The organism is Lysobacter sp. 2RAF19 (genome assembly GCF_052115395.1).
Taxonomy (GTDB): Bacteria; Pseudomonadota; Gammaproteobacteria; order Xanthomonadales; family Xanthomonadaceae; genus Noviluteimonas.
The window spans coordinates 110025-165623 of the sequence record NZ_JBFRGO010000004.1 but is presented as its reverse complement, the minus strand read 5'-3'; the positions used below and the strand labels follow the sequence as shown (position 1 = coordinate 165623).

Sequence of the window (55599 nt, the reverse complement as noted above, 5' to 3'; positions counted from 1 at the left end):
CCGAGAACATCATCGCCATCGCGATGGTCAGCGCGAACTGCTTGTACACCGCGCCGGCCGAACCGGTCTGCAGCGCGCTGGGGATGAAGACCGCCGCCAGCACGATCGTGATCGCGATGACCGCGCCGGTGATCTGGTGCATCGCCTTGCGCGTGGCTTCCTTCGGCGACAGGCCCTCCTCGGTCATGATGCGTTCGACGTTCTCGATCACCACGATCGCGTCGTCGACCACGATGCCGATCGCCAGCACCATGCCGAACAGGCTCAGCTGGTTGATCGTGAAGCCGAGCACGTACATGCCCAGGAACGTGCCGAGCAGCGCGACCGGGATGACCAGCGTCGGGATCAGCGTGGCGCGCAGGTTCTGCAGGAACAGCAGCATCACCAGGAACACCAGGACCATCGCTTCGGCGAGCGTCTTGATCACCTCGTCCACCGAGATGCGCACGAAGTCCGAGGTGTCGTAGGGCGAGAACCACTCCACGCCCTTCGGGAAGCTCGGCTGCAACTGCGCCATGCGCGCCTTGACGGCGGCCGCCACGGCGAGCGCATTTTCGCCCGGGCCCAGCAGCACCGCGAACGCGGCCGTCGGCTGGTCGTTCCACTTCAGGTCGAAGCCGTGCGCTTCGCCGGAGATCTCGATGCGCGCGACGTCCTTCAGGCGCACCGCCGCGCCGCTGGGCGTGGTGCGCAGCAGGATCTGTTCGAACTCTTCGGGATGCGAGAAGCGCCCTTCGGCCGACACCGGCGCGGTGAACATCTGCGTTTCCGGCGACGGCTCGCCACCGACCTGGCCGGCGGAGAACTGCACGTTCTGCCCGCGCACCGCGGCCAGCACGTCGGTCGCCGACAGGCCGTAGGCGTTGAGCTTGTCCGGGTTGAGCCAGATGTTCATCGCGTACTGGCCGCCGAACAACTGCGTGCTGCCCACGCCCGGCACGCGCGCGACCTGGTCGAGCACGTTGGAGGCGATCAGGTCGGACAGCTCGTCGCGGTTGATGTGCGGGTCGTTGGACTTCAGCGCGACGACCAGCAGGAAGCCGCTGTTGGACTTCGACACGGTGACGCCTTGCTGCACCACGTCTTCAGGCAAGCGCGGCGTGGCCTGCGAGACCTTGTTCTGCACCTGCATCTGCGCAGTGTCGGGATTGGTGCCCGGCTTGAAGGTCAGGTTGAGCGAGGCGCTGCCATCGGAACCGGACGAGGCGCTGAAATAGTCCAGGTTGTCGATGCCGGTGAGCTGTTGCTCGATGATCTGCGTCACCGCGCGTTCGACCGTCTCGGCGCTCGCGCCCGGATAGAACGCATTCACGCCCACCTGCGGCGGCGCGATGTTCGGATACGACTCCACGCCCAGGCCGCGGATCGAGAGCACGCCGGCGATCACGATCATGATCGCGATCACCCAGGCGAAGACCGGATGGTTGATGAAATAACGGGACATGGTCGGTCAGCCCTGCGGTTGCGCGGCGGGGGCGGCGTTGTCGGCTTCCTGCTTGGCCGGCGTCCACGGCACGGCCTTCGCGGGCGCGCCGGGCTGCACGCGTTGCAGGCCCGAAACGATCACCTGGTCGCCCGGCGCAACGCCGGAACCAACGACCCAGTCCGCGCCTTCCTGGCGTTGCGTGGCCACGTTCTTGCGCGCGACCTTGCCGTCCTTGCCCACCACCATCACGTAGGAGCCCTGCACGTCGCGCTGCATCGCGATCGCGGGCACGCGATAGGCGTTGTTCTGGATGCCGAGCGTGGCGCGCACGGTGACGAACGTGCCCGGCAACAACAGGTGTTCGGGATTCGGCACGCGCGCGCGCAGCGCGACCGCGCCGGTCGAGGGATCCACCGTATCGGCGCTGAAATCCAGCGTGCCGTCGTGCTTGTACGGCGAACCATCGGGCAACAGCACCTGCACCTTGCGCGTGCCGGTGGTGTTGGCCTGGCGCACCTGCGTGAGTTCATCCACGCTCATGGAGAAGTCGACGTACATCTGGTCGATCTGGTCGACGGTGGTCAGCAGCGTGGCGTCGGCCTGGCCGACGAGCGCGCCTTCGGTCACTTGCTGCTTGCCGGCGCGGCCGTTGATCGGCGAACGCACCGAGGCATAGCCCAGGTTGATGCGTGCCGCTGCGACCGACGCCTTCGCCGACTGCAACGCGGCGGAGGCCGAGCGTTCGGCGGCGAGCGCATTGTCCAGATCGGATTGCGAAATGAATTTCTGCGGCGCGAGGTTGCGCGCGCGCGAGGCGGCGGCGCGGGCGTTGGCGTAGTTGGCTTCGGCGGAGGCCTGCGATGCGACGGCCTGTCCGAGCGCGGCCTGCAGCGGCGCAGGATCGATGACGAACAGCAGCTGGCCTTCCTTCACGTCGCTGCCTTCTTCGTACACGCGGCGCTGCAGCACGCCGGGCACGCGCGCACGCACGTCGGCGCTGCGATACGCGGCCAGGCGGCCGACGAGGTCCTTCACCAGCGGCACGGAGGCCGGACGCACGGTGACCACGCCGACTTCCGGCGGAGGCATGTTGCCGCCCGCTGCATTCGCGTCGTCCTTGCCGCACGCGGCGACCAGGATCGTGAGTGCGAGCACGCCCGCGATGCGGGCGTTCGTGGCGTTGCTTCCAAGCTTGCGGGCCATGCGCGGTGCCTCTTCTTCCGTTTTCTGTACGCGAGAGTTTACCTTGCGCGCCGGGGCACGGAACCCCTGTCGTTCGTCACCCGTCCGCGCGGAACAATCCGAATTGGTTGCGAATGCAACCGCGCGGCGGCCTTCAACGCGCGATCGGCGGCCACTGCAGGTGTTTCGACATGCGGGCGGGCACGGGCACCGTCACATGCGGCAGCACGCCCCAGCACGGCGCGGGCAGGCGCGCGGCGAGCAGCGCGAGATTGTCCTGCGCGCGCGCCATGTCGGGGTCGATCGCGGTTCCGATCCATCCCGCGAGGCGGCAGCCATCGGCGGCGATGGCGCGCGCCGTGAGGTAGGCATGGTTCAGGCAACCCAGCCGCAGACCGACGACGAGCACGACGGGAAGCTCGAGCGCGCGCACCAGATCGGCCTGCATCAGCTCGGTCGCGAGCGGCGCCATCCATCCGCCGACGCCTTCGACGACGACGCAGTCGGCTTGCGCGCGCAACCGTTCGTGCGCATCGAGGATCGGTTGCAGCGTCACGGTGATGCCCGCATCGCGCGCGGCGAGTTCGGGCGCGAGCGGATGCTCGAGCGCGAAGGGATTGATGTCTTCGTAAGGCACCGCGAACGCACTCGCGTGTTGCAACGCCAGTGCGTCTTCGTTGCGCCACGCACCGTCGATGCGTTCGCAGCCGCTCGCCAACGGCTTCATGCCGACCGCACGCACGCCCGCATCGCGCATCGCGTGAAGCAACGCGGTACTCGCGAGCGTCTTGCCAACGCCGGTGTCGGTGCCGGTGACGAATACGCCGTTCACAGGAGGCCCCTTCATCGCGACGCAGCGTCGCGGCCACGGCGCCATGGTAACGCCGTCGCGCTGGTAGACTCCGGGGATGTTCACCGCCTCCACGCTGTCCGGCAGCAAGCCGGAGCGATACGCCCAGCTCGCCGAACAGGCGCGCGCCCTGCTCCACGGCGAGCCCGACCGCATCGCGAATGCGGCCAATCTCTCGGCGCTGGTCTACCACGCGCTGCCGCAGCTGAACTGGGCCGGTTTCTATTTCTTCGACGGCACCGAACTGGTCGTCGGCCCCTTCCAGGGGCTGCCCGCGTGCGTGCGCATTCCGCTCGACAAGGGCGTGTGCGGCGCGGCGGCGAGCACGCGCAAGACCCAACTCGTCGAAGACGTGCACGCATTCCCCGGCCACATCGCCTGCGATGCGGCCTCGCGTTCGGAACTGGTGGTACCGCTGGTCCGCAACGGCACGCTCGTCGGCGTTTTGGACCTCGACAGTCCGGTTCCCGCGCGTTTCGACGTTGAAGATCAACAGGGGATCGAAGCGATTGCCCGCCTGTTCGAGGAATCCTTGGGTTGAGCACCGCCAAGCTGCGCAACATCGGTCCGAAATCCGCCGCCTGGCTGCGCCAGGTGGGCCTGCGCTCGCGCGAGGATCTCGAAGCGGTGGGCGCGGTCGATGCGTTCATGCGGGTCAAGCGCGCCGGCTTCCGGCCGAGCCTCAACCTGCTCTACGCACTGGAAGGCGCGTTGCTCGATTGCCACTGGCAGGAAGTGCCTGAAGCGCGTCGCAGCGAACTGGTGAATGCCGCCGAGGCTGCCACGGCCCTGCTGCCGCCGCCGCGCAACCGCCCGGCCGCATCGCCCGTCACCACCACGCAGATGGCCGATACCGAAGACGCCGCGCCGGCCTTCAATCTGTTCGACGAGCCCGCCGGGCACGAAGCGGACTGACACGCGGTCCTTCCGCGCCCGCGGCACCACGGTTACACTCCCCGCCGCTTGAGGTGACCCGCGGACGCTCGTCCAAGGGTTGAAACGGGAAGCCGGTGCCCGATCGCATTGCGCGATCGCATTCCGGCGCTGCCCCCGCAACGGTAAGCACGCAAGGCCAACGCATCCGCCACTGTGCACGCGCACGGGAAGGCGCCGCGGCCGGGTCGCCCTTCGCACGGCGACCAGCGCGCAAGCCCGGAGACCGGCCTCGATGCAGACCTGGTTGCGATGCGGAGGGCATCGCGGCGGCAGCGCCGTCGCACGCGCCTCCGCTGTGTTTCCCCTCTCCATGACGCGACTCCTTGCGAACCCAAGGCGCGCGGGCGTGCGCGCCGGAGACTCCAATCCATGTCACGCAACACCCTCGCCGCCGCCGTCGCGGTGGCTCTGCTGTCCCTGCCTGCATTCGCGCTCGCGCAATCGGACGATGCGCAACGCCTCGACACGGTGCTCGTCACCGGCACGCGCACCGCGGTGACCGTCGATGAGTCCTTGTCCGCCGTCGAAGTCATCGATCGCGCCGAAATCGAACGCACGCAGGCGCAGTCCGTGCAGGACCTGCTGCGTGGCCGCGCAGGCATCAACCTCGTCAACCAGGGCGGCGCGGGCAAACTCACCACGTTGTTCCTGCGTGGCACCGAATCGGACCAGACGCTGTTCCTGATCGACGGCGTGCGCGTGGGCTCCTCCACCTCGGGCCTCACCGCGCTGCAGGATTTGCCGGTCGAACTGATCGAGCGCATCGAAATCGTGCGCGGCCCGCGCTCGAGCCTCTATGGCTCCGATGCGATCGGCGGCGTCATCCAGATTTTCACCCGCCAGCCGAAGAACGGCGGCGTGCGTCCGCGTTTCAAGCTCGGCGCCGGCAGCAACGATCTGCGCGAATTGAGCGCGGGCCTCGACATCGGATTCGACCGCGCGTGGTTCGGCGCCGATTACAGCCACCAGTCAACGGAAGGCCACAACTCCTGCACCGGCGCGACGACGCCGGAGTTCGCCGGTTGCTTCATGGACACGCCCGATCCGGACGACGATGGTTACGAAAGCAACGCGGTGTCCGTGCGCGCGGGCGTGCGCCCCGTCGATGGCCTGACCATCGACATGCATGCGCTGCGCAACGAAGGCCGCAACGAAATCGACGCCGACCCGATGTTCGGCTTGGGCGACGTGTCGAACACCACGCAGCAGGTGGTCGGCGGCAAGGCGCGTTGGGAAGTCGGGCCCGCGACGCTCATGCTGACCGGCGGCAGCAACCTGGATCGTTCGCTGCAGACGCGCGACGACGCGTTCACCGACTTCTTCGAAAGCCGGCGCGACAGCGCTTCGTTCCAGGCGGACTTCAAGGTGGCCGACAAGCAGCTGGCGACGGTCGGTTACGACTGGCAGCGCGACAAGGCCTTCGCGAAGGATCTGTTCGGCACGCTGGTGTCGCCGGAAGACGGCGCGCTGCGCCAGGATCGCGCGGTGTTCGCGCAATACCAGGCTGCCTTCGGTGCGCAGGACGTGCAGGCGAGCGTGCGTCGCGACGACAACGAACAATTCGGCGGCCACACGACCGGCAGCCTGGCGTGGGGCATGGACCTGGGTGCGGGCTTCCGCCTCACCGCGAATGCGGGCACCGCGTTCAAGGCGCCGACGTTCAACGAACTGTATTTCCCGTTCTACGGCAATCCGGACTTGCTGCCGGAGACCTCGGACACGTTCGAGGTCGGCGTCGGCCAGCGCCGTGCGACCTGGCATTGGGACGTGCACGCGTACCAGACGCGCGTCGACGATCTGATCGTTTACGACTCCAGCATCTTCGTCGCGAACAACCTGGAGCAGGCGCGCATCCGCGGCGGCGAGTTGACCGGCGGATTCTCGCTCGATGCCTGGAACTTCAGCGGCGCGGCGAGCTACGTGGATCCGCGGAACCGCAGCAACGGCGACAACTTCGACAAGGTGTTGCCGCGTCGCGCGCGTTCGAGCGGGCGCGTGGATGTCGATCGCGCGTTCGGCGATTTCTCGGTGGGCGCCACATGGATGGCCGAAGGGCGTCGCTTCGAGAACGTCGCCAATTCGCTGGAACTGGGCGGATATTCGACGTTCGACCTGCGCGCGCAATGGGCGATCACGCAAACCTGGACCCTGCAGGCGCGCGCGAGCAACGTGTTCGACCACGACTACGAAACGGCCGCGTATTACCCGCAGCCGGGCCGCGAGTTCGGCGTTACGGTGCGCTACTCGGCGAAGTGATGGGCATTTCGATCACCTGACGTGCGGCGGGCGGGGCGCGCCGGTCTTGCGACCGACGCGCCCGCCGATTCATTCCACCGTGGCGCGCAACTGCATTCCACTGAATCCCTTCGCCCCATGCGCGGCGACGTAATATGCGCCCGCCGCCGGCGCATCGATGACGACGATGCCGTTGTTGCCCGGGCGCACGGAGTGCACGTCGTGCATCGCGGGTGAGGCGTGACCGTCGCGACGCACGTACAGATCCGCATCGCCGGTGCCGCCGTAGCTGCGCAGCGTCAGGCGAGACGCGCCCTCCGGCACGTCGACGATGAAGTGCCGTGACTGCGCCTGCATCGCGTGGATGTGCATCGTCGGCCCGTACAGATCCAGTTTCATCGGCGCCGGCAACGGCGGTTCACCGAGGATCGCGGCCTGCACCGCCATGCCGGCGTCGACGATGCCGGCCCCAATCGGCTTGTCGACCTGCACCGGAAACATGCGCGCCGTCTCGGCGATCAGCGTTGCGATCTTCGCCGGTGCATGCGGCGAGGGCGCGGCGGCCTGCATCATCGCGACGATGGCGGCGACATGCGGCGCCGCCATCGACGTGCCGACATTCCCGGCGATCGCCGGCCCTTCGGGACCTTCCATTCCCATGTTGAACGTGGACCAGATGAACCCGTACGGCATCCAATCCTCGCCGCTGGCGTTGTCGTCACGGAAACGCCCCCCGCCGGGCGCGGAAACGCTGACGCCGATGCCATGGTTGGAGTAGTACGCGCGCTTTCCGGTCAACCCGTTCGCCCCTACGACGATGACGTTCTTGCAGTTGGCCGGTGCCAGGCCCGCGACGTCGCCATTGTTGTTGCCCGCGGCGACCACGACCGTCGTGCCACGCGCGACGGCACCGTCGATCGCCTCTTGCATGAACGGCTCGCAAGCGGTCCTTCCGCCCAGACTGAGATTGATCACTTCGGCGGGCGTCGCGTTGTCCGGGACCCCTTCGACAGTCCCGCCCGACGCCCACGTCACGGCATCGGCGATGTCCGACATGTATCCGCCGCAATGACCCAGCACGCGGATCGGCAGCACCTTCGCGCGATACGCCATGCCGGCGATGCCGATGCCGTTGTTGGTCACCGCCGCGATCGTCCCCGACACGTGCGTGCCGTGCCAGCTGCTGGGTCTGGCCGAGCATTTCCCCTGATACGGCGGCACATGCGTCCAGTCGCCGGGATCCCAGCCGCCCGGGCTACGTGCAGCGTCCGGGCGCCCCGAGATGAATGCATCGGTGATGAAGTCGTAGCCGGCGCCTTGGACGATGTTCGCGTCGAGGTCCGGATGCGCGGTGATGCCCGTGTCGATCACGGCGACGACGATGCCCTCGCCCGTCGCGCCTTGCGCCCACGCGGCCGGCGCATCGACGCCGCCGAGCGGATTGTAGAGGTCGGACTGGAAGCGTGAATATGTGCGGCCATTGACGGCGTTGAATCCCTCATACCACGGATCGTCGACGACACCGGTGTGCTGCAGCAGCGGATCGCGCAGGGCGTATTGCACGTCGGGGTTCGCCGACAGGCGCGCGACCAATGCATCGGCGTCGCCTTGCTCGATGCGCAGGACGTGCGCCCCGTTGGCGAGGCGGTAGACGAGTTGCGATTCGGGTGCGAGCGTCCGCAATGCGCTTGTGTGGTCCGCGCGTGCGAGACCGCGCTCGTTGAACTTCACCACCACGCGGCCCGCCGGATCGAAGGCGAGCGCAGCGTTGGCGGCACAGAATGCAGACAGCGCGAACGCGAAACGAAGGGTGTTTTTCATTTGCCGTCTCCTCAAAGGTCGATGCCGAAGCCGATGCCTGCCGATTGATCGTCGCTGCTGAAGGCCCCGCCGAGGCTGACCGACACGCGATCGGAAATGTTGCGCGCGTAGCCGACGGACAACGCGCTTTCCCCGTTCTGCCAACCCGCGCCCGCGGCGAGCCGGCCGCGATCGCTGCGCCCCTGGGCCGCATTGATCGCCATGCTGGACATCGCGGCGGACATCGCACCGATGCGATCGATGCGGTCGTCCTGCCGATCGACGCGATCGCTCAGATCGATGAATTGATCGGACAAGGCCTGCACGCGCTGGTCGGTGTAGGCACGCGCTTCGTTGAGCGTGGACGCTTGGGCGGCCTGCATCTGCCGGAGGTTCACCCCGTCGGTCGCGGCGACCGCGTCGTCGACGTGCACGACGCGACGCTCCGAGCCTGCAGCGCCCATGGAGACGGTGCCGGTCTCGTGCGCGACCGACCCTTGACCCAATGCGGCGGCGCCGTCGACCGCGCTGCTGCCGACGCCGATGGCCGTGCCTTCGCCCGTGCCGACACCGGGCGTTGTCGGCGATGTAATCGGCAACTTGCCGAACGCCGCTTCCAACGCATCCATGCGCGATTGCAAGCCGCCGAGGCCGGAACCGATCGAGCCATCCAGGCCCGCGATCGCCTCGTCGAGTTGCGCCTTGATGACGACGTCATTGGCTTCCGTGCCTGCGGCGACATTGACGATCTGCCGGAAGATCGGCCCGTGCGCGTTCCTGTCCTCGTCCAACCAGGTCCCCGAGGAACCCATCGATACGGTGTTCGCACGCAGCGACTGCGATCCATGGCCGATGGCGACGCTCCCGTCCGCACGCGCATCCGAGAAGGCGCCCAGCGCCGTGCTACGCGCATTCATTGCGCGCGCATATGCGCCAAAGGCCGACGTGTCGGCATCCCGGCCGAAGGCGTGATTGCCGAAGGCCGACGCGTGCTCCGAGATCGCCGCAGCTTCGGCACCGACCGCCGTGGCCTTGAACGCCGCACGTGCGTTCGCGCCGACGGCGACCGCCACGATGTCCGCGACGCTGCGGATACCGAGTGCGACCGCAAGATCGCCGGCACGCGCAAACGTGCCGACTGCCGTGCCATCGTGCCTCGCGTAGGCGCTGTAGCCGAGCGCCGTCGTGTTGAAGCCGTCCGCGAGGCTCGCCCCGCCATACGCCGTGGCACCGCCCCCGGTGCCCTTGCTCCTGTACCCGACGACCGTGTTGTACATGCCCTCGGCCACCGTGTCGGAACCGATGGCGACGCTCGCCGTGCCCTGGTTGAGCACGTTGCGGCCGATCGCGACACTCAGCGGATACAGCGCAAGTGCGTGATGCCCGATCGCGACACTCGATTCGCCATGCGCCTCGGCGTGTCGACCGAATGCGATGGAGGCATTGCCGAGCGCGACGCTGCTCGTACCGAAGGCCATCGCATACAACCCGAGCGCAGCACTGTCGGTACCGAAGGCAAGCGCGCCCTCCTGGTCCGCCATTGCGTTGTAACCGAACGCGATGCTGCCGGCGCCGCCCGCGCGGCTCCATTCACCGATGGCGATGGCGTGGTCGCCCGACGCTTCGCTCTCGTCGCCGATTTCGATCGCGCCTGCACCGGGCGTGGCCGATTGAACGGTGAAGTCGTGCGCGGCGACTTGCGCAACCACGTCCTCGCGCTGCGCGTCGACCGGCGTGGTCGCGCCCGCGGTTCCCGCCCCCAACAGCGCGCACATCGCGCCGATCCCTACGGCCCACTTCGCTTGCATGGTAGCCCCTCACACGGCGCCGGTGCCGACGATCGGCATCACGAACGACGCACGCTCGGGACCATGCTGGGCGCAGTCCGGACCACGGCGTAAGCAGTGCCGAGCGCCGTCGGGGTGAGGAATTTGCCTGCGAAACGCGAGACGCCGCGGAAGCGGCGCGCGCGATTATTCGACGGTGACCGACTTCGCCAGGTTGCGCGGCTTGTCGACATCCGTCCCGCGCGCGAGTGCTGCGTGGTAGGCCAGCAACTGCACGGGGATGGCATGCACGATCGGCGACAACACGCCGACATGGCGCGGCGTGCGGATGACGTGCACGGCTTCGGATTCGCCGAACTGGCTGTCGGCGTCGGCGAAGACGAACATCTCGCCGCCGCGCGCACGCACTTCCTGGATGTTCGACTTCACCTTTTCCAGCAGGCTGTCGTTGGGGGCGATCACCACCACGGGCATCGCGCTGTCCACCAGCGCGAGCGGGCCATGCTTGAGTTCGCCCGCCGGGTAGGCCTCGGCGTGGATGTACGAGATTTCCTTGAGCTTGAGCGCGCCTTCGAGCGCGATCGGATAGTGCATGCCGCGCCCGAGGAACAAGGCGTGCTGCTTGCCCGCGAACTTCTCCGCCCACGCCACGATCTGCGGCTCCAGGTTCAGCGCGTGCTGCACGCTGCCGGGCAATTGGCGCAAGGCATCCAGGTGCGCCTGCTCACGCTCGGCGTCGAGCTTGCCGCGCAACTTGGCGAGCGTGCAGGTCAGCGTGAACAAGGCGACGAGCTGCGTGGTGAACGCCTTCGTGGAAGCGACGCCGATTTCCGCGCCGGCGCGCGTGTAGTACACCAGCTTGCTGGCGCGCGGGATCGCGCTTTCGGGCACGTTGCAGATCGACAACGTGCGTTCGTGGCCGAGGTTCTTGGCGTACTTGAGCGCTTCCATCGTGTCGAGCGTTTCGCCCGACTGCGAGATGGTGACGACCAGCTGCCTGGGATTGGCCACCACTTCGCGATAGCGATATTCGCTGGCGATGTCGACCGCGCACGGAATGCCAACGATCGATTCGATCCAGTAGCGCGCGACCAGGCCGGCGTAGTAGCTGGTGCCGCACGCGAGGATCTGCACGGCCTCGACATCGCGCATGACGTCTTCGGCCTGCGCGCCGAACAGGGACGCGGAGAAGCCGTTGTTGTCGATCACCGCTTCGATGGTGTCGGCCACCGCGCGCGGCTGCTCGTGGATTTCCTTCTGCATGAAGTGGCGATACGGGCCGAGCTCCAGCGAAGCGAGCGACACGTCGGACACATGCACGTCGCGCTCGACCGGCGCACCGGTGGCGTCGAACACTTTCACGCTTTCGCGCGTGAGTTCGGCGGTGTCGCCTTCTTCCAGGAAGATCACGCGGCGCGTGGAGGAGACGATCGCCGAGACGTCGGAGGCCACGAAGTTCTCGCCTTCGCCCAGGCCCACCAGCAGCGGGCAACCCATGCGCGCGGCGACCATGATGTCCGGATCGCGCTTGTCGATCACGGCGATCGCGTAGGCGCCATGCAGTTCCTTCACCGCCTTCTGCAGCGCGTGCAGCAGCGATTCGCCCTGCGCGCGGTAGTGGTGGACCAGGTGCGCGATGACTTCGGTGTCGGTCTGCGATTCGAACTGATAACCGAGCTTGCGCAGGCGTTCGCGCTGCTGCTCGTGGTTTTCGATGATGCCGTTGTGCACCAGCGCCAGTTCGCCGTGGCTCACGTGCGGATGCGCGTTGCCCTCGGTGACGCCGCCGTGCGTGGCCCAGCGCGTGTGGCCGATGCCCAGGCGCGAGGAGAAATGTTCGGCCTGCGCGGCCGCTTCCATTTCCGACACGCGCCCGGTGCGGCGCACGCGGCGCACGTCGCCGGCCTTCGCATCGACCACGGCGATGCCCGCCGAGTCGTAACCGCGATATTCCAGCCGCTTGAGGCCTTCGATGAGGACCGGAACCACATCGCGATCCGCGATCGCGCCGACGATGCCGCACATAGAGGTGTTCGACTCCTGCAGAAGGTCCACAGTCTAGTGGACGCGTGAAGATGTGACCGGGGCGCTGCCGCAACCGATGAGCTGCGGACACTGTCCGCCGGACGGTGTGGTGTCCGCGTGGACACCCGGACAGTGGGGTCCTCGCCCTTTGGAATCAATGGCTTGGCGTTGGCATGTTTCGTGCGACTCAGCACGTAGTCACTTTGCGAGCCCCTCCGCCCCATGGCCATCCGCGACACCTCCGGACAGGATCGTCCGCTCTCTCCTCCCCCCGCCCACGCCGTCGGCGGTTCTTCGTCGCGCCGCTTGCCGAAGATCAAGCGGTCCTGGCTGATCGCCGGTGGCGCGGGCCTGGGCTTGTTGTTGCTCGCCGGTTGGGTGGCCTCCGGTTGGAGCGCGGGCAATCGTTCCGTCGACGCCTCGCGCGTGCGCATCGCGCAAGTCACGCGCGGCGACTTGGTGCGCGACATCTCGGCCGACGGCCGTGTCATCGCCGCCAACAGCCCGGTGCTCTACGCGATCGCCGGCGGCACGGTCACGCTCAAGGTCGTCGCCGGCGACCAGGTGAAAAAGGGCCAGGCCCTCGCCGAAATCGACAGCCCGGAGTTGCGCAGCAAGCTCGCGCAGGAAGAAGCCACGCTCGCGAGCCTGGAAGCAGAAGCCGGCCGCGCCGCGCTGGATGCGCAACTCTCGCGTGCCAATGCGCGCAAGGCGCTGGATGAGGCGCAGATCGTGCGCCAGGCCGCGGTGCGCGACCTGGAGCGTTACCAGCGCGCGTTCGAAGGCGGCGCGGTCGCGCAGGTCGACGTGGCCAAGGCGCAGGACACGCTCAAGAGCGCCGACATCGGCCTGGCGCACGCCAAGGGCGACGTGGGCCTGTCGGGCAAGGGCGCCACGCTCGATACGCAGAACAAGCGCTTGCTCGCCGATCGCCAGCGCGCGGTCGTCGTCGAAATGCAGCGCCAGGTCGCCGCGCTCACGCTGCGCGCGCCCTTCGATGGCCAGGTCGGCCAGGTGCAGGTGGCGCAGCGTGCGAACGTCGCGCAGAACGCGCCGGTGCTGAGCGTGGTCGACCTCACCGAATTCGAAGTCGAGATCCGCATCCCCGAAAGCTTCGCGCGCGACCTGGGCATCGGCATGCCCGCCGAAATCCGCAGCTCCGGCGGCGCGCCCTACGAAGCCCACGTGGCCGCGGTCTCCCCGGAAGTGGTCAATGGCGAGGTCACCAGCCGCCTGCGCTTCTCCGGCAAGCAACCGCCGGGCCTGCGCCAGAACCAGCGCCTGTCCGCCCGCATCGTGATGGATACGCGCAAGAACGTGCTGCAGGTCGAACGCGGCCCGTTCGTCGACGAAGGCGGCGGCAACAGCGCATGGGTGATGGACGGCGACACCGCCGTCAAGAAGCCCGTGCGCCTGGGCGCCAGCAGCATCAGCGCGGTGGAAATCATCGACGGCGTCAAGGAAGGCGACCGCATCGTGGTCTCGGGCGCCGACCAGTTCGGCGACGGCGAACGCATCGCCATCAACTGATTCGCACACCCAACGCAACCCTTTTACTTCCCCAAGCATCCACGCACGAACCCCAGAGAAGGAACACCGTCATGCTCGACATGCGCCAGGTCACCAAGGTCTACCGCACCGAACTCGTCGAAACCCACGCGCTGCGTTCGCTGGACCTGCACGTGCGCGAAGGCGAATTCGTCGCCGTCACCGGCCCGTCGGGCTCGGGCAAGACGACCTTCCTCAACATCGCGGGCCTGCTGGAAACCTTCACCGGGGGCGAGTACCACCTGGACGGCCACGACGTGCGCGGCATGTCCGACGACCAGCGCAGCAAGCTGCGCAACCAGAAGATCGGCTTCATCTTCCAGTCCTTCAACCTGATTCCCGACCTCAACCTGTTCGACAACGTCGACGTGCCGCTGCGCTATCGCGGCATGACCGCCGCCGACCGCAAGGCACGCATCGAAGATGCCCTCTCGCGCGTCGGCCTGGGCTCGCGCATGAAGCATTACCCGGCCGAACTCTCGGGCGGCCAGCAGCAGCGTGCCGCGATCGCGCGCGCGCTCGCCGGTTCGCCGCGCCTGCTGCTCGCCGACGAACCGACCGGCAACCTGGATTCGCAGATGGCGCGCGGCGTGCTGGAACTGCTCGAGGAAATCAACGCGGCCGGCACCACCATCGTGATGGTCACGCACGATCCCGAACTGGCCGCGCGCGCGCAGCGCAACGTGCACATCGTCGACGGCATGGCGACGGACCTGTCCGTCGAACCGAGCCTGACCCGCGTCGCCGCCGCTTCGCTCGCCGAAACGCCGTAAGAGGGCCGCCCGCATGTTCGCCTACTACTTCGACCTCGCATTGCGCAGTTTCCGGCGCAACCGCGTCCTCACCGCACTGATGGTGCTGGCGATCGCGCTGGGCATCGGCGCGAGCATGACCACGCTCACCGTCTTCCACGTGCTCTCCGGCGATCCGATTCCGCAGAAGAGCGCGATGCTCTTCACCCCGCAGCTGGATCCGCAGAGCATGGACGGCTACACGCCGGGCGAAGAGCCCGACGACCAGCTCACGCGTTACGACGCCGAGCAACTCCTGCGCGAAGCCAAGGGCGATCGCCAGGCGCTGATGACCGGCGGCGGCGTGGCCGTGCAGCCGGACAAGCAGGGCCTGGCGCCGTTCGGCCTGGACGCGCGTTACGTCTCGGCGGATTTCTTCCCGATGTTCGAACCGACCTTCATCGCCGGCAACGGATGGAGCAAGGCGCAGGACGACGGGCACGACCGCGTCACGGTGATCACGCGCAAGCTCGCCGAAAAGCTGTACGGCACCGTGCAGGCGGTCGGCAAGACGCTGCGCATGGACGGCAGCGACTTCCGCGTCGTCGGCGTGATGGAAGACTACCGCCCGAAGCCGAAGTTCTACGACCTCAACTCCGATCGCTACGGCGAAGCCGAACAGATCTACCTGCCCTTCTCCACCTCGCGCGATCTCAAGATGGGCCGCAACGGGTCGATGGATTGCTGGGACGACCACAAGGACGGCGCAGACGATCCGGAAGGCGAAACCGGCGTCAACTCGCCGTGCACCTGGATGCAGTACTGGGTGCAGCTGGACACGCCGGAAAAGGCGGAAGCGTACAAGCGCTATCTCACCAACTATTCCGACCAGCAGCATGCGGCGGGCCGTTACCAGCGCCCGACCAACGTGCGCCTGCGCAGCGTCATGGAGTGGCTGGACTATCGCAAGGTCGTTCCGAGCGACGTGCGCCTGCAGGTGTGGCTGGCCTTCGGTTTCCTCGCCGTGTGCCTGCTCAACACCGTCGGTTTGCTGCTCGCCAAGTTCCTGCGTCGTTCCAGTGAGATCGGCGTGCGTCGCGCGCTCGGTGCCTCGCGTCGCGCGATCTTCGCGCAGTGCCTGGTCGAAGCGGGCACGGTCGGCCTCGCCGGCGGTGTGCTCGGCCTCGGTCTGGCGATGCTCGGCCTGTGGGCCGTGCGCCAGCAACCGGTCGGCTATGCGGATCTTGCGCACCTGGATCCGACGATGTTTCTCGTGACCTTCGCGCTCGCCATCCTCGCCAGCGTGCTCGCCGGGCTCGTGCCCGCGTGGCATGCGTGCCAGGTGACGCCCGCCGTCCAACTCAAGTCGCAGTGAGGGCATGACCATGGAACTCCGTCCCATTCTTTCCACGCTGCGCCGGCACAAGACCGCCGCCTCGCTGATCGTGCTGGAGATCGCGCTGAGCTGCGCCATCATCTGCAACGCGCTGTTCCTGATCAGTGGGCGACTGGAAGCGATCAACCGCGTCAGCGGCTTCGACGAAACGCACATCGTGCGCGTGCAGCTGGGTGGCATCGGCACCGACGACAACGCCGGTTCGCTGACGCAGACCGACCTGGCCGCGCTGCGCACGCTGCCCGGCGTCAAGAACGCGACCGTCACCAACCAGGTGCCGTTCAACAACAGCTCCTGGAACAGCGGCGTCAACCTGACCAAGGAACAGACGCACCAGAACCTCAACGCCACCGTCTACATGGGCGACGTGCAATTCCTCGACACGATGGGCCTGAAGCTCGTCGCCGGCCGCAACTTCACCGCCGACGACATCGTGACCTGGGAGGACATGGACAAGCCCAACAGCAAGGTGCAGCCGCACGCGGCGATCCTCACGCGGCAGACGGCCGAGAAGCTGTGGCCGGGCGAAAACCCGATCGGCAAGCAGTACTACAGCTGGGGCGACGAGCCCACGCGCGTGGTGGGCATCGTCGAACACATGGTGCGCCCGAACAACAACGGCGGCTTCGGTGAGTTCGAATATTCGCAGCTGCTCCCGGTGCGCGTGCCCTACACGGTCGGCGGCAACTACATGCTCCGCATCGACGATCCGAACCAGCGCCAGGCGACGCTGGATGCCGCGGAAAAGATGCTGCTGAAGAACGCCAACAACCGCCTGATCGTCGAAAAGAAGACGATGGAAGAGATGCGCCACGACTTCTTCCGCGGCGATCGCGCGATGGCGTGGATGCTCGGCAGCGTGTGCATCGCGCTGTTGATCGTCACCGCGCTCGGCATCGTCGGCCTGGCCAGCTTCTGGGTGCAGCAACGCACGCGCCAGATCGGCGTGCGCCGTGCGCTCGGCGCGACGAAGGGCCAGATCCTGCGCTACTTCCAGACCGAGAACTTCCTGCTCGCCACGCTCGGCATCTGCATCGGCATGGTGATGGCCTTCGGCATCAACCAGTTGTTGATGGGCAAGTACGAGCTGCCGCGCCTGCCGTTGATGTACCTGCCGGTCGGTGCCGTCGTGCTCTGGCTGCTCGGACAGATCTCGGTGTTCGGCCCCGCGCGGAAAGCCGCCGCGGTGCCGCCGGCGGTGGCCACCCGCTCGGTCTGACCCCGCGACAATCGGGTTTCCCGGCCTCCCACGGGCCATGGGGGCCGCACCGGATGCGGTGCGGCCCCTTTCTTTCGGTACGCTTGCGCCATGCCCACGATCCTGGTCATCGACGACAACCCCGCAGTGGCGATGGCGCTGGAAACGCTGTTCTCGCTGCACGACATCGACACGCGCTCGGTCACCACGCCGGACGAGGGCTTGAAGTTGCTCGCGCGCGAGCCGATCGACCTGGTCGTGCAGGACATGAACTTCCACGCCGACACGACCTCGGGCGAGGAAGGGGTCGCCCTGTTCGGTGCGATCCGCGAACGCCACCCCGACCTGCCCGTCATCCTGCTCACTGCGTGGACGCACCTGGAATCGGCGGTCGACCTGGTGAAAGCCGGCGCGGCCGATTACCTCGCCAAGCCCTGGGACGACCGCAAGCTGCTGGCGACGGTCAACAACCTGCTCGAACTGGCGGCCACGCGCGACGAGTTGCAACGCCATCGCAGCGGCGAACGCCGCCGGCGCGATGCGTTGCTGCGCGAACACGACCTGCGCGGCCTGGTCTTCGCCGACGCGGCGAGCGAAGCGACGCTGATGCTCGCCTGCCAGGTCGCGCGCTCCGATCTTCCCGTGTTGATCACCGGCCCCAACGGCACGGGCAAGGAGAAGTACGCCGAGATCATCCACGCCAATTCGAGCGTGCGGAACGGGCCGTTCGTCGCCGTCAATTGCGGCGCATTGCCCGGCGAGTTGATCGAAGCGGAGCTGTTCGGCGCCGACGCCGGCGCCTACACGGGCGCCAACAAGGCGCGCGAAGGCAAGTTCGAAGCCGCCGATGGCGGCACTCTGTTCCTCGATGAAATCGGCACGCTGCCGCTGGCCGGCCAGGTGAAATTGTTGCGCGTGCTGGAAACCGGCCGCTTCCAACGCCTGGGCAGCAACCGCGAGCGCGAGGTCAAAGTGCGCGTGATCAGCGCGACCAATGCCGACCTGGCCTCGCTCATCGTCGCGGCGCAATTCCGCGAAGACCTGTATTACCGACTCAATGCGATCGAGCTGAAGTTGTTGCCGCTCGCGCAGCGGCCCGACGACATCCTTCCTCTGGCGCGCCACTTCCTTCCCGCGGGCAAGCGCCTGGGCGCGGCGGCCGAACGCGCGCTGCGCGCCCACGCCTGGCCCGGCAACGTGCGCGAGTTGCGCAACACCCTGCAGCGCGCGGGCCTGCTTGCGCGCGAAGACGAACTCACGCCGACCGACCTGGGCCTGCAAGCACCACCGGTGGTCGCGCAAGGCACATCGACGAACGACGAACCCGACCGCGCCGCGATCGAATCCGCGCTCGAACGCGCCGGCGGCGTGCTCGCGCAGGCGGCCAGCGAATTGGGCATGTCGCGCCAGGCTTTGTATCGCCGGCTCGACCGCCTCGGCATCAAGCGCGACTGAAGGGCGCCCCGTGTCCTCCCGCCGACTGACGCTCAGCGTGACCTTCACGATCCTGGCCGCGGCCTATCTGCTGCTGACGGCGATCATCGCGGTGTTGCTGACGGCGGTGCTGAAGGAACCGTGGTGGGCCATCCTGATCGCGCCGGCCGTCTTGTTGCCCTTGCTGTACTACCACGTGCGCCGCGCATTCGCGCCGATGCGTTCCTTGTTCCGCGCACTGGCCGGCACGGTGGCGAGTTATCGCGACGGCGATTTCGGCTTCGGCCTGTCGTGGCATGCGAAGAACGAACTCGGCGATCTGGTCGATGCGCACAACGCCCTGGGCGATGCCCTGCGCGACCAGCGCCTGGCGCTCGTGCAACGCGAGTTGCTGCTCGACACGATGGTGCAGCACACGCCCGTGGCGATGGTGCTGGTCGATCCGCATCATCGCGTGGTGCACGGCAATCTCGCCGCGCGCAAATTGCTCGGCGATGGCAAGCGCGTCGAAGGCCGCTCGTTCGAGGACATCCTCGACCACGTGCCGGACGCCCTGCGCGAAGCCCTGCAACGCGGCGCCGACGGCATGTTCACCGTCGGCGACGACGAACACGAAGAGATCTACCACCTCTCGCGCCGTACGTTCCGCCTCAACGGCCGCAAGCACGAGTTGATCCTGCTGCGCCAGCTCACCGCCGAACTGCGCCGCCAGGAAGTGCAGACGTGGAAGAAGGTGATCCGCGTGATCAGCCACGAGTTGAACAATTCGCTGGCGCCGATCGCTTCGCTGGCGCATTCGGGCGCCGAGCTGGTTCGGCGCGGGCAGTACGAGCGTTTGCCGAACGCGCTGGCCACGATCGAAGATCGCGCGCGGCACCTGGAAGGCTTCATCCGCGATTACGCGCGTTTCGCCAAGTTGCCGGCACCGCGCGTGGAAGCGGTCGATTGGCAGCGCTTCATCGCGCAATTGCGATCGCAGGTGGAGTTCGTGTACGACGGCGCGGAAGCGTCGGGCGTCGGCCGCTTCGACGCCGCGCAACTGTCGCAGTGCCTGCTCAACCTGTTGAAGAACGCGCACGAATCCGGCTCGCCTTCCGGCGACGTCGCGCTCGCGCTCAAGCGCTTGCCCGACGCATGGCGCATCGAAGTGCTCGACCGCGGCACCGGCATGAACGAAGCGGTGCTCGCCAATGCGTTGTTGCCGTTCTATTCGACCAAGCGCCATGGCACCGGCCTGGGCCTGGCGCTTGCGCGCGAAATCGCCGAAGCGCACGGCGGCCGCATCGCCTTGCTCAACCGCCAGGGCGGCGGACTGTGCGTTGCGATGACGCTGCCGGCCTGACGGGAATCAGTCGGCGAACTTGACCATCAGGAACAAGCCCTGGCCGGTGTTGCTCAGGCGTCCCGAGGAGCCCAGGCCACACCACGTCTGATCCGTCGACACATCGTTCCAGCGCCACAGCGTGGGGACCGTGTCATGCCCGTTGTTGCCGTAGATCAGGCAATGCGACGGCCTGGACAAGGGCCTGAGCGGCGTGACATTCGTGTCGCCGCCGGGGAACCGGTCGAGGATCCACATCGCATACCCGTTGGTCGAGTCGCAGCGCGTCGAAGAAAAATGCACGGCGCGCGTCCCGGGCAAGGTTTGCAGGCACTGCCCGCTGCGCTTGTTCTTGAGGATGTAGGTGCGTTGGCCTTGCGAGGTGTAGGTGTTGGCGTCGATGACGGCGAACAGCGCCTGGCCATTGGCGACGAGCTGGGCCGCGCTGCTGAATCCGCAAACCTGCGCGCGCCCGCCGGGCTCATTCCAGAGATATCGAATCGGGCCGCCGTTGCCGTTGTTGCCCTGGATCAGGCACGCGCCTTTCGCAGGCTGGTTGTCGTGGCTCTGCATCGTCAGGGTGTAGTAGCCGGGCGTGATCGCACTTTGCGCCGCGGCGCGTTGCGGCAGTGCCGCGAGCAAGACCGCCATGGACAGGACCATCATGTGCGACGTCGTGCGCAAGGTCTGCATCGTTCGATCTCCGGCAGGGATGTTCCGGACATTGGATGCGATGTCCGGAACGCCCTGTAAGCCGATTGCGCTTCGAATCGCGGCGGCGTTTCGGCCGATGTGCTGCGAAAGCGGAGACTCAGCGCACGTACTTGAGCATAGGAACGCGGAACATTGGACCAGCGACGCGCGACTACTTCGGCTTCTTCACCGGTCGCTGCCAGCCATCGATCGCCTGCTGCTTGCCGCGCGCGATGGTGAGCTTTCCCTCGGGCGCGTCTTTCGTGATCACCGAACCGGCACCGATCGTCGCGTCCTTCCCGATCGCCACCGGCGCCACGAGCGCGCTGTTGGATCCGATGAACGCGCCGTCGTGGATCGTGGTGGTCGACTTGTTCGCGCCATCGTAGTTGCACGTGATCGTGCCGGCGCCGATGTTGACGCCCGCGCCGACGATGGCGTCGCCGAGATAAGTCAGGTGATTGGCCTTGCTGCCGACGCCGAGCTTGGCGTTCTTGGTCTCGACGAAGTTGCCGATGTGTACGCCGTCGGCGAGCACGGTGCCGGGGCGCAGGCGCGCGAACGGTCCGATCATCACCGCGCCTTCGGTGCGCGCACCGTCGAGATCGCAATGCGCGCGCACTTCGGTGCCCGCGGCCAGCGAGACATCCTTCAGGCGGCAGAACGGACCGATGCGTACACCATCGCCGAGCACGATGTTGCCCTCGAAGACGACATCGACGTCGATTTCGACATCGCGGCCGACCTGCACGTCGCCACGAATGTCGACACGCGCCGGATCGGCGAAGCGCACGCCTTCGACACACAGCGCACGCGCGGTGCGCAGCTGGAACGCGCGTTCGAGTTGGGCGAGCTGCCAGGGATCGTTCGCGCCTTCGGTCTCCAGCGGATCGTGCGCGAGGACGATTTCGGCCGCGCTGAATTCCGAAGTGGCTTCGCGGAAGACGTCGGTGAGGTAATACTCACCCTGTGCATTGTCGTTGGACACGCGCGCGAGCCAACGCTTGAGCGCCGTGGATTCCACCGCGATGACGCCGGTGTTGACCAGGCGGATCTGGCGTTCGTCGCTCGTCGCGTCCTTGTGCTCGACGATGGAGGCAACGCGCCCTTCGGCATCGCGCACGATGCGGCCGTAGCCCGACGGATCGGCGAGTTCGGCCGCGAGTACGGCGAGGCGGCCCGGCGTCGCGAGCAGCGGGCGCAAGGTTTCCGGCGTGATCAGCGGGACGTCGGCGTAAAGCACGAGCACTTGCGCACCGTCGGGCACGTTCGGCATCGCTTGCTGCACCGCGTGCGCGGTGCCGAGTTGTCTGGACTGTTCCGCCCATTGCAGGTCGGGCTGCGATGCGAAGGCCGCCTTCACCTGTTCGCCGCCGTGGCCGTAGACGACGTGGATGCCCGCGGGCGACAACGCGCGCGCGGCGGCGATGACCTGCGCCAGCATCGGCTTGCCGGCGATGCGGTGCAGCACCTTCGGCAGCGAGGAGCGCATGCGCTTGCCTTCGCCGGCGGCGAGGATGACGACGTGCAGGGGTGCGGGCATCTGGTCCGATCCGGGGAAACGTGTCGACGGATTCTAGCGGTGGTCGCTGCTAGGATGCGTCGGCCTTTCCTTCACGGACGAACGCATGACGCTGGGGCGGCACGCACGCGGGTACCTGATCATCGGCATCGTGCAGTGGCTGGTGGACTGGGGCGTCCTGGTCGCGCTGAGCGGCTGGGGCATGCCGGTCAAGCCGGCGAACGTGCTCGGCCGCGTCGCCGGCGCGTGCCTGGGCTACTGGCTCAATGGGAAATTGACCTTCAGCGGCGACGACACGGTCGTCGGTCGCAAGCAGCTCCTGCGCTTCGTGCTGATGTGGACCGGCACGACGATCGTCAGCACATGGTCGATGGGGATGATCGACCATCACCTGGGCTTGAAGTGGGCGTGGCTCGCCAAGCCGGGCGTCGAGGGCGTGCTCGGGGTGACGGGGTTTTTGCTCTCGCGGCACTGGGTCTACAAGAAGTAATCGCGCAAACGAAAAACGCCGGCGCAAGGCCGGCGTTTTCGTGAAGCTTGTCGACAAGCTCAGTGCTTGAGGTTCTTGCGCAAGCGTTCCAGCGCCTGCAACTGCGCGGTGACTTCCGCGAGCCGCGCCTGCGCTTCGGCGATTTCCATCGCTTCGCCACGGCGCGCCAGGACGCGCTCGGCTTCTTCCTTCGCGGCGCGAACCGCGGCTTCGTCGATGTCCTGCGCGCGCACCGCGGTGTCGGCGAGGACGGTGACGACCTGCGGCTGCACCTCGAGGATGCCGCCGGAGATGGCGAAGTCGAGCTTTTCGCCACCAGGCAGGGTCACGACGACCTTGCCCGGCTTGAGGCGCGTGATGAGCGGGGCGTGCTTCGGCGCGATGCCGAGCTCGCCCAACTCGCCGGTGGCGACGACCAGTTCGGCTTCGCCGCGGAAGATCTCGGCTTCGGCGCTCACGATGTCGCAGCGGATGGTGGATGCCATGCCAGGTGCTCCTTAGGCAGCGATCTTCTTGGCCTTCTCGATCGCTTCATCGATGGAGCCGACCATGTAGAAGGCCTGCTCGGGCAGGTGGTCGAGTTCACCGTCGACGATCATCTTGAAGCCGCGGATCGTGTCCTTCAGCGACACGTACTTGCCCGGCGAACCGGTGAACACTTCGGCCACGTGGAAGGGCTGCGAGAAGAAGCGCTCGATCTTGCGGGCGCGCGAGACGGCCTGCTTGTCTTCTTCCGACAGTTCGTCCATGCCGAGGATCGCGATGATGTCCTTGAGCTCCTTGTACTTCTGGAGCGTGGACTGCACGCGACGCGCGGTGTCGTAGTGTTCGTTGCCGATCACGTTCGGGTCGAGCTGGCGCGAGGTGGAGTCGAGCGGGTCGACCGCCGGGTAGATACCCAGCGAGGCGATGTTGCGCGAGAGCACGACGGTCGCGTCCAGATGCGCGAAGGTCGTCGCCGGCGACGGGTCGGTCAGGTCGTCCGCGGGGACGTAGACGGCCTGGATCGAGGTGATCGAACCGGTCTTGGTCGAGGTGATGCGTTCCTGCAGCACGCCCATTTCCTCGGCGAGCGTGGGCTGGTAGCCCACCGCCGACGGCATGCGGCCGAGCAGCGCCGACACTTCGGTGCCGGCCAGCGTGTAGCGGTAGATGTTGTCGACGAACAGCAGCACGTCGCGGCCTTCGTCGCGGAAGTACTCGGCCATCGTCAGGCCGGTGAGCGCCACGCGCAGGCGGTTGCCCGGCGGCTCGTTCATCTGGCCGTACACCATCGCGACCTTGGACTTCTCCGGCTCGGCCACGTTGACGACGCCCGACTCCTGCATCTCGTGATAGAAGTCGTTGCCTTCGCGGGTGCGCTCACCCACGCCGGCGAACACCGACAGGCCCGAGTGCTCGGTCGCGATGTTGTTGATCAACTCCATCATGTTGACCGTCTTGCCCACGCCGGCGCCGCCGAACAGGCCGACCTTGCCGCCCTTGGCGAACGGGCACATCAGGTCGATGACCTTGATGCCGGTTTCGAGCAGTTCGTTGCCCGCCGACTGTTCTTCGTACGACGGGGCCGCGCGGTGGATTTCCCACTGCGTGTCGGCCTTGACCGGACCGGCTTCGTCGATCGGCGAGCCGAGCACGTCCATGATGCGGCCCAGGGTGCCCTTGCCCACCGGCACGGAGATCGCGCGGCCGGTGTTGTCGGCGATCAGGTTGCGCTTCAGGCCGTCGGTCGAACCGAGGGCGATGGTGCGCACGATGCCGTCGCCGAGCTGCTGCTGCACTTCGAGCGTGATTTCGGTGTTCTGCACCTTCAGCGCGTCGTACACCTTCGGCACGCTCTCGCGCGGGAATTCGACGTCGACGACCGCGCCGATGATCTGAACGATCTTGCCCTGGTTCATAGCCATAGCCTCAGTAATAACTCTTGATTGCTTCAAGGTGGGCGCGGTTTACACCGCCGCCGCACCACCCACGATTTCGGAGATTTCTTGCGTGATCGCCGCCTGGCGGGCCTTGTTGTAGACCAGGTTCAGCGTGCCGATCAGCTTGGTGGCGTTGTCGGACGCGGACTTCATCGCGACCATGCGCGCGGCATGTTCGGACGCCACGTTCTCGAGCACCGCCTGGTACACCAGCGACTCGATGTAACGCGTCAGCACGTGCTCCAGCACGGCCTGCGCGTCGGGTTCGTACAGGTAGTCCCAGTCGTGCCTGGCGACCTGCGTTTCCGACGCGGGCAGCGGCAGCAACTGGTCGAACGTCGCCTTCTGCGTCATCGTGTTGACGAAGTCGTTGTAGGCGAGGAACACCTTGTCGACCGTACCGGCCTGGTAGGCATCCAGCATCACCTTGATGACGCCCACCAGCTGTTCGACGTGCGGCGTGTCGCCCAGGTGCGTGACCGAACCGAGCATGCCGACCTTGATGCGACGGAAGAACACCGAGGCCTTCTGGCCGATGGTAACCACGTCGACCTCGATCCCCTGCTGCTGGAACTGGCGGAACTCGGCCAGCATCTTGCGGAACAGGTTGTTGTTGAGGCCGCCGGCCAGGCCGCGGTCGGACGAAACGACGATGTAGCCCACGCGCTTCACGTCCGCGCGCTGCACCAGGTAGGGATGGCGGTATTCGGAGTTCGCCTGGGCGAGATGGCCGATCACCTGCTTCATCGCACGCGCATACGGGCGCGAGGCCTTCATGCGGTCCTGCGCCTTGCGGATCTTGGACGCCGAGACCATCTCGAGCGCGCGCGTCACCTTGCGGGTGTTCTGCACGCTCTTGATCTTGGTTTTGATTTCGCGACCACCAGCCATCGTACGTCTCCGATTACCACGTGCCGGTCGAGCGGAACTCTTCGATGCCCTTCTTGAACGCGGCTTCGAGCTCGTCGTTCCAGTCGCCGGTCTCGTTGATCTTCGAGATGACGTTGCCCATCGTGTTGGCGAAGTGGGCCTGGAGGGCGGCTTCGAACGCACCGATCTTGGCGACCGGCACTTCGTCCATGTAGCCCTTGTCGACGGCGTAGATCGAGAGCGACTGCTCGGCGACCGACATCGGCGCGTACTGCTTCTGCTTCATCAGTTCGGTGACGCGCTGGCCGCGCTCGAGCTGCTTGCGCGTGGCGTCGTCCAGGTCGGAGGCGAACTGCGCGAACGCAGCCAGCTCACGGTACTGGGCGAGCGCGATGCGGATGCCGCCCGAGAGCTTCTTCATGATCTTGGTCTGCGCCGCGCCACCCACGCGCGACACCGAGATGCCGGCGTTCACGGCCGGGCGGATGCCGGCGTTGAACAGGTCGGTCTCGAGGAAGATCTGGCCGTCGGTGATCGAGATCACGTTGGTCGGCACGAACGCCGAGACGTCGCCGGCCTGCGTTTCGATGATCGGCAGCGCGGTGAGCGAACCGGTCTTGCCCTTGACGGCGCCGTTGGTGAACTTCTCGACGTAGTCCTCGGACACGCGCGCGGCGCGCTCGAGCAGGCGGGAGTGGAGATAGAACACGTCGCCCGGATAGGCTTCGCGGCCCGGCGGGCGGCGCAGCAGCAGCGAGATCTGGCGGTAGGCGACGGCCTGCTTGGACAGATCGTCGTACACGATCAGCGCGTCTTCGCCGCGGTCGCGGAAGTATTCGCCCATCGTGCAGCCGGAGTAGGCGGCGATGTACTGCATCGCGGCCGATTCGGACGCCGAGGCGGCGACGACCGTGGTGTACGCCATCGCGCCGAACTCTTCGAGCTTGCGCACGATGTTGGCGATCGTGGAGTTCTTCTGGCCGATCGCGACGTAGATGCACTTAACGCCGGAATGCTTCTGGTTGATGATCGCGTCGATCGCCACGGCGGTCTTGCCGGTCTGGCGGTCGCCGATGATCAGCTCGCGCTGGCCGCGGCCGATCGGGATCATCGAGTCGATGGACTTGTAACCGGTCTGCACCGGCTGCGACACCGACTTGCGCCAGATCACGCCCGGGGCGATGGTTTCCACCGGCGCGGAGGTCTTGGCGTCGATCGGGCCCTTGCCGTCGATCGGCTCGCCCAGCGCGTTGACGACGCGGCCCAGCATTTCCGGACCGGTCGGCACTTCGAGGATGCGGCCGGTGGTCTTGGCGGTGTCGCCTTCGCGCAGGTGTTCGTAGTCGCCGAGCACCACGGCGCCGACCGAGTCGCGCTCCAGGTTCAGCGCCAGCGCGTAGGTCGCGTTCGGCAGCTCGATCATTTCGCCCTGCATCGCGTCGGCCAGGCCGTGGATGCGCACGATGCCGTCCGACACCGAGGTCACGGTGCCTTCGTTGCGCGCTTCGGCAGCGAGCTTGACCTTCTCGATGCGGGTCTTGATCAGTTCGCTGATTTCGGACGGGTTGAGCTGCGTGGTAGCCATGTCGGTTTTCCCAAGATTGCCGGCGTCGCCGCCGGCGTGTGCATTTGAATTAGTTGGACAGCGCGGCCTGGAGGCGACCGAGCTTTCCGCGCAGCGAGCCATCGATGACCACGTCGCCTGCATCGATCACCGCGCCGCCGATCAGCGATTCGTCGACCGCGGTCTCGACATCCACTTCGCGGCCGAAGCGCTTGACCAGCGCGGCCTTGATGGTGGCGAGCTCGGCGGCCGGCAACGCGGTGGCGGAGGTGATGCGCGCCTTGACGACGCGCTCGGCTTCGAAACGCAGCTCGTCGAACAGGCCGGCGATTTCCGGCAGTGCGGCGAGGCGGCGGTTGTCGGCGAGCAGCGCGAGGAAGCGGGCGAAGGTTTCGCCTTCGATCGCCACCTGCGGCGGCGTCAGCAGGGTCACTGCATCGGCTTGCGTCAGCGCGGGGTTGCCCAGGAGCGCGGCCACGCGCGGATCGGCCGCGACACGCGCGGCGAAACCGAGCGCATCGGACCAGCCGGCGAGCGCGTTGCCTTCGCGCGCCAGCGAGAACGCGGCGCGGGCGTAGGGACGGGCGAGGGTCAGGGCCTGGCTCATCGATGCGTCCTCAGAGCTGCGCGGCCAGGTCGTCGATCAGCGCCTTGTGGGCGTTGGCGTCGATCTCGCGCTTGAGCAGCTTTTCGGCGCCGGTCACGGCGAGGACGGACACCTGCTTGCGCAGGTCTTCCTTCGCACGGTTGGCGGCGGCCGCGATTTCGGCTTCGGCCAGCGCCTTCTGGCGATTGGCTTCGGCGATCGCGTCGGTCTTGGCCTGGTCGACCATCTGGTTGGCGCGGGCGTGGGCCTGCTCGATGATCTCGTTGGCCTTGACGCGCGCGGCCTTGAGTTCTTCGTTGACCTTGTCCTGCGCCTGCGCGAGGTTCTTCTGGCTCTGGTCGGCGGCGGCGAGACCTTCGGCGATCTTCTGCTGACGGTCTTCGATCGCCTTCATCAGCGGCGGCCAGATGAACTTCACGGTGAACCAGATGAGGATCGCGAACGAGATCATCTGGCCAAGCAAGGTGATATTCGGATTCATGTCATGCCCTGCGAATCGAAGGCGACGCGGCCGGATGCCGCGACGCCGGGTCCAACAACGCGCACGCCGTCATGGCGTGCGCGCGGGTGCTGCTCAGGCAGCGGCGCCCTGGAGGGCGGCCAGCAGCGGGTTGGCGAACGCGAACATCATCGCCACGCCGACGCCGATCAGGAACGCCGCGTCGATCAGGCCGGCGAGCAGGAACATGCGGCCCTGGAGCATCGGGACGAGTTCGGGCTGGCGGGCGGCGGATTCGAGGAACTTCGAACCCATGATGCCGATGCCGAGGGCGGCGCCGAGCGCACCCAGGCCGACGATGATGCCGATGGCGACGGCGGTGAGGCCCTGGACGTTGGCGATGAATTCCATGGTGGATCTCCGGATGAACTGACTAGTTGGTTTGAAGGGTGAAGCGAAAACGGATGGTGCTTGCCGCGGGAAAACCGTTAGTGGTGCTCGTGGGCCATCGCGAGGTACACGACGGTCAGCACCATGAAGATGAAGGCCTGCAACACGATGATCAGGATGTGGAACACGGCCCAGATCGAATTGAAGATCACGCCGGGCACGAAGGTGATCCACGAGGCGAACAGCCCCGCGATCAACATGAAGACGAGCTCGCCGGCGTACATGTTGCCGAACAGTCGCATGCCCAGGCTCACCGGCTTGGACAGGTATTCGACGACGTTGAGGAAGAAATTGGGGATCGCGAGCACGATCTTGGCGAACACGCCATCGGCGTGGAACGGTGCGGTGAACAGCTCCTTCGTGAAGCCCCAGCCGCCCTTGGCCTTGATCGAATAGAAGATGATCAGGAAGAAGACGGTGATCGACATGCCGAACGTGGTGTTGACGTCGGCGGTCGGCACCCAGCGCAGGTAGGTGTGGTGCGCGACTTCGTGGCCGGCGAAGGCGGTGACCGCGGCGCTCGGGATGTCGAGCGGCAGCAGGTCCATGGTGTTCATGAAGATCACCCAGACGAAGATCGTCAGGGCCAGCGGCGCGATGAAGCGGCGGTCGCCGTGGAAGGTGTCCTTGACCTGGCTGTCGACGAATTCGACGACGATCTCGACGAAGGCCTGCGGCTTGGACGGCACGCCGGCGGTCGCCTTGCGCGCCTGGGTCCACAGCAGGAAGCAGCCCAGCAGGCCGACGACGAGCGCGACCAGCCACGAGTCCATGTGGAAGTCGTGGCCCAGCACCTGCACTTTCCAGTGCGTCAGGTGGTGGACGATGTATTCGGTCAGGCCACCGCTGCTCTTTTCAGGACTCACGCCGCTTCCTCGGTTCAAAGCCACTCACGCCCAAAGTTTTGTCGCCACCAGCATGGCGACCGCGGCCATCGCCGCGCCGCCGAGCACCGCCATCGGAGGCAGGTGCCATACCGCGATCGCAAGGAAGACCCCGACGACCACGACGACCCACTTGCCGGCGAGCCCGAGCAGCAGGCGCCCCAGCGCCATGCCCGCTCCCTGCACGCCACCTCCGAAGGCGCTCCATGCGGCCACCAGGCCACCGAGCGTCATCGAGCCACCGCCCACCAGCGCACCGAGCGCGGCTTCACGGCCGGACATCAGGCAGGCCAGGGCTGTCGCCAGCGTCACGAGCGCCTGCGTGGCGGCCGTGCGCTGCGCCAGCCGCCGGCCGGCGGCGACGGTGTTCAGCACGCGCGTGATCCGGGGGAGGTGACGGAGGCTGCGGACCTGAAAGGGCTCCGCGAAGCCCCGAAAGTATAAAGCGGTGCCGGACGTGCGGCAACCGCCGGAAGCACCGGAAATCAGGCAGTTAGCGTTCTGAACGCTTCGCCCGCACGGCTTGCGCGAACGATTGGAACCTTTCGCGGGGACGCCGGTCAGTAGGATCGGAGGCTGTCGCTACTTCCTCGTCGGTCCTCGCGGCAGGCTCATCGGAGCCCCGGCGTCTCGTCGCGTCGGGGCTTCGCCTTTTGTGGGACGCCTGTTTACAACGTCACTTTTTCTTCGGCGCGTAGATGTCCGTCGCCGTGCCTTCGAACACTTCGGCCGCGAAGCCCACCGATTCGCTCAAGGTCGGATGCGGGTGGATCGTCGAACCGATGTCTTCGGCATCGGCGCCCATCTCGATCGCCAGCGCGATCTCGCTGATGAGATCGCCCGCGTGCACGCCGACGATGCCGCCGCCGATCACGCGATGCGTGGCCTGGTCGAAGATCAGCTTGGTGAATCCCTCGGTGCGGTCGATGCCGATCGCGCGGCCGCTCGCCGCCCACGGGAACTTGCCGACGCCGACGTTCAATCCCTTCGCGGCGGCTTCGGCTTCGGTCACGCCGACCCAGGCGATTTCCGGATCGGTGTAGGCGACCGAAGGAATCACGCGCGCGACCCACTCGCGCTTCATCCCGCTGGCCACTTCCGCCGCAAGGCGACCTTCGTGCGCCGCCTTGTGCGCGAGCATCGGGTTACCGATCAGATCGCCGATCGCGAAAATGTGCGGCACGTTGGTGCGCATCTGCCGATCGACGGGAATGTAGCCGCGATCGGTGACCTGCACGCCGGCGCGCGCGGCATCGAGCTTGCCGCCGTTCGCGCTGCGGCCCACGGCGACGAGCACGCGATCGAACGTCTTGCGCTCGGGAATGTTTTCGCCTTCGAACGCGACGTCGATGCCGGCCTTCTTCGCTTCGCTGGCGACGACCTTCGTTTTGAGGTGCACCTTCGCGCCCTGCTTCTTCAGGCGCGCGGCGAGCGGCTTGACCAGGTCGGCGTCGGCGCCCGGCATCAGTTGGTCGAGCAATTCGACGACGGTCACTTCGCTGCCCAGCGCGCGATACACCGTCGCCATTTCCAGGCCGATGATGCCGCCGCCGACGACGAGCAGGGATTTCGGGATGTCGGCCAGGTCGAGCGCATCGGTCGAATCCATGATGCGCTTGTCGGTCCAGTCGAAGCTCGGAAGCTTCACCGGCTGCGAACCGGCCGCGATGATGCAGTACTGGAAACGCAGCAGTTGCGTGCCGCCTTCGCCGGTGATTTCCAGCTCGTTGGGCGAAACGAACTTCGCCGTGCCCTGCACCTGCCGCACCTTGCGCTGCTTGGCCATGCCGGCCAAGCCCTTGGTGAGCTGGCCGACGACCTTGTCCTTGTACTTGCGCAGCGCATCGAGTTCGATCTTCGGTGCACCGAAGGTGATGCCGAAGTCCTTCGCGTGCGCCGCTTCGTCGACGACGGCCGCCGCATGCAACAGCGCCTTGGACGGAATGCAACCGACGTTGAGGCACACGCCGCCGAGCGCGGCGTAGCGTTCGACGACCACCGCGTCCATGCCGAGGTCGGCTGCGCGGAAGACGGCGTTGTAACCGCCGGGGCCCGAACCGATCACGACGATCTGGCATTCGATGTCGGCCTTGCGGCCGGTGGCGGCGGCGGGCGCGGGGCCGCTCGACGGCGTCGCGGGCGACGGCGTCACCGGCGTTGCGTGCGCAGGCGCAGGCGCGGTGGATTGCGCGGGCTTCGGCGCTTCGGTTTTCGCAGGCGCTTCGGCTTTCGCAGGCGCGGGCGCGTCGCTCGCGCCTTCGCTCTCGACGATCGCCACGACGCTGCCTTCCGACAACTTGTCGCCGACCTTCACTTTCAATTCGACGATCTTGCCGGCCACCGACGCCGGCACTTCCATCGTCGCCTTGTCCGATTCCAGCGTGACCAGGCCCTGGTCGAGCTTCACGGTGTCGCCGACGGCGACGAGCAATTCGATGACCGGAACATCGTCGTAGCCGCCGATGTCGGGAACCTTCACTTCGGTGCGTGCCATGCGCCAATCTCCTCGGTCAGAGCGTCGCGCGACGCAGGTCGCCGAGCAGTTGCGCCAGGAACGCGGTGAAGCGCGCCGCGGCGGCGCCGTCGATCAAGCGATGGTCGTAGCTGAGCGAGAGCGGCAACACCAGGCGCGGCTGGAATTGCTTCCCGTCCCACATCGGCTTCATCGACGACTTGGAGACACCGAGGATCGCCACTTCCGGCGCGTTGATGATCGGCGTGAACGCCGTGCCGCCGATGCCGCCGAGCGAACTGACCGAAAAACACCCACCGCTCATTTCGGCCGGCGAGAGTTTGCCTTCGCGCGCCTTGCCCGCGAGCTCCGAGGTTTCCTTCGCGATCTGCAGCACGCCCTTCTTGTCGACGTCGCGGATCACGGGCACGACCAGGCCGTTGGGCGTATCGGCGGCGAAGCCGATGTTGAAGTACTTCTTGAGCGTGAGGTTCTCGCCGCTCGCATCCAGCGATGCGTTGAAGTTCGGGAACTTCTGCAGCGCGACCACGCAGGCCTTCATGATGAAAGCGAGCATCGTCACCTTGATGCCGGCCTTCTCGTTTTCCTTGTTGATCGAAACGCGCAGCGCTTCGAGCTCGGTGATGTCCGCATCGTCGTGTTGCGTGACGTGCGGGATCATCGCCCAGTTGCGCGAAAGGTTCGCACCGGAAATCTTCTGGATGCGCGTGAGCGGCCGCGTTTCGATTTCGCCGAACTTGGTGAAATCCACGTGCGGCCACGGCAGCAGGTTCAAACCGCCGCCCGCATGCGCGACACCGGCCGAGGGCGCGGCACCACCGGAGAGCGCGCGCTTCACGAAGTCCTGCACGTCCTGTTTTTCGATGCGTCCCTTGCGGCCGCTGCCCTGCAGTTGCGCCAGGTCCACGCCGAGCTCGCGCGCGAACAGGCGCACACCCGGACTTGCGTAAGGCACTTTGTCCGGCAACAGGCCATCGGCGTCGAAAGCCACCGGCGGCGAACGCGGCGGCAAGGCTTCGGCATCGATGCCGGGCTTGGTGTCGAGCGTCGACGGCGCGACGGGTTCGACTTTCGTGCCGGTTTCCGCAGCGGGCTTCGTCGCCTGCGGCGGTGCAGGCGTGGGTGCGGGCGGCGTCGGCGCTGCCGCGGCCGCCGCGGGCGCCTTCGGTGCTTCGGCGCTCGCAGCCGGTGCATCCGTCGCTTCGATCAGCGCCACGACACTGCCTTCGGACAACTTGTCGCCGACCTTGACCTTCAACTCGCGCACCACGCCGGCGAACGGCGCGGGCACTTCCATCGTCGCCTTGTCCGATTCCAGCGTGACCAGTCCCTGGTCGGCTTTCACCGTGTCGCCGACGGCGACGAGCAGTTCGATGACGGGCACGTCGTCGTAACCACCGATGTCGGGGACTTTCGCTTCCTGGGTTCCGGCCATGGGGGACGACTTCCGTGGAGGTTGGCCGTCTATTGTGGCCGTCGCGGGACAACACGCCAACCGTTGCACCCGACACCAAAAAAAACGCCCGCGGGGGAGGCGCGGGCGGCGGGGGAAGCGCCGGTGGGGCCGGCGCGATCCGAGGGGGCCGTCAGTGGGCGTCGTGGCGCATCTTCACCTTGGCGTCGATCAGGTCGAGCTTGCTGCCGTCGGGCAGGCGATACGCGAGCGCATTGTCGATGTCGTCCAACGCTTCCATGCGGCGGCAGAGGCTTTCGGCGCGGACTTCCAGCTGCTTTTCGCGCGGCTGGATGCGGCGCTCGATCTCCTTGTCGAGGTTGTTCATGCGATCGATGCGCGCCTGGTCGCCGCTGAAGGCGGCCGAGATCGCGCCGCCCACGATGTCGCCGATGACCATCGGCAGCACCTCGGAGATGGCATGCGTGATGCTGTTGCCGAGTTCGTTGCCGTTGAAACGATTTGCCGCGACCGCGTGTTCCAGGCGCTTGTCGATGTCGGCGCGGGACTTGGCGAGCGCCGCGCGCGTCTCATCCGGATGCGAGCTCAGGCTGGTCGCCACTTCGCCGAGCGCCGTGAAGGCGATGTCCGCCGCGTCGCGGCCGATCTGCGCGGCCAGCGGCAGCGTTTCGCGCACGTTCTTTTCGTAGTCGGCGACGCGCCGGCTGTCGTCCTTGCTGAGTTCGACCCATTTGGTGTCGACGAACAGCCGCCCCTGGCGCATGACGATCGCCTTCGGCGTGCCGGTTTCGCGGGTGAAGATCACCGACTTGTCGGTGACGCTGAGGTCGTAGTCGCTGTCGACGTCGCACTGCATGTCCTTCGCTGCCGCAGTGCCGCACGCCATCGCAAGCGACAGGGCCAAGCCGCCGTTCACCGCAAGCTTCATGCCACGCATCCGTTCGTCTCCTCGTCGATGGCCACGATCATGCAACCCCCGTGCCGAAACAGCACGTGCCGGTGGGAGGCATGACTGACGTCATGGTGGCGCATGGGACTGCAACCAAGCACGCGGACGGCGCATCTTCCTAATCCGTGGCAACCACTCCCCCCTCTGCCACGGTGCGAGGTCCGTCATGTATTCCGTACAACATGTCCTCTGGCGTGGCGTGATGGCGCTCAGCCTGCTGGTCGTCGGCGGTGTCGGTGCCGGCGTGTCCCCGCAGTCCACGCCCGCCGCCCATGACAAGTACGCTTGCCAGGATGCCGCCTATGTTTTCCATGGCGTGCGCGGTGCGATGAAGTCCGAGGTCGCGATCGACACGCAGCTGCCGCTGCAGGTCTTCGACACGATCGTGGTCAAGGGCATTCCGCCGAAACCCGAAAAGGCGTGATGACGATGTCGCGCGACGCCGTGCGTCGCGCACGAAGCTGAACGTCCGCGTCATCCAGTTGCAACCGCGGTGAAATTCCGTCGCCGATCGCGCGACGAACGCACGCAGCACCCGTTGTGGTTCATGCAGGCCCCGCAAGGATGGCCTCGCCCCATCTCCCCGGGGCCAAGAACACAACGCGGAGAAATGCATGCGCAAGACTTATCGAGCCCTCGCCATCGCCGCCGCACTCGCGGCCACGCCGATGGCATTCGCCCAGGACAACACGTCGACGACCGATGCCACCACGCCGCGGCACTTCAGCGTCGTGGGTGGTTACGCGCACATGGTGCCCAAGTCGAATCCCGGCACGATCGCCGGCCAATCGGCCGACCTGGATGGCAATGGCGCCGCGACGTTGAGCGGCGCGTGGCACGTGGACGATCATTGGGCGGTCGAGCTGTGGGGCACGCCCGACAAGATCAAGACCGACGTGGACCTCGCCAACGGTGGCCGCGGTTCGTTCAAGCAGCAGCCCATCGCGGTGAGCGGGCAGTATCACTTCGGCCAGACCTCGCAACCCATCCGCCCGTTCGTGGGCCTGGGCTATTACGAATCGAACATCGACGACGAACGTTTCGATCCGACGGTCGCCGGCGGCAACCATGTCGGCCTCGACACGCCGAAGGGTCCGATCGCCACGGTCGGCGCGGACTTCAACATCACCGATCGGGTGTTCGCGCGCGCCGATGCGCGCTATCTGAAAGGCAGCGCGGAGGCGAATGCGGCCGGTGCGCCCGCGGGTGAAATCGACCTGGATCCGTGGGTCGTCGGCGTCGGCGTCGGCGCGCGGTTCTGAGTCGCGAGCCCCTCCTTCGGGAGGGGCTCTTTTTTCAGGGATGTTCCGCTTCGGCGTGCACCTTCTCGCGACGCAACAGGTACAAGCCGCTCCCGATGATGATCGCCGCGCCGATCCACGTCACCGAGTCGGGCAACACGCCCCAGAACGCGAGATCCAGGCACACGCCCCACACCAGCGCGGTGTATTCCAGCGGCGCGATCAGCGAAGCCTCGCCCCATTTGAAGGCGAGCGTGATCGCGTATTGGCCGAACGCGCCGGCGACGCCGAGGCCCGCGATCACCGGCCAATGGTCGCGCTGGATCGGCACCCAATCGGGAAACGCGAGCGCGCCTGCACCGAGCGCCATCATCGCGAGCAGCCACACCATCATCGCCTGCACCGAATCGCTTTTCGCCAGCAGGCGCACGGTGATCGCCGAGATCGCGTAGCACAACGCCGACAACAACACGGCCATGCCCGCCAGGCTCAACACGCCCTGCGTGGTGGGGCGCAGGACGACGAGGACACCGACCAGGCCGATGCCGATCGCGGTCCAGCGCCGCGGCCCCACACGTTCCTTGAGGAAGGGCACCGACAAGGCGGTGATCAACAGCGGCGCGACGAAGAAGATCGAGTAGGTCGTCGACAGCGGCAGGGATCTGAGCGCGTAGACGAAGGCCACCATCATCACGATGCCGAGGATGCCGCGCAGCAGGTGCAGCGACCAGCGCACGCGGAGCAACGGCATCAACCCGCCCGTCGCCAGGGCCCACGCGAGCACGAGCGGAAGCGATGCCAGGCCGCGCACGGCCGCGACCTGGAAGGGCGGGTAATGCGCCGAGAGCATCTTCAGCGCCGAATCCATGAGCGCGAACATGGCCACGGCGATGAGCATCAGGCCGATCGCGCGCAACTGGCGGCGGCGATCGGAATGGGTGTGGGCGTCCATCGCGCAAGCTTGGGGCAACGCCGGCCCCCGCGCCACCCTGCACGCGCCGCCCACGCGCGACGCGGCAGCCTGCGGCGGTGCCCGAAGGTCCCTCCATCGTCATCCTGCGCGAAGAAGCGGCGTCCTTCGTCGGCAGGAAAGTGCTGCGCGTGAGCGGCAACACGCGCCTGCTGGACGCGCAACGCATGCGCAACCAGACCGTGCGCGACGTCTGCAGCTGGGGCAAGCACTTCCTGATCGCGTTCCCCACCTTCGCGCTGCGCGTGCACTTCATGCTGTTCGGCAGCTATCGCATCGACGAGGGCAAGCGCAACGCTTCGCCGCGTTTGTCGCTGGGCTTCGCGAAAGGCCGCGAGCTGAACTTCTACGCGTGCTCGCTGAAATACATCGAAGGCCCGCTCGAGGACACCTACGACTGGAGCGTGGATGTCATGGCCGATGCGTGGAATCCGCGCGCGGCGCGCAAGCGCCTGCAAGCGCATCCCGATGCGCTCGTCGCCGATGCCCTGCTCGACCAGCACGTGTTCTCGGGCGTGGGCAACATCATCAAGAACGAAGTGCTGCACCGAATCGGCGTGCATCCCGAAAGCACCGTCGGCGCGCTGCCCTCGCGCAAGCTCGGCGAAATGATCAAGCAGGCCCGCGAGTACAGCTTCGATTTCCTGGAATGGAAGAAGGCCTACGTCTTGCGCAAGCACTGGCAGGTGCATGCGAAGAAGACCTGCCCGCGGGATGGCACGCCCCTGACGTATCGCAAGCACCTGGGCCGCGCACAACGCCGCGCCTTCTGGTGCGAGACCTGCCAGGTGCTTTACCGGTAATCTTGCGCGATGAACGCTCCCGACGATCCCATCGCCGACACCAGAGGCTGGCTCGAACGCGCCGTCATCGGCCTCAACCTGTGTCCGTTCGCGAAGGCCGTGCACGTCAAGGGCCAGATCCGCTGGGTCCTGAGCGATGCCTCCACGCCGCAAGCCCTGCTCGCCGAACTGGGCGAAGAGCTCGCGTTCCTGCGCGACGCCGATCCCGAGGCCGTCGACACGACGCTGATCGTGCATCCGCAGGTGTTGCAGGACTTCGTGGATTACAACGATTTCCTCGGCGAGGCCGATGCGCTCGTCGAAGCGATGGATCTGGACGGCGTGCTGCAAGTGGCGAGCTTCCACCCGCACTACCAGTTCGCCGACAGCGGCCCCGACGACATCGAGAACTACACCAATCGCTCGCCCTGGCCCACCTTGCACCTGTTGCGCGAAGACAGTGTTTCGCGCGCGGTGGAAGCCTTCCCCGATCCGGACGTGATCGTCGAGCGCAACGTGGAGACCTTGCGGAAGCTCGGGCGCGAGGGCTGGGAGAAGCTCTAGACGAGCGTGCGTACGCGTTCGTCGTCTTCGACAAGGCGCCATTCGCCCGGGGGCAGGTCGCCCAGCGTCAAACTGCCGATTGCGCTGCGATGCAGGGCTTCGACGTGGTTGCCCACCGCCGCGAACATCCGCCGCACCTGGTGGTAGCGCCCTTCGGTCAGCACCACGCTGGCGTGGCGCGCATCGTGGACCTCGAGCGTCGCCGGCTTGAGCGGCGTGTCTTCCGATTCCAGCATCAGCGTCCCGCTGGCGAAGAGGGCCGCTTCGTCGCCGCGCAGGTCCTGCGCGAGCGTGGCCTCGTAACGCTTCGGCAAATGCGCCTTCGGCGAGACGATGCGATGCAGCAGCGCGCCGTCGTCGGTCATCAGCAACAGGCCGCTGGTGTCGCGATCCAGGCGGCCGACGGTCGACAACAAGGGCGCGCGCAGACGGAAACGTGGCGGCAGCAGGTCGTAGACGATGCGGCCCTTGTCCTTCGTCGAGCACGTGTAACCGACGGGCTTGTTGAGCATGAGCAGCACGCCGGCGGGCGGATCGAGCGGCTCTCCGTCGACGCGGATCGTGTCATGTGCAACCTGATCGTCGGCATACAACACCTCGCCGTCGGCATCGGTGATGCGCCCTTCGCGGAACATCCACTGCACTTCCTTGCGGCTGCCGTAGCCGAGGTTGGCGATGTGCTTGACCAGCTTCATGCGCGCACCGCCTCGAGCACCTTGAAGCCGCCCGCGTCGGCGAGCACGCGCACCTGCGCGAAGCGCTCGCCGAGGACGGCCTCGTACGGCAGATGGCGATTGGCGACCATCACCAGCCGTCCGCGCGCACGCAATGCCTGCGCGGAGACATCGATGAAACGACGCCCCAGGTCCGGCCGGTCCGCGCGCGACTGCGCATGGAAGGGCGGATTCATCACGATGAAGTCGTATTGCTTCGGCAGGCCCTGGGTGACGTCGTGCCAATGGAACTCGACGTTGGCGCGTCCGGTGAGGTTCTGCCGCGCAAGCGCGAGTGCGCGCGCCTCGGCTTCGTAAAGATCGATCGCCCGGACATTCGCGCAGCGCGCGAGCACGTCCATCGCGAGCACGCCGATGCCGGCGCCGAGGTCGGCGCCCTCGCCCGCCAGGTCCGTCGGCAGATGCTGCAGCAGCAGCGCGGACGCTTTGTCGATGCGGTCCCATGCGAACACGCCCGGCCGGCTCAGCAGCGTGTCGCCGGCGACGAAGCGCGGCGCATCGAGCACGCGCCATTGTTCGAGCAACGCAGGGTCCGTCGAACGCGCACCGGTCCAGAACACGCGGCAATGATTCTTCGACAATACGCTGACCTGGCCAGCGAGGCGGGCGAGATCCGCCTGCCCCGTCTTTGCGCCTTCATCGTTCGGCATGCAGGCCAGGACGATGCCCGAATCGCCTGCATGCACGAGCGCACGCGCCAACAGGGCGCGCGCTTCGTCGCGCTGGCGCGGCGGAAGGACGAGGACGAGCGGGAACGTGCCTTCGACGTCTTCGCCCTGCGTCTGGATGCCAGAACGCTGCAACGCATCGAACGCAGGCTTGTAGCTTTGCTCGGCGACCAGGCCGGGCAATGGACGCGCATGCAGCGGCCAGCCATCGCGCGCGCGCAGGAACAGCGCGCCGCCTTCGGCCGGCCACGCGAGCGCGCCGGTGGCGAAGGGATGGAACAGGGTTTCGAGCGCGGCGTCGGCGTCGCGCGGACCGGAAGTATTCGACATGCCGCCAGTTTACGCGGCGTGCGCGGCCTGTTCGCGGTGACGACGCATGTAATCGGTCAGCCACGTCACGCCGATGCAGGCGCCTAGCGCCAGGGCCCAGTTCACCGCGACGGCCGAATCCAGCTGCAGGAACGACGCTGTCGGCGCGATCCAGCTCGGCCCCCAGACCGCCACGACCACCGCGCCGCCCAGGCCGAAGATGCCGACCGCGCCGCGCAGCAGGCTGCTTTCCAGCGTGCCGGCCCGAGCTGCCTTCACCAATTCGGTTTCCGGCGCGCGTGCGTTGGCTTCGGCGCGCCTTGCGACCTGTGCGGCGAAGTCGTCGGGCAGCCTGTCGGGCAGCGGCGAACGCAATGCGTCGGCGATCGCGCGGTAATGCATGGCGAGCGGATCGGTGGAGGGCACACCTTCGCGCGCATCGCGCATCGCGCGTTCCTGCGCCTGCCACTCACGCTCGTCGATGCCGTTGCGCGGGTCGTTGTGATTGGTGTTCATGCGGCGACTCCCAAGCGTCCTTCCAACACCTGGCGAAGGCGTTGGCGACTGCGGAACAGATGGCTCTTGATGGTGCCCTCGGCGAGGCCCGTCAATTCGGCGATTTCGCCGATCGGCATCTCGTCCAGGTGATACAGCGTCAGCAGCGTGCGTTGCAAGGGCGGCAGTGTTTCGATCGCCGCGTGCAGGCAGCGTGCGGATTCGGCGTCGGCGACCGAGCCTTCCAGGTCGAAGTGGTCGCCCACGTTTTCCAGCAGCGACTGATGTTCGTCGGCGTCGGCCGCCTCCTGCAGGGGAATGCGCTTGCGCTCCAGGTGCCGCTTGGCGACCGAATAGGCGACCTGGCCGATCCACGCCTGCAGCGAACTCTCGCCGCGATACTGGTGCAGATAGCGATGCACCCGCAGGAACGCGTCCTGGCAGAGTTCGCGCGTGTCGTCGGGCTGGCGGACCATGCGCTGGATCACGTGGAAGCACAGCCCCTGGTATTGCCTGACCAGGCGTTCGAACGCACCCGGCGCCTGGGCGAGCACATCCGCCACCAAGGCGCGATCGGCTTCCCGGTCGGGCCCTTCGGCGGGCGGGGTCGTGGCTGCGGGCACGTCGTGTTCCAGGGGTCGGCCTCCATCCATGCCTGTTCCAGATACGCCCGGCGGGGCATCGGTTGCAACCGCCCCCCGGCGACGGGCGGTCGGGCCGGGTGCAACCGGTCCGGCGCCACCGGTATCTCCTGCTCCGTCACCCCACTCACGCATCGACCCAGACCCGCCCGGAGCCACCCATGGAACTCGAAGTCCTCATTCCCATCAGCTTCTTCATCGCCGTCGCGTACGTCATCAAGGTGATCGTCGATGCGCGGACGCGCCGCTCCCTGATCGGCGCCGGCGGCTCGGAAGAACTCGTCCGTTCGATCATGGTGGGCGAGCAGGCCCGCCAGAAGCACAGTTCGCTGCGCTGGGGCGTCACGCTGCTGGCCATCGGCGCGGGCTTCGGCCTGATCGAAGCCGGCGGTTGGGACCACGTCACGCCCGGCGTGATCGCGGTGCTCGCCGTGGCCACCGGTGCAGGCAACCTGGCCTATTACTTCCTGACCCGCCGCGCGCAGACGGTCTGATCCGCGGGCGATCGCACCACGCCTCTCCTGTTTCCGCAGGAGAGGCGTTTGCATTTGTTACGACTGCGATAACGCCGGTTTGATCGGATGTCCACGGCCGCTGGACCAGCATGAGGTCCGATCATCTGAGCGGGAGCAGCGCATGCGAGCACTCTTCGTCGGTGGCACGGTCGACAATGCCGAACTCGACCTGGACGGCAATACACCGCCGAAGCACTATCCCGAAAACACCGGCGCGGGCCAATCGCGCTACAACCTGCACCACGTCGGGCAACGCAGCGGCGGCGAGATCGCCTACGCGGTGTATGCAGCGCCGGATCTCGCGTCTTCGGAAGTCACGCGCGTGGCCACCGAACGCGATTACGCGCGCAGGTTCGAGGCCGAACCGCAGGAAGTCGCCTGACAGCCGACTTGCGCAACGGGGCGTGGCGCTACGGCGCCACGCGCCAGACCGTGTTGCCGACATCGTCGGCGACCAGCAACGCACCATCTTTCGCCATCGCCACGCCCACCGGGCGTCCGCGCGCATTGCCTTTTGCGTCGAGGAAGCCGGTGAGCACATCCTGCTCGTTGCCTGCGGGTTTTCCGCCGGAGAAGGGCACGAAGATCACTTTGTAGCCGCTGGGCGGATCGCGATTCCATGAGCCGTGCAAGCCGATGAAAGCGCCCTTGCGCCACGCATTCGGCATCTTCGTGCCCGAGGAGAACGCAAGTCCGAGCGCAGCGACGTGCGGGCCGAGCGCGTAATCCGGCGCGATCGCCTTGTCGACCATGTCGGGGCGTTCGGGTTGCACGCGTGTGTCGACGTGCGCGCCGTAGTAACTCCACGGCCAACCGTAGAACGCGCCCTCCTTCACCGATGTCAGGTAATCGGGGACCAGGTCGTTGCCCAGCTCGTCGCGTTCGTTCACCACCGCGTACAGGACGTTCAAACCGGGCGCGAATGCGATGCCGACGGGATTGCGCAAGCCACTGGCAAAGATGCGCGAAGCACCCGTGTCCGCATCGATCTCCAGGATCGCCGCGCGGTTGTCCTCGATATCCATGCCGTTTTCGGCGGCATTGCTGTTGGAGCCGACGCCGACGTAGAACTTCGAACCATCCGGCGTGGCGACCAGGCTCTTGGTCCAATGATGGTTGCGCGGCGCGCCGGGCAACTGGACGAGGGTTTCAGGCGCCGTGGTGATCTGCGTGTCGCCGGTTTTGTACGGCACCCACACCAGCGCGTCTGCGTTGGCGATGTAAAGACGGTCGCCGACCAGCGCCATGCCGAAGGGCGAGAACAGGTTCGCCACCAGCGTCGTTTTCGTTTCCGCGACGCCGTCGCCATCGCTGTCGCGCAAAAGCGAGATGCGATTGGGGCTCGGCACGGCGGCGCCGGCTTTCTCGAACGCATTGTTCATGAAGGCGGCGCGGATCGGATTCCTGGGTTGGTCGGGCGTCGGTGGCCGATTGGTCTCTGCAACGAGGACGTCGCCGTTCGGCAGCACGTACAACCAGCGCGGATGGACCAGGCCCGTTGCGAATGCCTTGACCTGCATGCCGTTCGCAGCCGTGGGCATTTCGCCGGATTTCCAACCCGTCGCGGGCGCGATCTTCACCGTGGGCAGCAATGCGTGCTCGGGTTCGGCCAGGGGCGGCGCGGCGCCGCTGACACTCTCCGGTGCGATCTTCGAGGTGGGCGCGCACGACGTGGCGAGGCCAGCCGCGACGGAGCTCGCCATGAGTGTGGAAGCAAGTCCGATACGCATGACGCAGCCTGCAACGGGCGGCGTGAGTGCGATGTGGCCGATCGACGAACGTGGAGTGAACACAGCGCTCGCAAGCTTGAACCTCTATTGCCAGTGCAGCTCGACGCCCACCGTCGCGCCGCGCCCAGGCGCGGGCTCGTAGTAACGGCGATTGGCCTCGTTGACGATCACCGAGCCGGCGTAGCTGCGGTCACCGAGGTTGTCGAGTGCGAGGAAGACGCGGCCGTGCGCGAATCCATAGCCCACGCTCGCATCGAAGGCGGCGTACGACGGCGCGGCCTCGTCGCCGAAATTGTTGACCGGCACTGCATCCACATACACGCCCTCCACCCGCGCATGCCAGCCCTTCGCGACCTCGCCCCACCGCACCGCGGCCTGCGCCTGCGTGCGCGGGATGCCGGGGATGCGCGTGCCCGCCGCGATCGGCAGTGTCGGCACGGCACACGGCGCGGCGGTGCACGCGAGGAAGCCGTCGACGAAGGTTGCGTCCAGCCATGTCACCGCGAACTCCGCCGTCCACGCATCGGCGAGCGGCAGCGCACCGGAGAGTTCCAGGCCCCTGCGTCGTGCGCGTCCGGCGTTCTGGAACGTCGTGCGCCCGCCCGCACTCGTGCCGACGGTGAGCTCGTCATCGGTGCGCGCCTGGAACACCGCGACTTCGGTACGCATGCGTCCGTGCGAGATCTTCATTCCCGCTTCGGCGCTGCGCGTACTGGCGGCCTGCAGCGCGAAGTTGAGGCCGCTGCCGCCGTCGCTGCGATACTGGAGCTCGTTGAACGTCGGCGTTTCGAAACCCTCGCCGTAGGCTGCGTAGAACTGCAGCGCATCGTTCGCGCGCCAGCGCACGCCCAGCACGGGCGATGTCGCCGAATAGGTGACGCGCCCGCTGTCGTCGGGATTGCCGGCGCGGATGTAATGGTCTTCGGAGCGGAACCGCACGCGACTGTGGCGCGCACCGGCGTTCACTTGCCACGCATCGTTCGGCGTCCAGGTGGCCTGCAGATAGGGATCGAGTGCATCAACGCGATCCACCTGGTCGGCACGCAGCGCCCCGCGCACGCCGAGCGTGTCGCCGACGAAGTTTTCGTAGCCGCGCCGATCCTGTCGCATCGCGTCGTAGGACACGCCGCCCGTCAGGGACCACGCAGCACCGAGGTCGCCGGTCCAATGCGCATCCACGCCCGCGTACGGCGAATGCAGGTCGACCACGCCGCCGTTGCTCAGCGGATTGGATTGCGTGCCGACGGGGATCGCGAGGAATTGTTCGACCTCGCGGCGTCCCGCATACACCGTCGCGGAAAACGCACTGTGCGCGATGACCGCGCCGAGTTGGCGTTGCGAAACGGACTTGCGCGTATCGAAGGCCAGGGCCTGCGGCGCGGCTTGCGCCGGATCGGCGAGGAATTGCGCGCGATCCAGGCCCAGCGGATCCTGCGTGTTCGGGGCATCGAGCGTATCGAGCACGAGCGTGGCGGTCGTCGCCGCCTGTTCGAAGCGCAGCTTCCCATGCAACAGGTTGCGTTCGGCCGCCGAGTGCGCGCGGAAGCCATCGGTGCGGAAGTGCTGCGCGCCGAGAAACCCGCCCACCGCTTCACCCGCGCCCTGCACGGAAAGCGACAGCCGCCGCGATGCGTCCGGCCCCAGGTTCGCACCGCCATCGACCGCGAGCGGTCCTTCCGGCGTCGCGGTGAACACCTGGATCACGCCGCCGGCCGCATTGCCGTAGAGCACGGAGAAAGGACCGCGCAACACTTCGATGCGGTCGGCGAAGGCGAGCGGGAGATGGGAGACCTGGCCCTGCCCGTCCGGCATCGTCGCGGGGACACCGTCGATCGACAGGCGCACGCCGCGGATGCCGAAGCTCGCGCGTGTGCCGAAGCCGCGGATCGAGATCTGTTCGTCCTGCGCGTAATTGTGCCGGTCGCGCGCGAGCAGGCCGGGTACGCTGGACAGTCGCTCGGACAAGGCTGCGCCGAGTCCATCGGTGCGGCCGTCGCCGCGATCGATCACGCTCACCGATGCGGGCACATTGCGCGCGGCAACGGGCGCATGCGTGGCGGTGACTTGGACGCGATCGAGTTCGACCGGCGCGGTCTGCGCGCAGGCCACGGCAGGCGCCAGGCTCGCGAGCGCGATGAGCGGTCTGGAAGCGGACATGCCGTCGATGTTGGCATGCCCGCGTGATGCGCCCGTGGATCAGGCGGGCAAGGGCGTTTCCACTTCGGGCCCGCGCGCGGCCGCGCCCGACAACACGTCGGCCACCGGCGCCGCCTGCCCGATGAGATAGCCCTGCGCGTAACGCACGCCCATCTCGCGCAGGCGTTGCAACTGGGCGTGCGTTTCGACGCCTTCCATCACGACGCTCGCATCGATCGCGTGCGCCATCGCCACGATCGCCTCGACGATCGCCATCGCGCGTTGCGAATCAAACATGTGGCGCGCGAAAGCCTGGTCGATCTTCACGAATTCGAAGTCGAGCCGGTGCAGGTGGGTCAGGTTCGAATAGCCCGTGCCGAAATCGTCGAGTGCGAACGGAATCCCGTGCGAACGACAGTGCTGCATCACCGCGGCGACGGGCGTGTAATCGAGCATGCGGCTTTCGGTGACTTCGAGTTTGAGCGTGCCGGGCGGCAACTGCGCGCGCTCGACGCGTTGCACGATCTGGCGCGCCATGCCCGGTTCGACGAGCTGCCGCGCCGAGAGATTCACCGCGATGCTCGGCAACGGCGACACGCCGCTCTCGCGCAACGAGACGAGCACTTCGATGACGCGATCCAGGACGTATTCGCCCACGGGCACGATCAGCGAGGTCTCTTCGGCCAGCTTGATGAATTCGGCCGGCGAAACGGGGCCGCGATCGGGCAACTGCCAGCGCACCAGCGCCTCGTATCCGCGCACCCGGCCTTCGACGATGTCGAAGATCGGCTGGTAGCGCACTTCGAGCGTCTGCGTGTCCAGCGCGTCGCGCAGGCGCGCTTCGAGGCGGATCTTGTCCAGGCCGGCGCGTTCTTCGTTCGATTCGGTCGCGAGGTCTTCGGCAGGCAGGGTCACATCCTGCGGCAACGCGGCGAGGATGCTGCGCGTGCGGCGCAACAGGCTCAGCACCAGCGTGCGCACGATCGGGTCGCCGCCGTCGAGGCGTTCGAGGAATTGGTCGTGGTCGATCGCCAGCAGCGTGGTGTCGCCGCGTGCCGTCGCCGTCGCGCTGCGCGGCTGGCCGTCGAGCATGCCGAGCTCGCCGATCAATTCACCGGGCCCCAGGGTGCCGTGCAGCGTGGTGCGGCGGCCTTGCTCGGAGTGCAGTTCGATGGCGCCGCGTTCGATCAGCCAGGCGCAATCGGATGGGTCGCCCTGGCGGTACAGGACTTCGCCCGCGAACAGTTCGCGGATCACGGTGCTCATGCCTCTTCCCCCTATGGAAGACATGATGGATGTTGGCCGGGTATACGCAATTGTGGGCGCAACCCGGCCGCCATCCGCGCGACCGCTTACTTCACGTAGGTGTTGGTACCCACCTGCACGCGGATCTTCTTCGGCGCGTCGGTCGTTCCGTCGGCGTGCGTGATCGTGAGGGTGTAGATGCCCACGGGCATGCGCTCGAAGAAGTACTTGCCGTCTTCGGTCATCGTCTGCTCGCGCTTGGTGCCGATGTCGGTGTTCTCGATGTGCACGACATCGCCGGTCTTCGCGCGGCCCCAGAGGCCGCCGCCGGAGTGCTGCGCGTAGGCGGTGGAGACGAACAGGCCGAGCGCCGCGACTGCGACGAAACTGCGGTGGAGGATCTTGTTCATTGAATGTTTTCCCGAATGGGGGGGGGTGAGTGGCGTGCTTACTTGATGCGGAACGTCGCGCCGGCGTTGACCGTGGCCGGCTTGGCGGCATCGGCCGAACCATCGGCGTGCTTGACGACGACCTCGTAGGAACCGATCGGCACCCGGCGGATCGTCCACTTGCCCGTGTCGGCTTCGACCTGGATTTCGCGGTGGAAACCGGTGCCCACGCCCGACACTTCGACGGTGTCGCCGGGCTTGGCGTTGCCCATCAGGTTGCCGGAAGACTGTTGCGCGTGCGCAGCGAAGGCGAGAAAGGAGAATGCCGCGACGGCGAAGATCGAACGCTTCATGGTGGAGTCGTGCTCGTGCAGTGGGGTTTTCGAACACGAATTCTAGGGATCGCGCTGCGATCGCGGCCCGTGCCGGAGGTCACCGGAACCCTTGCACCATTCACATAACGTTGGCTTCGAATGGCAGTTGCGCAAACGTGGTGCCCTGCGCTAGCGCTTCGGCACCGAAGCGATGCTCGGCGAAGGTGAATCCGCGCTCTTCCACCAGCAACACGGTGCTGCAACGCGTGCCGTAACGGGCGCCGCGTACGAACGGCGGCGACAGCAGGCGCTCCATTTCCAGGCCGACGCCGGTGTCCGGCAAACGCGCGTCGGGTGCCGGCGTCGTATCGGCGAGCGCGGAAAACAAGGGCGCGAGCGCGGTTTCGTCGACGTGGTCGGGGGCCTGCGCGAGCCAGCGCTCCAACGCCTGCGTCGCGCGACCGCTCTTCGGCCAAGGCGCATCGAAGGCCCCATTGGACATCGCGTGGAAGCCCTCGCCGACCGCGTGCGTTTCGAATCGCGGATGGTTGGTGGCGAAATGCAAGGCATCGCCGTCCCAGCACAACAGATTGAATCGACCGTATTCGTTCGCCACATCGGCGAGCGAGTCGGTGTAGCGATCGGCTGCGGCATCGCCCGTGGCGAAGCCGCGCACCAGGGCGCCGCGGGAACGCGGCGCGGCTTCGGGATTCAATCCGGCGCGCACGTTCGTCACCGCGGTGAACCGCCGGCGCGTGGAAGCGAGCAACCAACTTCCGCCGGCCTGCAGATCGCGGCCACCGAACACCTGCGGAAAGTCAGGATCGGGCGCGGCCGGCGCGGTGGGGCGCCCATGGAACTCGTCGCGGTTGGCGATCACCGCGAGTTTCCAGCGCGGGTGCGCGCGAAATCCGACGGCGATCAGGCACATCAGCCGGCCGCCTCGAGTTCGCGCTGGCGCTCCTGCTGTTGCAGCTTCCACATTTGCGCGTAATGGCCCTGGCTGGCGACGAGCGCGGCGTGCGTGCCGCGTTCGATGATGCGGCCGGCATCCATCACCAGGATCTCGTCAGCGTTCATCACCGTCGACAGGCGATGGGCGATCGTCAGCGTCGTGCGACCCAGTGCGATGCGGTCCAGTTCTGCCTGGATCGCCTGCTCCGAACGCGAATCGAGCGCCGAGGTGGCTTCGTCGAAGATCAGGATGGCGGGGTTCTTCAACAAGGCGCGCGCGATGGCGACGCGTTGTTTTTCACCGCCGGACAGCTTCAGGCCGCGCTCGCCGACTTCGGTCTGGTAACCGTCGGGCAAGCCCGCGATGAGATCGTGGATGTGCGCAGCGCGCGCGGCGTGTTCGACTTCCTCGCGCGTGGCGCCCGGGCGGCCGTATTCGATGTTGTAGTAGATCGTGTCGTTGAACAGCACCGTGTCCTGCGGGACGATCGCGATGGTCGCGCGCACCGATTGCTGCGTGTAGTCGCGCACGTCGTGTGCGGTGCCGGTCGCATCGGTGATGGTGATGCGGCCGCCGTCGACATCGTAGAAGCGGTACAGCAGGCGCGCGAGCGTCGACTTGCCCGACCCCGAATGGCCGACCACCGCGACGGTCGCGCCCGGCCGGATGGTGAAATCCACATCGCGCAGGATTTGCCGGCGTACGTCGTAAGCGAAGCGCACGTTTTCGAAGCGCACCTGCGGCTGCGTGGCATGCAGCGCCACCGAACCGGGGCGATCCTGCACGTCCTGGCGTTCGTCGAGCAGGCCGAACAGGCGCTCCAGGTTGGTCATCGCCTGCTTCACTTCGCGATACATCATGCCGAGCATGTTCAGCGGCGCCGACAACTGCAGCAGGTAGGCGTTGACCAGCACCAGGTCGCCGACCGTCATGTGGCCGGCGACGACGCCCGCCGCGGCGCGCCACATCATCGCCGACACGCCAAGCGCGACGATCGCCGTCTGCCCGAGGTTGAGCACCGCCAGCGTCTTGCGGCTCATGACCGAGGCGTTCTCCAGGTGCTGGAGGTTTTCGTCGTAGCGGCGCGCCTCGTGGTCCTCGTTGCCGAAGTACTTCACGGTCTCGTAGTTGAGCAGCGAATCCACCGCGCGTTCGTTCGCCTTCGTATCGGCTTCCACCGCGGCGCGGTAGTAACGCGTGCGCCATTCGGTGATCGACACGGTGAACAGGATGTAGGCCAGCAGCGTGATGCCGGTGATCGCGACGAAGCCCCAGTCGTAGGCCCAGGCCAACACGGCCGAGACCATGATGATCTCCAGCGCCGTGGGGATGATCGTGTAGATCGTCCAGTCGAGCAGGTCGGAGATCGCCGTGCCGCCGCGTTCGACGTCGCGCGCCACGCCACCGGTCCGGCGCGCCAGGTGGAAGCGCAGGGACAGCGCATGCAGGTGGCGGAAGACCTGGAGCGTCACGCGGCGCGAGATGCGCGCCATCACGCGTGCGAAGACGACCTGCCGCAATTCGGTGAACAAGGTGACCGACACGCGCGATGCGCCGTAGGCAAGCAGGAGCGCGACCGGCAGGACGAGCAGCGTCGGCGCCACGTTGAGCGCATCGACGATCCGCTTCAATACCAACGGGACGACGAGGTTGGCCAGCTTGCCGAGCACGACCAGGAGCAGCGCGAACCCGATGCGGCCCGCGAACGGCCGCAGGAAGGGCAGCAGGGACCGCAGCACCTGCCAATCGGCGCGCGCGCCCTTGGCCCGCGCGACCGGCGCGCTGCCGGCCACGGTGTCGGGTGCGGCGAGGATTTCGTCGGGGACGGGCGCGGGTTGCGCCTGAGCTTGCTCGTCGGGGGTGGGCATGGGCATTCACATGGAGGCGCGATGGACAGGATGCAACGCCAGCGGCGATCCTGCGCGGATGGCGGGTCTTTGACATGAGTGTCTACGTCGACGACGCGGTGACCCTCTGGCGCGACCGGCGCTGGGCGCACCTGATGGCCGACACCCTCGACGAGCTGCATGCGATGGCGGCCGCGATCGGGCTGCCGCGCCGCGCGTTCCAGGACAAGACCAGCGGCGCGCACTACGACGTGGACGCCGACATGCGCGAGGCGGCCCTGCGGTTGGGGGCGATCCCGATCTCCCGCCACGGCGATCGCGCGCTCGTCCGCCGGGTCATCGCGCGCGCCAAGGCGCAGGGGCGCCACGAGGCACCGTAGAATGCGCGCTCCACCGATCCACGCCCCGAGCACGCCATGACCGACACGCCTCCCGACCGCCTCTCCAACGATCCGAGCAGCAAGTTCTACGACGAGCAGGCGCTCGAGCGCGGCATCGGCATCAAGTTCAACGGCACCGAACGCACCAACGTCGAGGAATACTGCATCAGCGAAGGTTGGGTGCGCGTGCCGGTCGGCAAGTCGCTGGATCGTCGCGGCATGCCGATGACGATGAAGGTGAAGGGCACCGTCGAAGCGTGGTTCCGCATGCCCGAGGGTGAACAGGACGACCAGGCGTGAAGATCGCGCGCAGGTGACTTCACGCACGGTGACCACAGGCAACGGGGTGACCGTGACGCGCATCCGGTTCGCATCGTCCGCGGATTCGTAAACTCCGCGGTCCAAGGGGACGCAACAAGACAGGGGAAGACCGCCGCGCAATGCGGCGGGCCGTACGCATGCTCAACGAAACGCAAGCCCGCGAATACATGCACAAGTTGCTCGCGGCAATGGCCAAGTCCGGTGGTTCCGACCTCTTCATCTCCCACGATTTCCCGCCGAGCATGAAGGCGCACGGCGCAATGACGCCGCTGACGCAGCAGAAGCTGACCGGCGAAGTCACCGCCGTGCTCGCCCACGCGCTGATGAACGAGAAGCAGCGGGCGGAGTTCGCGCAGGAGATGGAGTGCAACTTCGCGATCGCCGTGCCCGGCGCCTCGCGTTTCCGCGTGAACGTGTTCGTGCAACAGGGCCACGTCGGCCTGGTCTGCCGCACGATCGCGGCGGAAATCCCCAACTTCGAAAAGCTGCGCCTGCCCGAGGTCCTCAAGGACGTCGTGATGGAAAAGCGCGGCCTGGTGCTCGTCGTCGGTGGCACGGGCTCGGGCAAGTCGACCTCGCTGGCCGCGATGATCGACCACCGCAACCGCACGCAGGCCGGCCACATCATCACGGTGGAGGATCCGGTCGAATACGCGCACACCTCGCAGAAGTCGCTGGTCACGCACCGCGAAGTCGGCGTCGACACGCATTCGTGGCACCACGCGCTGAAGAACACCCTGCGCCAGGCGCCCGACGTCATCCTCGTCGGCGAAATCCGCGACGCCGAGACGATGGAACACGCCATCGCCTTCGCCGAGACCGGCCACCTGTGCCTGTCCACGCTGCACGCCAACAGCGCGTCGCAGACGATGGAACGCATCATCAATTTCTTCCCCGAAGAACGCCGCACGCAGTTGCTGATGGACCTGTCGGCCAACCTGCGCGCGATCGTTTCGCAGCGACTGGTGCGCACCGAGGATGGAAAGGGCCGCGTGGCCGCGATCGAGATCCTGCTCAACACGCCGACCGTCGCCGAGAAAATCTTCAAGGGCGAGTTCAACGAGCTCAAGGGCGTCATGAACAAGTCGCGTGAGCTCGGCATGCGCACCTTCGACTGGGCCTTGTTCGAGCTGTACAACGAAGGCCGGATTTCCTACGAAGAAGCGATCCGCAACGCCGACTCGGCCAACGAGCTGCGCCTGAACATCAAGCTCAAGAGCCGTCGCGGCGAACCGGCTTCGGTGGCCGGATCCTCCTTCGAGCTCAAGCACGAGCCCAATGCGCAGGAAGTCGAGATGCTGCGTCGCGAGGAACTCCGCAAGCAGCAGGACAAGCGCGACCAGCTCGAACTCGAACGCCTGCAGGCGCTCAAGCGCCAGTCGCAGGATGCGCAGAAGGCGGCCAACGGCTGACCGACCCGGGGGCCTGCGCTAGGATCGGCACTCGTTCCCCGCGCAGAGCCCCCGCATGCAATACCTGCTGCTCGTCTACGCCGACCCCGCGCTGCTCCAGGCCCTGCCCGAGGGCCAGTACGACACGATGATGAAAGGCTGCCTGGAACACGCCGACGACCTCCAGCGCGCGGGCAAGCTGGTGTCGTTCTCGCAGTTGGAAGATGTCGCAACGGCCCGTTCGGTGCGCATCCGCGACGGCAAGACGCGCGTGAGCGACGGCCCGTTCGCCGAGACCAAGGAACTGCTGGGCGGCTTCAACCTGGTCGAAGCCGACAGCATCGAGGACGCGGTGCGCATGGCCGCGCAACTCCCGTGGGCGGCGACGGGCTGCATCGAAGTCCGCCCCGTTCGCAACATCGCGGCGGTGCGCAAGCAAGTCGGCGCCTGAAAGCAACGCGATGCCGAACAACCACAAACTCCGCCGCTTCCGCAAAGTCGCCGCCCGCCGGCAGCGACACCGCTGCCATTACTGCGACGCCCCGATGTGGTCGAAGAACCCGTGGGCCTTCGCCGAGCAACACGGCCTGCGCCTGGAAGACTGCATCCACTTCCAGTGCACCGCCGAACACCTGGTCGCACGCCGCGATGGCGGCGCGGAGATCCGCAACATCGTCGCGGCGTGCCGGCATTGCAACGTGACGCGGCATGAAGCGGACGATCCGCTGCCTGCGGACGTCTATCGCGAACGCATCCGGAAGGACGTCGCCGAAGCGCGATGGTTCACGACGGCCTTGCTGCGGGGCGATCGGCTCTTGGAGCGGAACTCAAAACCGGAATAGCCCCTTTTAGTAAAAGGGGGCGCGGCGACAGCCGCGGGAAAATTGGATCCACTGCGTTGGGGCCCGAAGTTTGCAAAGCAAACTTTGGGAATTCATTCGCACAGCGGATGAATTACGCCTTGATCTTGTACCCCGTCTTGAAGATCCACCAGACGCCGATCAGGCACGCGACCAAGAACCCGACGATCGCCCCCGCGCTCAACCACACGTTGACGTCCGCGATCCCGTAGAAGCTCCACCGCATCCCGCTCACCAGGTAGACCACGGGATTGAACAGCGTGAACGTGCGCCATGGCTCGGGCAGCATGTCGATCGAATAGAACGCACCGCCGAGGAAGGTCAGCGGCGTCACGATCAGCAGCGGAATCACCTGCAGGCGCTGGAAGCTGTCGGCCCAGATGCCGATGATGAAACCGAACAGGCTGAAGGTCACCGCCGTCAGCACGAGGAAGCACAGCATCCAGAACGGATGCGCGATGTGGTAGGGCACGAACGCGCGCGCCGTCACCAGGATCAGTACGCCGAGCATCATCGACTTGGTCGCCGCCGCGCCCACGTAACCGATCACCGCTTCGAAATACGACACCGGCGCGGACAACAGCTCGAAGATCGTCCCCGACCATTTCGGCAGATAGATGCCGAAGGACGCATTCGAAATACTCTCGTTGAGCAGCGAGAGCATGATCAGGCCCGGGATGATGAAGGCCCCGTAGCTCACGCCACCCAGGTCGCCCATGCGCGAGCCGATCGCCGCACCGAAGACGATGAAGTACAGCGAGGTCGACAACACGGGCGACAGGATGCTTTCCAGCATCGTGCGGAAGGTACGTGCCATCTCGAAGCGGTAGATCGCCTTGATCGCATGCGTGTTCATGCTCATGCCGGCGCCCTCACCAGGCTGACGAAGATGTCTTCCAGCGAACTCTCGCTGGAGTGCAGGTCCTTGAAATCGATGCCCTGCTCGTGCAATCGACGCAACAAGGGCGCGATGCCCGTTTCTTCGGATTGGGTATCGAAGGTGTAGACCAGCGATTGCCCGTCCTCCGACAGGGAGAGTGGAAGGTCGGCCAATTCCGCCGGCACCTGCGAGAGCGGCGTCTGCAGCGAAATGGCCAGCTGCTTGCTCCCGAGCTTGCGCATCAGCGTCTTCTTGTCCTCGACCAGGATCAGCTCGCCCTTGCGGATCACGCCGATGCGATCGGCCATTTCTTCCGCTTCTTCGATGTAATGCGTGGTGAGGATGATCGTCGTGCCGTTCTCGCGCAGGCGGCGCACCATCTGCCACATGTCGTGGCGCAACTCGACGTCGACGCCCGCGGTAGGTTCGTCGAGGAACAGGATCTGCGGTTCGTGCGCGAGCGCTTTGGCGATCAGCACGCGGCGCTTCATGCCGCCGGAGAGCGTCATGATCTTGTCGTTGCGCTTGTCCCACAGCGAGAGGTCGCGCAGCACGCGCTCCAGGTGCGCGGCATCCGGCGGCTTGCCGAACAGGCCGCGGCTGAATCGCATCGTCGAGAGCACCGTCTCGAACGTATCGGTCGACAACTCCTGCGGCACCAAGCCGATCTTGCTGCGCGCGCCGCGATAGTCCGACACGATGTCGTGCCCGTCGGCGACGACCGTGCCCGAGCTTGCGTTCACGATGCCGCAGATGATGCTGATCAGCGTGGTCTTGCCCGCGCCGTTGGGGCCGAGCAACGCGAAGATCTCGCCGCGCAGGATGTCCAGGTCGATGTGCTTGAGCGCCTCGAAGCCCGAGGCGTAGGTCTTGCTGACGTTGCGGATCGCAACGACAGGTTCTCGTACGGCAGGTGCCATGCGCGGCGCCTCGGCTCGATGGCGGGGGAGTCCATCGTAGCCGGGCGCCGCCAGGCCTGCGTCGTTCAACCGAGCTCGCCGGTTTCGCGCGCGGCGATGGGGCGTGCGAACAGACTGCGGAGGACGCGGTTCACCGCGTGGAAGAAACTGCGCTTGCGACGTCGCATGGGCCTCACCGGGGGTCGTGGGGGAGGCTCAGGCTACGGGGGATATGCGACGGCGATAAGTCGGCAATCGGCGGAATCAGTGTCCCGGATGCGGGGCAATGGGCGGTCAATCGACCTGGGCGGCCACCACGCGGTTGCGTCCCTGCGCCTTGGCCGCATACAGCGCGCGATCGGCCGCCGCGATCAGGCGTTCGGGCGAACGCTCCTTCGTCGGCGTGACCGCGGCGACGCCCACGCTCACGGTGACGTACGGCGCGATCGTCGAGTTGTCGTGGCGCATGGCGGCCGCTTCGACATCGCGACGCAGCGCTTCGCCCAGTGCCACGGCCGCTTCGAGCGAGCGATCGGGCAGCAGCAACACCAGTTCCTCGCCGCCGAAGCGCGCGACGAGATCGTCGATGCCATCGGCGAAGCGCGTGCACAGGCGCGCGAGTTCGCGCAGGCATTCGTCGCCGTACAGATGTCCGTGCGCGTCGTTCAAGGGCTTGAAGGAATCGGCGTCGACCAGCACCAGCGCCAGTTCGCGGTGTTCGACCGACTGCCATTCCCATTCGGCCGCGAGGCGCTGGTCGAAGCAGCGACGGTTCGCGATGCCGGTGAGGCCGTCGATCATCGACAGCGTTTCCAGCTTGCGATTGGCCGCTTCCAGTTCGGCGACCACGCGCGCAAGGTGGATCGCGCCGGCGATCTGGTCGGCGATGGCGTCGAACACTTCGCGCGCTTCGGGATAGAAGAAATCCGGCTGCGTGCTTTCGATGTTGAGCACGCCGTGCAGGCGCGTGCGATGGCGGATGGGCACCAGGTATTCGGAGCGCACCTTCGTGTTGCCGGGCACGTAATCCGGATCGCTTTCCACATCGGTGATCAACTGCGCTTCGCCCGTGCGCGCGCAGCGGCCCGCGGCGCCGACGCTCACCGGCCAACCATGCGCGAGCTCGGCCGGATACAAGTCCAGGTCGCCCGCCCAGACTTCCTGCACGAAGTGCGCGCCGTCGTCGT

General features: G+C 66.8%; 56 protein-coding genes and 1 riboswitch (2 of these 57 running past the window's edge). Of the genes, 21 read left to right on the top strand and 35 right to left on the bottom strand.

From position 1 onward, the window contains the following. The 3 genes from AB4059_RS14830 to bioD form a co-directional block, all read right to left on the bottom strand. Window positions 1–1444, bottom strand: partial view of a multidrug efflux RND transporter permease subunit gene (locus AB4059_RS14830; protein ID WP_498979934.1) — the start only. It extends 1700 nt beyond the left edge of the window; only the first 1444 of its 3144 coding nucleotides appear in the window; its start codon is at window positions 1442–1444; its stop codon lies off the left edge, out of view. Window positions 1445–1450: 6 nt separating this feature from the next. Next, on the bottom strand, window positions 1451–2629 hold the full coding sequence (locus tag AB4059_RS14825; protein WP_498979933.1) for an efflux RND transporter periplasmic adaptor subunit: 1179 nt from the start codon (window positions 2627–2629) through the stop codon (window positions 1451–1453). Window positions 2630–2762: 133 nt separating this feature from the next. After that, a complete protein-coding gene (gene bioD / locus AB4059_RS14820; protein WP_498979931.1) occupies window positions 2763–3455 on the bottom strand; it encodes a dethiobiotin synthase in 693 nt (230 codons plus the stop codon). 61 nt (window positions 3456–3516) lie between these two features. Here bioD and AB4059_RS14815 point away from each other — a divergent pair, with 61 nt between their 5' ends. The 3 genes from AB4059_RS14815 to btuB all read left to right on the top strand — a co-directional run bounded on the left by AB4059_RS14815 (window position 3517) and on the right by btuB (window position 6650). Beyond that, a complete protein-coding gene (locus tag AB4059_RS14815) occupies window positions 3517–3999 on the top strand; it encodes a GAF domain-containing protein (RefSeq protein ID WP_498979930.1) in 483 nt (160 codons plus the stop codon). Next, complete coding sequence (locus AB4059_RS14810) at window positions 3996–4373, top strand: TfoX/Sxy family protein (protein WP_498962692.1); 378 nt, start codon at window positions 3996–3998, stop codon at window positions 4371–4373. The genes AB4059_RS14815 and AB4059_RS14810 overlap by 4 nt, the downstream gene beginning before the upstream one ends. Before the next feature lie 34 nt (window positions 4374–4407). Then, window positions 4408–4640, top strand: a riboswitch (cobalamin riboswitch). A gap of 123 nt (window positions 4641–4763) precedes the next feature. After that, window positions 4764–6650 carry a TonB-dependent vitamin B12 receptor gene (btuB, locus tag AB4059_RS14805; protein WP_498979928.1) on the top strand — a complete coding sequence of 629 codons (1887 nt, stop codon included), beginning with the start codon at window positions 4764–4766 and terminating at the stop codon, window positions 6648–6650. Between the two features lie 69 nt (window positions 6651–6719). Here btuB and AB4059_RS14800 read toward each other — a convergent pair whose 3' ends face one another. The 3 genes from AB4059_RS14800 to glmS form a co-directional block, all read right to left on the bottom strand. Beyond that, a complete protein-coding gene (locus AB4059_RS14800) occupies window positions 6720–8450 on the bottom strand; it encodes a S8 family peptidase (RefSeq protein ID WP_498979926.1) in 1731 nt (576 codons plus the stop codon). Window positions 8451–8461: 11 nt separating this feature from the next. Next, window positions 8462–10237 carry a YadA-like family protein gene (locus tag AB4059_RS14795; protein WP_498979924.1) on the bottom strand — a complete coding sequence of 592 codons (1776 nt, stop codon included), beginning with the start codon at window positions 10235–10237 and terminating at the stop codon, window positions 8462–8464. A 165-nt stretch (window positions 10238–10402) separates the two neighbouring features. Continuing rightward, the gene (gene glmS / locus AB4059_RS14790) at window positions 10403–12241 is read right to left on the bottom strand and encodes a glutamine--fructose-6-phosphate transaminase (isomerizing) (RefSeq protein ID WP_498979923.1); all 1839 of its coding nucleotides are present in this window, start codon (window positions 12239–12241) and stop codon (window positions 10403–10405) included. 222 nt (window positions 12242–12463) lie between these two features. Here glmS and AB4059_RS14785 point away from each other — a divergent pair, with 222 nt between their 5' ends. From AB4059_RS14785 to AB4059_RS14760, 6 genes are all read left to right on the top strand, one after another. Further along, a complete protein-coding gene (locus AB4059_RS14785) occupies window positions 12464–13771 on the top strand; it encodes an efflux RND transporter periplasmic adaptor subunit (RefSeq protein WP_498979922.1) in 1308 nt (435 codons plus the stop codon). 71 nt (window positions 13772–13842) lie between these two features. Beyond that, complete coding sequence (locus AB4059_RS14780) at window positions 13843–14562, top strand: ABC transporter ATP-binding protein (protein ID WP_498962704.1); 720 nt, start codon at window positions 13843–13845, stop codon at window positions 14560–14562. Window positions 14563–14575: 13 nt separating this feature from the next. Continuing rightward, the gene (locus AB4059_RS14775; RefSeq protein WP_498979921.1) at window positions 14576–15895 is read left to right on the top strand and encodes an ABC transporter permease; all 1320 of its coding nucleotides are present in this window, start codon (window positions 14576–14578) and stop codon (window positions 15893–15895) included. Window positions 15896–15905: 10 nt separating this feature from the next. Beyond that, window positions 15906–17135 (top strand): ABC transporter permease, encoded by a 1230-nt coding sequence (locus AB4059_RS14770; RefSeq protein ID WP_498980066.1) that lies wholly within the window; start codon window positions 15906–15908, stop codon window positions 17133–17135. 90 nt (window positions 17136–17225) lie between these two features. Beyond that, entirely contained in the window at window positions 17226–18569 is a 1344-nt protein-coding gene (locus tag AB4059_RS14765) for a sigma-54-dependent transcriptional regulator (RefSeq protein ID WP_498979920.1), read from the top strand. Between the two features lie 10 nt (window positions 18570–18579). Next, window positions 18580–19890 (top strand): sensor histidine kinase, encoded by a 1311-nt coding sequence (locus AB4059_RS14760; RefSeq protein WP_498979918.1) that lies wholly within the window; start codon window positions 18580–18582, stop codon window positions 19888–19890. Between the two features lie 6 nt (window positions 19891–19896). On the opposite strand, the gene AB4059_RS14755 is transcribed toward AB4059_RS14760, so the two are convergent. Both AB4059_RS14755 and glmU read right to left on the bottom strand, forming a co-directional pair. Continuing rightward, window positions 19897–20562, bottom strand: a complete 666-nt coding sequence (locus tag AB4059_RS14755; RefSeq protein ID WP_498979917.1) for a hypothetical protein — start codon at window positions 20560–20562, stop codon at window positions 19897–19899. 172 nt (window positions 20563–20734) lie between these two features. Continuing rightward, a complete protein-coding gene (gene glmU, locus AB4059_RS14750; RefSeq protein WP_498979915.1) occupies window positions 20735–22105 on the bottom strand; it encodes a bifunctional UDP-N-acetylglucosamine diphosphorylase/glucosamine-1-phosphate N-acetyltransferase GlmU in 1371 nt (456 codons plus the stop codon). 85 nt (window positions 22106–22190) lie between these two features. Here glmU and AB4059_RS14745 point away from each other — a divergent pair, with 85 nt between their 5' ends. Then, window positions 22191–22574 (top strand): GtrA family protein, encoded by a 384-nt coding sequence (locus tag AB4059_RS14745; RefSeq protein WP_498962720.1) that lies wholly within the window; start codon window positions 22191–22193, stop codon window positions 22572–22574. A gap of 59 nt (window positions 22575–22633) precedes the next feature. Here the strand turns inward: AB4059_RS14745 and AB4059_RS14740 are convergent, their stop codons facing one another. The 12 genes from AB4059_RS14740 to AB4059_RS14685 form a co-directional block, all read right to left on the bottom strand. Beyond that, window positions 22634–23059 (bottom strand): F0F1 ATP synthase subunit epsilon, encoded by a 426-nt coding sequence (locus AB4059_RS14740; RefSeq protein WP_498962722.1) that lies wholly within the window; start codon window positions 23057–23059, stop codon window positions 22634–22636. A gap of 12 nt (window positions 23060–23071) precedes the next feature. Next, complete coding sequence (gene atpD, locus AB4059_RS14735) at window positions 23072–24475, bottom strand: F0F1 ATP synthase subunit beta (protein WP_498979913.1); 1404 nt, start codon at window positions 24473–24475, stop codon at window positions 23072–23074. Window positions 24476–24523: 48 nt separating this feature from the next. Next, a complete protein-coding gene (gene atpG, locus AB4059_RS14730; RefSeq protein ID WP_498979911.1) occupies window positions 24524–25387 on the bottom strand; it encodes a F0F1 ATP synthase subunit gamma in 864 nt (287 codons plus the stop codon). A gap of 13 nt (window positions 25388–25400) precedes the next feature. Then, entirely contained in the window at window positions 25401–26951 is a 1551-nt protein-coding gene (gene atpA / locus AB4059_RS14725) for a F0F1 ATP synthase subunit alpha (protein ID WP_498962728.1), read from the bottom strand. Between the two features lie 49 nt (window positions 26952–27000). Further along, entirely contained in the window at window positions 27001–27537 is a 537-nt protein-coding gene (locus AB4059_RS14720; protein WP_498979909.1) for a F0F1 ATP synthase subunit delta, read from the bottom strand. 10 nt (window positions 27538–27547) lie between these two features. Beyond that, window positions 27548–28018 (bottom strand): F0F1 ATP synthase subunit B, encoded by a 471-nt coding sequence (locus AB4059_RS14715; protein ID WP_498979908.1) that lies wholly within the window; start codon window positions 28016–28018, stop codon window positions 27548–27550. 93 nt (window positions 28019–28111) lie between these two features. Then, complete coding sequence (atpE, locus tag AB4059_RS14710; RefSeq protein WP_498979906.1) at window positions 28112–28387, bottom strand: F0F1 ATP synthase subunit C; 276 nt, start codon at window positions 28385–28387, stop codon at window positions 28112–28114. Between the two features lie 77 nt (window positions 28388–28464). Continuing rightward, window positions 28465–29292, bottom strand: coding sequence for a F0F1 ATP synthase subunit A (gene atpB, locus AB4059_RS14705; protein WP_498979904.1), 828 nt, complete (start codon window positions 29290–29292; stop codon window positions 28465–28467). Between the two features lie 24 nt (window positions 29293–29316). Further along, a complete protein-coding gene (locus AB4059_RS14700; RefSeq protein ID WP_498979902.1) occupies window positions 29317–29685 on the bottom strand; it encodes a hypothetical protein in 369 nt (122 codons plus the stop codon). Between the two features lie 301 nt (window positions 29686–29986). Continuing rightward, window positions 29987–31804 carry a dihydrolipoyl dehydrogenase gene (gene lpdA, locus AB4059_RS14695; protein WP_498979900.1) on the bottom strand — a complete coding sequence of 606 codons (1818 nt, stop codon included), beginning with the start codon at window positions 31802–31804 and terminating at the stop codon, window positions 29987–29989. Window positions 31805–31820: 16 nt separating this feature from the next. Next, window positions 31821–33218: a dihydrolipoyllysine-residue acetyltransferase gene (gene aceF / locus AB4059_RS14690; protein ID WP_498979899.1), complete on the bottom strand. Its 1398-nt coding sequence runs from the start codon at window positions 33216–33218 to the stop codon at window positions 31821–31823. A 151-nt stretch (window positions 33219–33369) separates the two neighbouring features. Next, window positions 33370–34125 (bottom strand): DUF2884 family protein, encoded by a 756-nt coding sequence (locus AB4059_RS14685; RefSeq protein WP_498979898.1) that lies wholly within the window; start codon window positions 34123–34125, stop codon window positions 33370–33372. 187 nt (window positions 34126–34312) lie between these two features. Here AB4059_RS14685 and AB4059_RS14680 point away from each other — a divergent pair, with 187 nt between their 5' ends. Together AB4059_RS14680 and AB4059_RS14675 are read left to right on the top strand one after the other, a co-directional pair. Continuing rightward, complete coding sequence (locus AB4059_RS14680; protein ID WP_498979896.1) at window positions 34313–34570, top strand: hypothetical protein; 258 nt, start codon at window positions 34313–34315, stop codon at window positions 34568–34570. Window positions 34571–34760: 190 nt separating this feature from the next. After that, complete coding sequence (locus AB4059_RS14675; RefSeq protein ID WP_498979894.1) at window positions 34761–35408, top strand: OmpW/AlkL family protein; 648 nt, start codon at window positions 34761–34763, stop codon at window positions 35406–35408. Between the two features lie 34 nt (window positions 35409–35442). Here the strand turns inward: AB4059_RS14675 and AB4059_RS14670 are convergent, their stop codons facing one another. Beyond that, the gene (locus tag AB4059_RS14670; protein WP_498979892.1) at window positions 35443–36339 is read right to left on the bottom strand and encodes a DMT family transporter; all 897 of its coding nucleotides are present in this window, start codon (window positions 36337–36339) and stop codon (window positions 35443–35445) included. Window positions 36340–36416: 77 nt separating this feature from the next. Here AB4059_RS14670 and AB4059_RS14665 point away from each other — a divergent pair, with 77 nt between their 5' ends. Next, window positions 36417–37160 (top strand): DNA-formamidopyrimidine glycosylase family protein, encoded by a 744-nt coding sequence (locus AB4059_RS14665; RefSeq protein ID WP_498979890.1) that lies wholly within the window; start codon window positions 36417–36419, stop codon window positions 37158–37160. A 9-nt stretch (window positions 37161–37169) separates the two neighbouring features. Next, entirely contained in the window at window positions 37170–37703 is a 534-nt protein-coding gene (locus AB4059_RS14660; RefSeq protein WP_498979889.1) for a DUF1415 domain-containing protein, read from the top strand. On the opposite strand, the gene AB4059_RS14655 is transcribed toward AB4059_RS14660, so the two are convergent. From AB4059_RS14655 to AB4059_RS14640, 4 genes are read right to left on the bottom strand one after another with little or no spacing between them, the layout of a single operon-like run. Next, entirely contained in the window at window positions 37700–38398 is a 699-nt protein-coding gene (locus AB4059_RS14655; RefSeq protein WP_498979887.1) for a pseudouridine synthase, read from the bottom strand. The genes AB4059_RS14660 and AB4059_RS14655 overlap by 4 nt on opposite strands. Further along, window positions 38395–39435 carry a class I SAM-dependent methyltransferase gene (locus tag AB4059_RS14650; protein ID WP_498979886.1) on the bottom strand — a complete coding sequence of 347 codons (1041 nt, stop codon included), beginning with the start codon at window positions 39433–39435 and terminating at the stop codon, window positions 38395–38397. The genes AB4059_RS14655 and AB4059_RS14650 overlap by 4 nt, the downstream gene beginning before the upstream one ends. 9 nt (window positions 39436–39444) lie before the next feature. Continuing rightward, window positions 39445–39930, bottom strand: coding sequence for a hypothetical protein (locus AB4059_RS14645; protein WP_498979884.1), 486 nt, complete (start codon window positions 39928–39930; stop codon window positions 39445–39447). Continuing rightward, window positions 39927–40532 (bottom strand): RNA polymerase sigma factor, encoded by a 606-nt coding sequence (locus tag AB4059_RS14640; protein WP_498979882.1) that lies wholly within the window; start codon window positions 40530–40532, stop codon window positions 39927–39929. Before AB4059_RS14640 ends, AB4059_RS14645 begins: the two co-directional genes overlap by 4 nt. A gap of 179 nt (window positions 40533–40711) precedes the next feature. Between AB4059_RS14640 and AB4059_RS14635 the strand changes: the two genes are divergently transcribed. Together AB4059_RS14635 and AB4059_RS14630 are read left to right on the top strand one after the other, a co-directional pair. Further along, window positions 40712–41044 (top strand): hypothetical protein, encoded by a 333-nt coding sequence (locus AB4059_RS14635; RefSeq protein ID WP_498962763.1) that lies wholly within the window; start codon window positions 40712–40714, stop codon window positions 41042–41044. A 142-nt stretch (window positions 41045–41186) separates the two neighbouring features. After that, window positions 41187–41447: a hypothetical protein gene (locus AB4059_RS14630; RefSeq protein WP_498979880.1), complete on the top strand. Its 261-nt coding sequence runs from the start codon at window positions 41187–41189 to the stop codon at window positions 41445–41447. 28 nt (window positions 41448–41475) lie between these two features. Here the strand turns inward: AB4059_RS14630 and AB4059_RS14625 are convergent, their stop codons facing one another. The 7 genes from AB4059_RS14625 to AB4059_RS14595 all read right to left on the bottom strand — a co-directional run bounded on the left by AB4059_RS14625 (window position 41476) and on the right by AB4059_RS14595 (window position 49702). Next, the gene (locus tag AB4059_RS14625) at window positions 41476–42768 is read right to left on the bottom strand and encodes a PQQ-dependent sugar dehydrogenase (protein WP_498979879.1); all 1293 of its coding nucleotides are present in this window, start codon (window positions 42766–42768) and stop codon (window positions 41476–41478) included. A gap of 111 nt (window positions 42769–42879) precedes the next feature. Further along, a complete protein-coding gene (locus AB4059_RS14620) occupies window positions 42880–44952 on the bottom strand; it encodes a TonB-dependent receptor domain-containing protein (protein WP_498979877.1) in 2073 nt (690 codons plus the stop codon). Window positions 44953–44991: 39 nt separating this feature from the next. Beyond that, the gene (locus tag AB4059_RS14615; RefSeq protein WP_498979875.1) at window positions 44992–46197 is read right to left on the bottom strand and encodes an EAL domain-containing protein; all 1206 of its coding nucleotides are present in this window, start codon (window positions 46195–46197) and stop codon (window positions 44992–44994) included. A gap of 86 nt (window positions 46198–46283) precedes the next feature. After that, window positions 46284–46586, bottom strand: coding sequence for a carboxypeptidase-like regulatory domain-containing protein (locus tag AB4059_RS14610; RefSeq protein WP_498979873.1), 303 nt, complete (start codon window positions 46584–46586; stop codon window positions 46284–46286). 38 nt (window positions 46587–46624) lie between these two features. After that, window positions 46625–46918 (bottom strand): carboxypeptidase-like regulatory domain-containing protein, encoded by a 294-nt coding sequence (locus AB4059_RS14605; protein WP_498979871.1) that lies wholly within the window; start codon window positions 46916–46918, stop codon window positions 46625–46627. A gap of 100 nt (window positions 46919–47018) precedes the next feature. Further along, on the bottom strand, window positions 47019–47810 hold the full coding sequence (locus AB4059_RS14600) for an NRDE family protein (RefSeq protein WP_498979869.1): 792 nt from the start codon (window positions 47808–47810) through the stop codon (window positions 47019–47021). After that, window positions 47810–49702, bottom strand: a complete 1893-nt coding sequence (locus AB4059_RS14595) for an ABCB family ABC transporter ATP-binding protein/permease (protein WP_498979867.1) — start codon at window positions 49700–49702, stop codon at window positions 47810–47812. Before AB4059_RS14595 ends, AB4059_RS14600 begins: the two co-directional genes overlap by 1 nt. A gap of 74 nt (window positions 49703–49776) precedes the next feature. Between AB4059_RS14595 and AB4059_RS14590 the strand changes: the two genes are divergently transcribed. The 5 genes from AB4059_RS14590 (at window position 49777) to AB4059_RS14570 (ending at window position 52615) form a co-directional block, all read left to right on the top strand. Further along, entirely contained in the window at window positions 49777–50061 is a 285-nt protein-coding gene (locus AB4059_RS14590; RefSeq protein WP_498979866.1) for a DUF4031 domain-containing protein, read from the top strand. 36 nt (window positions 50062–50097) lie between these two features. Beyond that, complete coding sequence (locus tag AB4059_RS14585) at window positions 50098–50361, top strand: DUF3297 family protein (RefSeq protein ID WP_498979864.1); 264 nt, start codon at window positions 50098–50100, stop codon at window positions 50359–50361. Window positions 50362–50519: 158 nt separating this feature from the next. Further along, window positions 50520–51794, top strand: coding sequence for a PilT/PilU family type 4a pilus ATPase (locus tag AB4059_RS14580; RefSeq protein ID WP_498979862.1), 1275 nt, complete (start codon window positions 50520–50522; stop codon window positions 51792–51794). Between the two features lie 55 nt (window positions 51795–51849). After that, window positions 51850–52224, top strand: coding sequence for a YciI family protein (locus tag AB4059_RS14575; RefSeq protein WP_498979860.1), 375 nt, complete (start codon window positions 51850–51852; stop codon window positions 52222–52224). 94 nt (window positions 52225–52318) lie between these two features. Continuing rightward, entirely contained in the window at window positions 52319–52615 is a 297-nt protein-coding gene (locus tag AB4059_RS14570) for an HNH endonuclease (protein ID WP_498979858.1), read from the top strand. Between the two features lie 112 nt (window positions 52616–52727). Here AB4059_RS14570 and AB4059_RS14565 read toward each other — a convergent pair whose 3' ends face one another. From AB4059_RS14565 to AB4059_RS14555, 3 genes are all read right to left on the bottom strand, one after another. Beyond that, a complete protein-coding gene (locus tag AB4059_RS14565; protein ID WP_498980065.1) occupies window positions 52728–53489 on the bottom strand; it encodes an ABC transporter permease in 762 nt (253 codons plus the stop codon). A 2-nt stretch (window positions 53490–53491) separates the two neighbouring features. Further along, on the bottom strand, window positions 53492–54433 hold the full coding sequence (locus AB4059_RS14560) for an ABC transporter ATP-binding protein (protein ID WP_498979856.1): 942 nt from the start codon (window positions 54431–54433) through the stop codon (window positions 53492–53494). Between the two features lie 273 nt (window positions 54434–54706). Beyond that, a protein-coding gene (locus AB4059_RS14555) for a sensor domain-containing diguanylate cyclase (protein WP_498979854.1) crosses the window boundary here: on the bottom strand, window positions 54707–55599 show its 3' portion. Its footprint extends 214 nt past the window's final position; the window shows 893 of its 1107 coding nt (coding positions 215–1107); the start codon falls outside the window, past its right edge; its stop codon occupies window positions 54707–54709.

Bases quoted from the DNA above. Each gene is read 5' to 3' on its own strand.
- atpG (WP_498979911.1), bottom strand. From the start codon at position 25,387: ATGGCTGGTGGTCGCGAAATCAAAACCAAGATCAAGAGCGTGCAGAAC.
- AB4059_RS14815 (WP_498979930.1), top strand. From the start codon at position 3,517: ATGTTCACCGCCTCCACGCTGTCCGGCAGCAAGCCGGAGCGATACGCC.
- AB4059_RS14775 (WP_498979921.1), top strand. From the start codon at position 14,576: ATGTTCGCCTACTACTTCGACCTCGCATTGCGCAGTTTCCGGCGCAAC.
- AB4059_RS14715 (WP_498979908.1), bottom strand. From the start codon at position 28,018: ATGAATCCGAATATCACCTTGCTTGGCCAGATGATCTCGTTCGCGATC.
- AB4059_RS14745 (WP_498962720.1), top strand. From the start codon at position 22,191: ATGACGCTGGGGCGGCACGCACGCGGGTACCTGATCATCGGCATCGTG.
- lpdA (WP_498979900.1), bottom strand. From the start codon at position 31,804: ATGGCACGCACCGAAGTGAAGGTTCCCGACATCGGCGGCTACGACGAT.
- AB4059_RS14680 (WP_498979896.1), top strand. From the start codon at position 34,313: ATGTATTCCGTACAACATGTCCTCTGGCGTGGCGTGATGGCGCTCAGC.
- AB4059_RS14770 (WP_498980066.1), top strand. From the start codon at position 15,906: ATGGAACTCCGTCCCATTCTTTCCACGCTGCGCCGGCACAAGACCGCC.
- glmU (WP_498979915.1), bottom strand. From the start codon at position 22,105: ATGCCCGCACCCCTGCACGTCGTCATCCTCGCCGCCGGCGAAGGCAAG.
- AB4059_RS14595 (WP_498979867.1), bottom strand. From the start codon at position 49,702: ATGCCCACCCCCGACGAGCAAGCTCAGGCGCAACCCGCGCCCGTCCCC.
- AB4059_RS14685 (WP_498979898.1), bottom strand. From the start codon at position 34,125: ATGAAGCTTGCGGTGAACGGCGGCTTGGCCCTGTCGCTTGCGATGGCG.
- AB4059_RS14635 (WP_498962763.1), top strand. From the start codon at position 40,712: ATGGAACTCGAAGTCCTCATTCCCATCAGCTTCTTCATCGCCGTCGCG.
- AB4059_RS14785 (WP_498979922.1), top strand. From the start codon at position 12,464: ATGGCCATCCGCGACACCTCCGGACAGGATCGTCCGCTCTCTCCTCCC.
- AB4059_RS14630 (WP_498979880.1), top strand. From the start codon at position 41,187: ATGCGAGCACTCTTCGTCGGTGGCACGGTCGACAATGCCGAACTCGAC.
- btuB (WP_498979928.1), top strand. From the start codon at position 4,764: ATGTCACGCAACACCCTCGCCGCCGCCGTCGCGGTGGCTCTGCTGTCC.
- AB4059_RS14660 (WP_498979889.1), top strand. From the start codon at position 37,170: ATGAACGCTCCCGACGATCCCATCGCCGACACCAGAGGCTGGCTCGAA.
- AB4059_RS14740 (WP_498962722.1), bottom strand. From the start codon at position 23,059: ATGGCATCCACCATCCGCTGCGACATCGTGAGCGCCGAAGCCGAGATC.
- AB4059_RS14565 (WP_498980065.1), bottom strand. From the start codon at position 53,489: ATGAACACGCATGCGATCAAGGCGATCTACCGCTTCGAGATGGCACGT.
- AB4059_RS14610 (WP_498979873.1), bottom strand. From the start codon at position 46,586: ATGAACAAGATCCTCCACCGCAGTTTCGTCGCAGTCGCGGCGCTCGGC.
- AB4059_RS14590 (WP_498979866.1), top strand. From the start codon at position 49,777: ATGAGTGTCTACGTCGACGACGCGGTGACCCTCTGGCGCGACCGGCGC.
- AB4059_RS14585 (WP_498979864.1), top strand. From the start codon at position 50,098: ATGACCGACACGCCTCCCGACCGCCTCTCCAACGATCCGAGCAGCAAG.
- AB4059_RS14780 (WP_498962704.1), top strand. From the start codon at position 13,843: ATGCTCGACATGCGCCAGGTCACCAAGGTCTACCGCACCGAACTCGTC.
- AB4059_RS14795 (WP_498979924.1), bottom strand. From the start codon at position 10,237: ATGCAAGCGAAGTGGGCCGTAGGGATCGGCGCGATGTGCGCGCTGTTG.
- AB4059_RS14765 (WP_498979920.1), top strand. From the start codon at position 17,226: ATGCCCACGATCCTGGTCATCGACGACAACCCCGCAGTGGCGATGGCG.
- AB4059_RS14655 (WP_498979887.1), bottom strand. From the start codon at position 38,398: ATGAAGCTGGTCAAGCACATCGCCAACCTCGGCTACGGCAGCCGCAAG.
- AB4059_RS14580 (WP_498979862.1), top strand. From the start codon at position 50,520: ATGCTCAACGAAACGCAAGCCCGCGAATACATGCACAAGTTGCTCGCG.
- aceF (WP_498979899.1), bottom strand. From the start codon at position 33,218: ATGGCCGGAACCCAGGAAGCGAAAGTCCCCGACATCGGTGGTTACGAC.
- AB4059_RS14650 (WP_498979886.1), bottom strand. From the start codon at position 39,435: ATGTCGAATACTTCCGGTCCGCGCGACGCCGACGCCGCGCTCGAAACC.
- atpD (WP_498979913.1), bottom strand. From the start codon at position 24,475: ATGAACCAGGGCAAGATCGTTCAGATCATCGGCGCGGTCGTCGACGTC.
- AB4059_RS14625 (WP_498979879.1), bottom strand. From the start codon at position 42,768: ATGGCGAGCTCCGTCGCGGCTGGCCTCGCCACGTCGTGCGCGCCCACC.
- AB4059_RS14755 (WP_498979917.1), bottom strand. From the start codon at position 20,562: ATGCAGACCTTGCGCACGACGTCGCACATGATGGTCCTGTCCATGGCG.
- bioD (WP_498979931.1), bottom strand. From the start codon at position 3,455: ATGAAGGGGCCTCCTGTGAACGGCGTATTCGTCACCGGCACCGACACC.
- AB4059_RS14620 (WP_498979877.1), bottom strand. From the start codon at position 44,952: ATGTCCGCTTCCAGACCGCTCATCGCGCTCGCGAGCCTGGCGCCTGCC.
- AB4059_RS14645 (WP_498979884.1), bottom strand. From the start codon at position 39,930: ATGAACACCAATCACAACGACCCGCGCAACGGCATCGACGAGCGTGAG.
- atpE (WP_498979906.1), bottom strand. From the start codon at position 28,387: ATGGAATTCATCGCCAACGTCCAGGGCCTCACCGCCGTCGCCATCGGC.
- AB4059_RS14670 (WP_498979892.1), bottom strand. From the start codon at position 36,339: ATGGACGCCCACACCCATTCCGATCGCCGCCGCCAGTTGCGCGCGATC.
- AB4059_RS14570 (WP_498979858.1), top strand. From the start codon at position 52,319: ATGTGGTCGAAGAACCCGTGGGCCTTCGCCGAGCAACACGGCCTGCGC.
- AB4059_RS14800 (WP_498979926.1), bottom strand. From the start codon at position 8,450: ATGAAAAACACCCTTCGTTTCGCGTTCGCGCTGTCTGCATTCTGTGCC.
- AB4059_RS14600 (WP_498979869.1), bottom strand. From the start codon at position 47,810: ATGTGCCTGATCGCCGTCGGATTTCGCGCGCACCCGCGCTGGAAACTC.
- glmS (WP_498979923.1), bottom strand. From the start codon at position 12,241: ATGTGCGGCATCGTCGGCGCGATCGCGGATCGCGATGTGGTTCCGGTC.
- AB4059_RS14605 (WP_498979871.1), bottom strand. From the start codon at position 46,918: ATGAAGCGTTCGATCTTCGCCGTCGCGGCATTCTCCTTTCTCGCCTTC.
- atpA (WP_498962728.1), bottom strand. From the start codon at position 26,951: ATGGCTACCACGCAGCTCAACCCGTCCGAAATCAGCGAACTGATCAAG.
- AB4059_RS14675 (WP_498979894.1), top strand. From the start codon at position 34,761: ATGCGCAAGACTTATCGAGCCCTCGCCATCGCCGCCGCACTCGCGGCC.
- AB4059_RS14560 (WP_498979856.1), bottom strand. From the start codon at position 54,433: ATGGCACCTGCCGTACGAGAACCTGTCGTTGCGATCCGCAACGTCAGC.
- AB4059_RS14825 (WP_498979933.1), bottom strand. From the start codon at position 2,629: ATGGCCCGCAAGCTTGGAAGCAACGCCACGAACGCCCGCATCGCGGGC.
- AB4059_RS14575 (WP_498979860.1), top strand. From the start codon at position 51,850: ATGCAATACCTGCTGCTCGTCTACGCCGACCCCGCGCTGCTCCAGGCC.
- AB4059_RS14720 (WP_498979909.1), bottom strand. From the start codon at position 27,537: ATGAGCCAGGCCCTGACCCTCGCCCGTCCCTACGCCCGCGCCGCGTTC.
- AB4059_RS14615 (WP_498979875.1), bottom strand. From the start codon at position 46,197: ATGAGCACCGTGATCCGCGAACTGTTCGCGGGCGAAGTCCTGTACCGC.